Origin of the sequence: Pseudomonas thermotolerans DSM 14292 (assembly GCF_000364625.1) — a bacterium.
Classification (GTDB): domain Bacteria; phylum Pseudomonadota; class Gammaproteobacteria; order Pseudomonadales; family Pseudomonadaceae; genus Aquipseudomonas; species Aquipseudomonas thermotolerans.
This window is the reverse complement of sequence record NZ_KB822603.1, coordinates 55,097-110,684: the sequence shown is the minus strand read 5'-3', so window position 1 is coordinate 110,684 and position 55,588 is coordinate 55,097. Positions and strand designations below refer to the sequence as shown.

Annotated in this window: 52 protein-coding genes and 1 pseudogene (2 of these 53 cut by a window edge); 22 read left to right on the top strand and 31 right to left on the bottom strand. The window is 67.6% G+C overall.

What is annotated here, in order from left to right; translation table 11 throughout:
• Both tcdA and ung (H165_RS0105655) read left to right on the top strand, forming a co-directional pair.
• Window positions 1-610 carry the 3' portion of a tRNA cyclic N6-threonylcarbamoyladenosine(37) synthase TcdA gene (gene tcdA, locus H165_RS0105660; RefSeq protein WP_017937938.1) on the top strand. It extends 203 nt beyond the left edge of the window, so only the last 610 of its 813 coding nucleotides appear in the window; the start codon falls outside the window, past its left edge; it ends in the stop codon at window positions 608-610.
• Window positions 611-661: 51 nt separating this feature from the next.
• On the top strand, window positions 662-1,399 hold the full coding sequence (ung, locus tag H165_RS0105655) for a uracil-DNA glycosylase (RefSeq protein WP_017937937.1): 738 nt from the start codon (window positions 662-664) through the stop codon (window positions 1,397-1,399).
• A gap of 84 nt (window positions 1,400-1,483) precedes the next feature.
• On the opposite strand, the gene H165_RS0105650 is transcribed toward ung (H165_RS0105655), so the two are convergent.
• Window positions 1,484-1,852, bottom strand: coding sequence for a VOC family protein (locus H165_RS0105650; RefSeq protein WP_017937936.1), 369 nt, complete (start codon window positions 1,850-1,852; stop codon window positions 1,484-1,486).
• A gap of 100 nt (window positions 1,853-1,952) precedes the next feature.
• A pseudogene (locus H165_RS0105645) lies at window positions 1,953-2,288 on the bottom strand (AbrB family transcriptional regulator); the annotation flags it as partial.
• 5 nt (window positions 2,289-2,293) lie between these two features.
• Here H165_RS0105645 and H165_RS19575 point away from each other — a divergent pair.
• Window positions 2,294-2,461 carry a hypothetical protein gene (locus tag H165_RS19575; RefSeq protein WP_017937934.1) on the top strand — a complete coding sequence of 56 codons (168 nt, stop codon included), beginning with the start codon at window positions 2,294-2,296 and terminating at the stop codon, window positions 2,459-2,461.
• Here H165_RS19575 and H165_RS0105635 read toward each other — a convergent pair.
• A complete protein-coding gene (locus tag H165_RS0105635) occupies window positions 2,449-3,387 on the bottom strand; it encodes a LysR family transcriptional regulator (protein ID WP_017937933.1) in 939 nt (312 codons plus the stop codon). The genes H165_RS19575 and H165_RS0105635 overlap by 13 nt on opposite strands.
• 94 nt (window positions 3,388-3,481) lie before the next feature.
• Here H165_RS0105635 and H165_RS0105630 point away from each other — a divergent pair, with 94 nt between their 5' ends.
• Genes H165_RS0105630 through H165_RS0105620 form a run of 3 tightly spaced genes read left to right on the top strand, consistent with a single transcriptional unit; the run spans window position 3,482 to window position 7,452 of the window.
• Window positions 3,482-5,446 (top strand): alkyl/aryl-sulfatase, encoded by a 1,965-nt coding sequence (locus H165_RS0105630; protein ID WP_017937932.1) that lies wholly within the window; start codon window positions 3,482-3,484, stop codon window positions 5,444-5,446.
• Between the two features lie 2 nt (window positions 5,447-5,448).
• Window positions 5,449-7,173: a sulfatase-like hydrolase/transferase gene (locus H165_RS0105625; RefSeq protein ID WP_017937931.1), complete on the top strand. Its 1,725-nt coding sequence runs from the start codon at window positions 5,449-5,451 to the stop codon at window positions 7,171-7,173.
• A 36-nt stretch (window positions 7,174-7,209) separates the two neighbouring features.
• A complete protein-coding gene (locus tag H165_RS0105620; RefSeq protein ID WP_169333511.1) occupies window positions 7,210-7,452 on the top strand; it encodes a DUF1145 domain-containing protein in 243 nt (80 codons plus the stop codon).
• 3 nt (window positions 7,453-7,455) lie between these two features.
• Here H165_RS0105620 and H165_RS0105615 read toward each other — a convergent pair whose 3' ends face one another.
• Window positions 7,456-8,556 (bottom strand): enoyl-CoA hydratase/isomerase family protein, encoded by a 1,101-nt coding sequence (locus H165_RS0105615; protein WP_017937929.1) that lies wholly within the window; start codon window positions 8,554-8,556, stop codon window positions 7,456-7,458.
• A gap of 185 nt (window positions 8,557-8,741) precedes the next feature.
• On the opposite strand from H165_RS0105615, the gene H165_RS0105610 reads away from it, so the two are divergent.
• Both H165_RS0105610 and ung (H165_RS0105605) read left to right on the top strand, forming a co-directional pair.
• Window positions 8,742-9,974, top strand: a complete 1,233-nt coding sequence (locus tag H165_RS0105610; protein WP_017937928.1) for a serine hydrolase domain-containing protein — start codon at window positions 8,742-8,744, stop codon at window positions 9,972-9,974.
• A gap of 49 nt (window positions 9,975-10,023) precedes the next feature.
• Window positions 10,024-10,719, top strand: a complete 696-nt coding sequence (ung, locus tag H165_RS0105605; RefSeq protein WP_017937927.1) for a uracil-DNA glycosylase — start codon at window positions 10,024-10,026, stop codon at window positions 10,717-10,719.
• Between the two features lie 9 nt (window positions 10,720-10,728).
• Here the strand turns inward: ung (H165_RS0105605) and H165_RS0105600 are convergent, their stop codons facing one another.
• The 5 genes from H165_RS0105600 to purM form a co-directional block, all read right to left on the bottom strand.
• A complete protein-coding gene (locus H165_RS0105600; RefSeq protein WP_017937926.1) occupies window positions 10,729-11,568 on the bottom strand; it encodes an HDOD domain-containing protein in 840 nt (279 codons plus the stop codon).
• Window positions 11,569-11,590: 22 nt separating this feature from the next.
• Window positions 11,591-12,532 (bottom strand): CAF17-like 4Fe-4S cluster assembly/insertion protein YgfZ, encoded by a 942-nt coding sequence (gene ygfZ, locus H165_RS0105595; RefSeq protein ID WP_026146389.1) that lies wholly within the window; start codon window positions 12,530-12,532, stop codon window positions 11,591-11,593.
• 157 nt (window positions 12,533-12,689) lie between these two features.
• The gene (locus H165_RS0105590) at window positions 12,690-13,403 is read right to left on the bottom strand and encodes a DUF3108 domain-containing protein (RefSeq protein ID WP_017937924.1); all 714 of its coding nucleotides are present in this window, start codon (window positions 13,401-13,403) and stop codon (window positions 12,690-12,692) included.
• A gap of 8 nt (window positions 13,404-13,411) precedes the next feature.
• Window positions 13,412-14,062, bottom strand: a complete 651-nt coding sequence (purN, locus tag H165_RS0105585; RefSeq protein WP_017937923.1) for a phosphoribosylglycinamide formyltransferase — start codon at window positions 14,060-14,062, stop codon at window positions 13,412-13,414.
• Window positions 14,062-15,120, bottom strand: coding sequence for a phosphoribosylformylglycinamidine cyclo-ligase (gene purM / locus H165_RS0105580; RefSeq protein WP_017937922.1), 1,059 nt, complete (start codon window positions 15,118-15,120; stop codon window positions 14,062-14,064). The genes purN and purM overlap by 1 nt, the downstream gene beginning before the upstream one ends.
• A 196-nt stretch (window positions 15,121-15,316) precedes the next feature.
• On the opposite strand from purM, the gene H165_RS0105575 reads away from it, so the two are divergent.
• Window positions 15,317-16,339, top strand: coding sequence for a DUF2066 domain-containing protein (locus H165_RS0105575; protein ID WP_017937921.1), 1,023 nt, complete (start codon window positions 15,317-15,319; stop codon window positions 16,337-16,339).
• Window positions 16,340-16,454: 115 nt separating this feature from the next.
• Window positions 16,455-17,159, top strand: coding sequence for a DnaA regulatory inactivator Hda (hda, locus tag H165_RS0105570; protein ID WP_026146388.1), 705 nt, complete (start codon window positions 16,455-16,457; stop codon window positions 17,157-17,159).
• Window positions 17,160-17,222: 63 nt separating this feature from the next.
• Here the strand turns inward: hda and H165_RS0105565 are convergent, their stop codons facing one another.
• From H165_RS0105565 to arsC, 3 genes are read right to left on the bottom strand one after another with little or no spacing between them, the layout of a single operon-like run.
• Window positions 17,223-17,633: a DUF2069 domain-containing protein gene (locus tag H165_RS0105565; protein WP_017937919.1), complete on the bottom strand. Its 411-nt coding sequence runs from the start codon at window positions 17,631-17,633 to the stop codon at window positions 17,223-17,225.
• Window positions 17,626-18,231: an NAD(P)H:quinone oxidoreductase gene (gene wrbA / locus H165_RS0105560; protein ID WP_017937918.1), complete on the bottom strand. Its 606-nt coding sequence runs from the start codon at window positions 18,229-18,231 to the stop codon at window positions 17,626-17,628. Before wrbA ends, H165_RS0105565 begins: the two co-directional genes overlap by 8 nt.
• A complete protein-coding gene (gene arsC / locus H165_RS0105555; RefSeq protein ID WP_017937917.1) occupies window positions 18,228-18,581 on the bottom strand; it encodes an arsenate reductase (glutaredoxin) in 354 nt (117 codons plus the stop codon). The genes wrbA and arsC overlap by 4 nt, the downstream gene beginning before the upstream one ends.
• Before the next feature lie 92 nt (window positions 18,582-18,673).
• Here arsC and H165_RS0105550 point away from each other — a divergent pair, with 92 nt between their 5' ends.
• Window positions 18,674-19,924 (top strand): YihY family inner membrane protein, encoded by a 1,251-nt coding sequence (locus tag H165_RS0105550; protein WP_017937916.1) that lies wholly within the window; start codon window positions 18,674-18,676, stop codon window positions 19,922-19,924.
• A gap of 171 nt (window positions 19,925-20,095) precedes the next feature.
• Complete coding sequence (locus H165_RS0105545; RefSeq protein WP_017937915.1) at window positions 20,096-20,299, top strand: hypothetical protein; 204 nt, start codon at window positions 20,096-20,098, stop codon at window positions 20,297-20,299.
• 66 nt (window positions 20,300-20,365) lie between these two features.
• Here H165_RS0105545 and H165_RS0105540 read toward each other — a convergent pair whose 3' ends face one another.
• Both H165_RS0105540 and H165_RS0105535 read right to left on the bottom strand, forming a co-directional pair.
• A complete protein-coding gene (locus H165_RS0105540) occupies window positions 20,366-20,758 on the bottom strand; it encodes a hypothetical protein (RefSeq protein ID WP_017937914.1) in 393 nt (130 codons plus the stop codon).
• A gap of 120 nt (window positions 20,759-20,878) precedes the next feature.
• Complete coding sequence (locus H165_RS0105535) at window positions 20,879-22,282, bottom strand: PilZ domain-containing protein (RefSeq protein ID WP_017937913.1); 1,404 nt, start codon at window positions 22,280-22,282, stop codon at window positions 20,879-20,881.
• Between the two features lie 33 nt (window positions 22,283-22,315).
• Here H165_RS0105535 and H165_RS0105530 point away from each other — a divergent pair, with 33 nt between their 5' ends.
• The 5 genes from H165_RS0105530 (at window position 22,316) to H165_RS0105510 (ending at window position 29,141) form a co-directional block, all read left to right on the top strand.
• On the top strand, window positions 22,316-22,795 hold the full coding sequence (locus tag H165_RS0105530) for a TlpA family protein disulfide reductase (RefSeq protein ID WP_036987364.1): 480 nt from the start codon (window positions 22,316-22,318) through the stop codon (window positions 22,793-22,795).
• 45 nt (window positions 22,796-22,840) lie between these two features.
• Entirely contained in the window at window positions 22,841-23,116 is a 276-nt protein-coding gene (locus tag H165_RS0105525) for an acylphosphatase (RefSeq protein ID WP_017937911.1), read from the top strand.
• Window positions 23,117-23,288: 172 nt separating this feature from the next.
• Window positions 23,289-24,104 carry a substrate-binding periplasmic protein gene (locus H165_RS0105520; protein WP_017937910.1) on the top strand — a complete coding sequence of 272 codons (816 nt, stop codon included), beginning with the start codon at window positions 23,289-23,291 and terminating at the stop codon, window positions 24,102-24,104.
• 139 nt (window positions 24,105-24,243) lie between these two features.
• Window positions 24,244-24,681 (top strand): nucleoside deaminase, encoded by a 438-nt coding sequence (locus tag H165_RS0105515; protein ID WP_017937909.1) that lies wholly within the window; start codon window positions 24,244-24,246, stop codon window positions 24,679-24,681.
• A 98-nt stretch (window positions 24,682-24,779) separates the two neighbouring features.
• Window positions 24,780-29,141 (top strand): DEAD/DEAH box helicase, encoded by a 4,362-nt coding sequence (locus H165_RS0105510; RefSeq protein ID WP_081609331.1) that lies wholly within the window; start codon window positions 24,780-24,782, stop codon window positions 29,139-29,141.
• Between the two features lie 54 nt (window positions 29,142-29,195).
• Here the strand turns inward: H165_RS0105510 and H165_RS0105505 are convergent, their stop codons facing one another.
• From H165_RS0105505 to puuE, 6 genes are all read right to left on the bottom strand, one after another.
• Complete coding sequence (locus H165_RS0105505) at window positions 29,196-30,050, bottom strand: outer membrane protein OmpK (RefSeq protein WP_017937907.1); 855 nt, start codon at window positions 30,048-30,050, stop codon at window positions 29,196-29,198.
• Between the two features lie 551 nt (window positions 30,051-30,601).
• Window positions 30,602-31,924, bottom strand: coding sequence for a urate hydroxylase PuuD (locus H165_RS0105500; RefSeq protein ID WP_017937906.1), 1,323 nt, complete (start codon window positions 31,922-31,924; stop codon window positions 30,602-30,604).
• A 50-nt stretch (window positions 31,925-31,974) separates the two neighbouring features.
• Window positions 31,975-32,478, bottom strand: a complete 504-nt coding sequence (locus H165_RS0105495) for an ureidoglycolate lyase (protein WP_017937905.1) — start codon at window positions 32,476-32,478, stop codon at window positions 31,975-31,977.
• 130 nt (window positions 32,479-32,608) lie between these two features.
• Complete coding sequence (alc, locus tag H165_RS0105490) at window positions 32,609-33,604, bottom strand: allantoicase (protein WP_017937904.1); 996 nt, start codon at window positions 33,602-33,604, stop codon at window positions 32,609-32,611.
• A 38-nt stretch (window positions 33,605-33,642) separates the two neighbouring features.
• Window positions 33,643-34,158: a 2-oxo-4-hydroxy-4-carboxy-5-ureidoimidazoline decarboxylase gene (uraD, locus tag H165_RS0105485; protein ID WP_017937903.1), complete on the bottom strand. Its 516-nt coding sequence runs from the start codon at window positions 34,156-34,158 to the stop codon at window positions 33,643-33,645.
• Window positions 34,155-35,087, bottom strand: a complete 933-nt coding sequence (gene puuE, locus H165_RS0105480) for an allantoinase PuuE (protein ID WP_017937902.1) — start codon at window positions 35,085-35,087, stop codon at window positions 34,155-34,157. The genes uraD and puuE overlap by 4 nt, the downstream gene beginning before the upstream one ends.
• A gap of 412 nt (window positions 35,088-35,499) precedes the next feature.
• On the opposite strand from puuE, the gene uraH reads away from it, so the two are divergent.
• On the top strand, window positions 35,500-35,853 hold the full coding sequence (gene uraH / locus H165_RS0105470; protein WP_026146385.1) for a hydroxyisourate hydrolase: 354 nt from the start codon (window positions 35,500-35,502) through the stop codon (window positions 35,851-35,853).
• A 160-nt stretch (window positions 35,854-36,013) separates the two neighbouring features.
• Here uraH and dctM read toward each other — a convergent pair whose 3' ends face one another.
• From dctM to H165_RS0105445, 5 genes are all read right to left on the bottom strand, one after another.
• Window positions 36,014-37,297, bottom strand: a complete 1,284-nt coding sequence (dctM, locus tag H165_RS0105465; RefSeq protein WP_017937900.1) for a C4-dicarboxylate TRAP transporter large permease protein DctM — start codon at window positions 37,295-37,297, stop codon at window positions 36,014-36,016.
• Window positions 37,294-37,926, bottom strand: a complete 633-nt coding sequence (locus H165_RS0105460; RefSeq protein WP_017937899.1) for a TRAP transporter small permease — start codon at window positions 37,924-37,926, stop codon at window positions 37,294-37,296. Before H165_RS0105460 ends, dctM begins: the two co-directional genes overlap by 4 nt.
• A gap of 64 nt (window positions 37,927-37,990) precedes the next feature.
• On the bottom strand, window positions 37,991-38,986 hold the full coding sequence (gene dctP / locus H165_RS0105455) for a C4-dicarboxylate TRAP substrate-binding protein DctP (protein WP_017937898.1): 996 nt from the start codon (window positions 38,984-38,986) through the stop codon (window positions 37,991-37,993).
• 232 nt (window positions 38,987-39,218) lie between these two features.
• Window positions 39,219-39,845: a LysE family translocator gene (locus H165_RS0105450; RefSeq protein WP_017937897.1), complete on the bottom strand. Its 627-nt coding sequence runs from the start codon at window positions 39,843-39,845 to the stop codon at window positions 39,219-39,221.
• Between the two features lie 104 nt (window positions 39,846-39,949).
• Window positions 39,950-41,299 (bottom strand): NCS2 family permease, encoded by a 1,350-nt coding sequence (locus tag H165_RS0105445; RefSeq protein ID WP_017937896.1) that lies wholly within the window; start codon window positions 41,297-41,299, stop codon window positions 39,950-39,952.
• A gap of 653 nt (window positions 41,300-41,952) precedes the next feature.
• On the opposite strand from H165_RS0105445, the gene H165_RS0105440 reads away from it, so the two are divergent.
• The gene (locus H165_RS0105440) at window positions 41,953-42,723 is read left to right on the top strand and encodes a GntR family transcriptional regulator (protein WP_017937895.1); all 771 of its coding nucleotides are present in this window, start codon (window positions 41,953-41,955) and stop codon (window positions 42,721-42,723) included.
• A 66-nt stretch (window positions 42,724-42,789) separates the two neighbouring features.
• On the opposite strand, the gene H165_RS0105435 is transcribed toward H165_RS0105440, so the two are convergent.
• From H165_RS0105435 to H165_RS0105410, 6 genes are all read right to left on the bottom strand, one after another.
• The gene (locus H165_RS0105435; protein WP_017937894.1) at window positions 42,790-43,176 is read right to left on the bottom strand and encodes a hypothetical protein; all 387 of its coding nucleotides are present in this window, start codon (window positions 43,174-43,176) and stop codon (window positions 42,790-42,792) included.
• Window positions 43,177-43,268: 92 nt separating this feature from the next.
• Complete coding sequence (guaD, locus tag H165_RS0105430) at window positions 43,269-44,573, bottom strand: guanine deaminase (RefSeq protein WP_017937893.1); 1,305 nt, start codon at window positions 44,571-44,573, stop codon at window positions 43,269-43,271.
• 124 nt (window positions 44,574-44,697) lie between these two features.
• Window positions 44,698-45,540 carry a xanthine dehydrogenase accessory protein XdhC gene (xdhC, locus tag H165_RS0105425; protein WP_017937892.1) on the bottom strand — a complete coding sequence of 281 codons (843 nt, stop codon included), beginning with the start codon at window positions 45,538-45,540 and terminating at the stop codon, window positions 44,698-44,700.
• A 40-nt stretch (window positions 45,541-45,580) separates the two neighbouring features.
• A complete protein-coding gene (gene xdhB, locus H165_RS0105420) occupies window positions 45,581-47,974 on the bottom strand; it encodes a xanthine dehydrogenase molybdopterin binding subunit (RefSeq protein ID WP_017937891.1) in 2,394 nt (797 codons plus the stop codon).
• A complete protein-coding gene (gene xdhA, locus H165_RS0105415; protein WP_017937890.1) occupies window positions 47,967-49,418 on the bottom strand; it encodes a xanthine dehydrogenase small subunit in 1,452 nt (483 codons plus the stop codon). Before xdhA ends, xdhB begins: the two co-directional genes overlap by 8 nt.
• Window positions 49,419-49,855: 437 nt before the next feature.
• Window positions 49,856-50,989: an alkane 1-monooxygenase gene (locus tag H165_RS0105410; RefSeq protein WP_017937889.1), complete on the bottom strand. Its 1,134-nt coding sequence runs from the start codon at window positions 50,987-50,989 to the stop codon at window positions 49,856-49,858.
• 176 nt (window positions 50,990-51,165) lie between these two features.
• Between H165_RS0105410 and H165_RS0105405 the strand changes: the two genes are divergently transcribed.
• From H165_RS0105405 to zipA, 3 genes are all read left to right on the top strand, one after another.
• Complete coding sequence (locus H165_RS0105405; RefSeq protein WP_017937888.1) at window positions 51,166-51,825, top strand: GntR family transcriptional regulator; 660 nt, start codon at window positions 51,166-51,168, stop codon at window positions 51,823-51,825.
• Window positions 51,826-51,835: 10 nt separating this feature from the next.
• Window positions 51,836-55,324 carry a chromosome segregation protein SMC gene (gene smc / locus H165_RS0105400; protein WP_017937887.1) on the top strand — a complete coding sequence of 1,163 codons (3,489 nt, stop codon included), beginning with the start codon at window positions 51,836-51,838 and terminating at the stop codon, window positions 55,322-55,324.
• A 181-nt stretch (window positions 55,325-55,505) separates the two neighbouring features.
• A protein-coding gene (gene zipA, locus H165_RS0105395; RefSeq protein ID WP_017937886.1) for a cell division protein ZipA crosses the window boundary here: on the top strand, window positions 55,506-55,588 show its start. The gene runs 772 nt beyond the window's last position; 83 of the gene's 855 nt are visible here — the first part of the coding sequence; it begins with the start codon at window positions 55,506-55,508; its stop codon lies beyond the right edge, outside the window.

The following is a 55,588-nucleotide window of genomic DNA, read 5'->3' as shown; positions in this document are numbered from 1 at the left end:
GATCCACGCCCTGGACGGCGCCGTCGGGCGCCCCAAGGTGGAGGTGATGGCCGAGCGCATCCGTGCCATCAACCCGGCCTGCCGGGTGCATGCGGTGGCCGACTTCGTGACCCGCGACACCATGGCCAAGTACATCACCGAGCAGCTCGACGCGGTGATCGACTGCATCGACAGTGTCACCGCCAAGACCGCGCTGATCGCCTGGTGCAAGCGGCGCAAGATCCAGATCGTCACCACTGGCGGCGCCGGCGGGCAGATCGACCCCACGCAGATCCGCATCGCCGACCTCAACAAGACCTTCAACGACCCCCTGGTCGCCAAAGTGCGCTCGCTGCTGCGCCGCGACTACGGCTTCTCGCGCACCCCGGGGCGTACCTACGGGGTGCCCTGCGTGTTCTCCACCGAGCAGCTGCGCTATCCCAAGCCGGACGGCAGTGTCTGCCAGGCCAAGGGCTTCGTCGGCGAGGGAGTGAAGCTCGACTGCGCCGGCGGCTTCGGCGCGGTGATGATGGTCACCGCCAGCTTCGGCATGACCGCTGCCGCCAAGGTGGTCGACAAGCTGGTGGCCGGCGCGCGGCGCCCGGCGGAACGCCGGGCTCCGGCGAATTGACATTCCCGGCCAGCCTTTCTAGGGTGCCGGCGACATCCCCGTGGAGCTGCCATGAGCACTAGCGAAGACCGCATCAAGCTCGAGCCGGGCTGGAAGGAAGCCCTGCGCGACGAGTTCGCCAAGCCCTACATGCAGGAGCTGCGCGCCTTTCTGCTGCGTGAGAAGGCCGCCGGCAAGGTCATCTACCCGCCGGGGCCGCTGATTTTCAACGCGCTGAATTCCACGCCGCTGGAGCGGGTCAAGGTGGTGATCATCGGCCAGGACCCCTATCACGGCCCCGGCCAGGCCCATGGCCTGTGCTTCTCGGTGCAGCCCGGGGTGCCGCTACCGCCGTCGCTGCAGAACATCTACAAGGAGCTCAAGCGCGACCTGAACATCGACCCGCCGCCCCACGGCTGTCTGCAGCACTGGGCGGAGCAGGGCGTGCTGCTGCTCAATACCTCGCTGACCGTGGAGCGCGGACGTGCCGGCTCGCATTCCGGGATCGGCTGGCAGCAGTTCACAGACCGAGTGATCGAGGTGGTCAGCGAGCGTCGCCCGCACCTGGTGTTCCTGCTCTGGGGCTCCCACGCGCAGAGCAAGCAGCGCCTGATCGATCCCGCCAAGCATCTGATCCTGCGTTCGCCGCACCCCTCGCCGCTGTCCGCGCATCGCGGCTACATCGGCAACGGTCATTTCGGCCGGACCAACAAATACCTTGTCCAGCACGGCATGGAGCCGATCGACTGGCGTTTGCCGGAGGACCCCGGCGCGCTGGTGCAGAGAGAACCGACCGGCCAGCCGGCCTGAGGGCTGGCATCGGCGTTTCGAGGCGCATGGCGTTTCGCCACGCCGGGGCTGCCTGCCGCGCCGCTTCGCGGCAGGCGGGCGGCCTCAGGTCATTTTGAAGAAGGCCAGCTTGTTGCCGTCCAGGTCGCGCACATAGGCGCCGTAGAATGTGGGCAGGCGATAGCCGGGGGTGCCCTCGTCGCTGCCGCCCAGCTCCAGGGCCTTGGCGTACAGGGCGTCGACCTGCTCGGTGGAGGCGGCAGCCAGGGCCACCATGGTGCCGTTGCCCGCCGTGGCCGGCTGGCCGTCGTAGGGCAGGCAGACGCCTAGCATCGGCTTGCCGGCGCCGTTGCCGTAGAGAGCCAGACGGCCCATGTCCATCACCAGGCGGGCGTCGAGTAGGGCGAGCAGTTCGCCGTAGAACGCCTTGGCCTTGTCCATGTCGCGGGTGCCGATCGTCACATAACCAATCATTGTGTCGTGCTCTAGTCCTGTTGAGTGGTTGCCGGGCGCCTTGCGCCCGTATCCCGAGCTTGAGTGAATCCGACGGCACTGTCGAGTAAGGCGTGGTCCGCTATTCCCGGACGGGGGAAAGGTACTGCCAGAGACGGAACAGCGGTTCGGCGAGGAACATCACCAGGAACAGGCGCAGGACCTGCACGGCGGTGACCAGGGCCACCGGGAGTCGCAGGGCTTCGGCGGTCAGGCACAGCTCGGTGATGCCGCCGGGCATCATGCCGAGCATCAGGGCGCTGCGGTCCGCGCCGGCCAGCCAGCCGAGCGCGATGGCCAGGACGGCAGCGACGAGCATGGTCAGCAGGCTGAACAACAGCACGTGGCCGAGAAAGACCGGAGCGCGGCGGAAGAAGGGGCGGTCGAAGTGGCAGCCCAGCGCGCAGCCGCGATGCCAACCGGGTGATCAACCTGGCGCTCCCGAACTGGGCTTCGTCGCAGGGGCGCATCAGTGTCAACTTCCGCGACGACTCGCTGCCCTTCGGCGACTACGACAGCTATCTGGCCTATCAGGCGCGCTGCAAGATCAAGCAGCGTCTCGGCCTGGCGCTGGACGCCTACTGTCGCTGATCGACCAGCCAGGCCGGCCAGTGGACGGCCTGGTTGAACTGCTGGTCTTCCTCGCGCAGCGCCTGCACCAGGGCCTGCGCGGCGGGTGACAGGCTGTGCCCGGCACGGCTGACCAGCCCGTAGGCGGCATATTGCGGCGGTGCGTCCGCCACCTGGACCACCGCCAGCCGGCCCGCGCCCACTTCCTCGGCGATCACGTCCCAGGGCGCCAGGCTGATCACGTCGCTCTCGGCCACCAGCGCCTTGAGCACCATGAAGTTGTCGCAGCGGATGCTCAGCGGACGCTCCCGGCCACTGAGCTGGCTGATCGAATGTTCCACCACTTCCGGTAATTGGGTGCCGGCGAAGGCTAGGCTGGCCAGGTCGCGGCCGAGCAGCGGCTGTCGCGCGAGGATCGGGTGCCCCGGGCGGCAGAACAGCACGCCGGGGTAGGGGTAGAGCGGTTCGACGGCGAGCAGCGGATCGCCCTTCAGCTCGCGGACGTCGGCCACGAACAGCTCCAGATGCTCGTCCAGCAGGCGCTGGCGCAGGCTGCGCCAGTCGCTGATGTCCAGTTCGATGCGAATCCGCGGGTGTTCGCTGGCCAGCCGGCCGATGCCGCGCGGCACCAGGCGCGCGGCCGGGTAGGGGCCGGCGCCCATACGCAGCTCGCCCATTTCCAGATTGCCCAGCTGGGCCACCGCGTTGCGCAGCGCGCGGTTGCTGGCGAGCAGGCGCCGTGCATGTTCCTGCACCAGCCGGCCGTGGGCGGTCAGGCTGATGCCGCGGCTGTGCCGATCCACCAGCTTGCAGCCGAGGCTGGCCTCCAGCGCCTGCAGGCTGCGGCTCAGCGCCGGCTGGGTGAGGTTCACGGCTTCGGCGGCACGGGCGAAGTGGCCGTGTTCGGCGATGGCGAGGAAGTGGCGGAGCTGGCGCAGGTCGCTCATGCGTTATATGCATCAAATGTGGGAAAAAGTTGCATTAGATTAATTGTCGAGTTGCGGCTAGAGTCAAGGCAGTCGTTTCGCTGGAGTGTTTGGGATGTCCCGTTCTGCCCTACTCACCCTTGCCCTGCTGATCTCCGCCGCTGCTCAGGCCGCGCCGGCGCCGCGCGATGCCGAGCCGGCCACCCGCGCCGCCCAGCAGCAGGTGCTGCAGAGCCTGCCGTTTGCCGATCAACAGGCGTTCGAGGATGCGCGGCGCGGCTTTATCGCCGCGCTACCGGACGGCGAGGTGCGCAACGAAAAGGGTGAGCTGGCCTGGAGTCTGGCGCCCTACGCCTTCCTGGAAAACGAACAGGCACCCGACACCGTCAACCCAAGCCTGTGGCGACAGGCCCGGCTGAACGCCATCCACGGGCTGTTCCGTGTCACCGACGGCATCTACCAGATCCGCGGCATGGACCTGTCGAACATGACCATCGTCGAGGGCGAGCAGGGGCTGATCGTCATCGACCCGCTGTTCTCCACCGCCACCGCGCGTGCCGGGCTGGAGCTGTACCGCGCGCACCGCCCGGACAAGCCGGTGGTGGCGGTCATCTATACCCACAGCCATATCGATCACTTCGGCGGCGTGAAGGGTGTGGTCAGCGCCGAGCAGGTCGCCAGCGGCGCGGTGCGAATCTACGCGCCGGAAGGCTTCATGCAGCACGCCATCAGCGAGAACGTCATCGCCGGCAACGCCATGGGCCGGCGCGCCACCTATATGTACGGCACCCGCCTGGCGCCGGGTGAGCGTGGCCATGTCGACACCGGCCTGGGCAAGGCGCTGTCGGCCGGCGAGCAGACCCTGATCCCACCGACCGATCTGATCGGCGAGAACGGCGTGCGGCAGATCGGCGGCGTCGACATCGAATTCCACATGGCCAGCGGCAGCGAGGCGCCGGCCGAGTTCATGCTGTACTTCCCGGCGCAGAGGGTGCTGAACACCGCCGAGGTCACCTCCCAGCACCTGCACAACGTCTACACCATCCGCGGCGCCGAGGTGCGCGACGCCAGCCGCTGGTCGCGCTATATCGACGAGGTCCGCGAGCACTTCGGCGAGCGCACCGAGCTGCTGATCGCCCAGCACCACTGGCCGGTCTGGGGTGGCGAGCAGGTGCGCAACTACCTGGCCGTGCAGCGCGACCTCTACAAGTACCTGCACGACCAGACCGTGCGGCTGATGAACCACGGCTACAAACCGGGCGAGATCGCCGAGGCGCTGCAGCTGCCGGCGAGCCTGGCCAATCAGTGGTCGACCCGCGGCTACTACGGCACCCTCAGGCACAACGCCCGCGGCATCTATCAGCGCTATCTGGGTTGGTACGACGGCAACCCGGCCAACCTCGATCCGTTGCCGCCGGCGGAGCAGGCGCGCAAGACCATCGAATACATGGGCGGCATGGAGGCGGTGATCGAGCGCGCCCGTGCCGACTTCGCCCGAGGCGAGTACCGCTGGGTGGCCTCGGTGATGAGCCAGGCGGTGTTCGCCGAGCCGGACAACCGCGCCGCCCGCGAGCTGGCCGCCGATGCCTTCGAGCAACTCGGCTATCAGGCCGAGGCCGGCCCCTGGCGTGGCGCCTACCTGAGCGGCGCCATGGAACTGCGCGAGGGCTCGCCGAAGGGCGCCGAGGCACGCGGTCTGAGCGGCGATCTGCTGCAGGCGCTGGATACCGGCATGTTCTTCGACCTGCTCGGCGTGCGCCTCAACGGCCCGGATGCATCGGGCAAGCACATCGTCCTCAACTGGCGTTTCACGGACACCGGCGAGGACTTCCGGGTGACCCTGCAGAACGGCGCGCTGACCTGGCTGCCGGGCCGGCTCGCCGAGGATGCCGACGCCACCCTCACGCTGAGTCGCGCCACCCTCGACCGCATCCTGCTCAAGCAGACCAGTTTCCCGAAGGAAATGCTGATCGGTGACATCAGCGTCGACGGCAGCCGCCTGAAGGTAGTCGAGCTGCTGCGCCTGATGGACGACTTCAGCCCCGATTTCCCGTTGATCGAACCCCGTCAGGAGGATTAAGGATGAATCGCCGCGAACTGCTCAAGCTGGCCGGCCTGACCACGGCCGGTGCCGCCCTCAGCGGACCGCTGCTCGCCGAGCAGCAGACCGAGGCGCCGGCCGTCCGGCCACGGCGTCGCGGCAAGCCGAACATCCTGCTGATCGTCACCGACCAGGAGCGCAGCTTCCAGGACCTGCCGGACGAACTGCCGCTGCCCGGCCATGAGCAGCTGGTCGCGCAGGGTGTGACCCTGGCCAATTACCACGCCAACACCACGCCCTGTTCGCCGTCGCGCTCGGTGATGTACACCGGGCAGCACACCCAGAAGACGCTGATCGTCGCCAACCACGGCCTGCCGCCGTTCAACGACCTCTCCACGGACCTGCCGACCCTCGGTCACATGCTTCGCGAGCAGGGCTACACCACCGCCTACAAGGGCAAGTGGCACCTCAGCCACGTGCCGGGCGACAGCAACCTCACCTACGGCGTGGTCGAGACCAACGAGAAGGTGCTGGAGCCCTACGGCTTCGGTGATTACAACCTCGGCGGCGACCCGCACGGCAGTCATCTCACGGGCTATCTGTACGACCGCCTGACCGCCAGCGACGCCGCGCGCTGGCTGCACGAGCATCGCGACGACGAGGCGCCCTGGATGCTGGCGGTGAACTTCGTCAACCCGCACGACGTGATGTTCTACAGCGCCAACGCCGAGCAGGAGCGCAGCCGGCTGCGCAGCAACTTCCTCGGCCCGATGTCGCCGGGGCCGATGGGCGGCGTCTACGACCGCTTCTGGGATCTGCCGCTGCCGCGCAGCTTCCATGCCGATGACCTGAGCGACAAACCCTGGGTGCAGCACGCCGACGTGCAGCTCTGCAACGCCTTCTACGGGCGCCTGGCGCCGGAGGACGAGGCGGCCTGGAAGGGGCTGCAGAGCTACTACTTCAACTGCATCCGCGACGTCGACCAGTCCATCCTCCAGGTGCTCGACGCGCTGCGCTCCACCGGCCTGGACGAGGACATCATCGTGGTGCTGACCGCCGATCACGGCGAGATGGCCGGTGCCCACCGGCTGCGCCAGAAGGGCCCGCACATGTACCGGGAGAACACCCGGGTCAACTTCATCGTCCGCCACCCGGACCTGCGCGGCGGCGTGAGCCGCGACGCGCTCGGCTCCTCGGTCGACCTGGTGCCGACCCTGCTGGAGTTCGCCGGCGTGACCCCGGCCCAGCAGCGCGAGCGCTATCCGCAGCGGGCCGGCGTCAGCCTCTGCGAAAGCCTCGGTGGCGCCTCGGGACGCTCCGAGCGCGACCAGCTCGGCCACCTCTTCAACTACGGCGTGGCCATGTACATCGATCCGGAATTCACCGTGCAGGTGATCCGCAATCAGGACCAGGTCACTCCCTGGAGCGTGCTCAGCGAGGCGCTGAAGAACTTCCAGCTCGGCCCGTCGCGGGCCAACCGCGCGCTGTTTCGCGGCGTGCACGACGGCCGCTACAAGTTCGCCCGCTACTTTGCGCCGCACGACCACCACATCCCCGAGGATTTCGAGAACCTGGTCGGTCGCAACGATCTGGAGCTCTACGACACCCACGAGGACCCGGACGAGCTGAACAACTTGGCCAGGGACCCGCAGGCGCACCGCGAGCTGCTGCTGCGGCTGAACGCCCAGACCAACGCCCTGATCCGCAGGGAGATCGGCACCGACGACGGCAGCGAGCACATCGGGCCGACCTTCCTTTACAGCTGACCGAAAGCGGCCAGAGAGCCGCAGGAGATGAAAACCATGCTAGGGACAATCGCCAGAGTTCTGCTGTTGGCGTTCTGGGGGCTGGCACTGGCCAACCTGGTCAGTCCGCTACCGACCCCCTGGGAGGTGACGCTCAACGCGGTGGCCGGCACCACGCTGGTGCTGCACCTGATCGAGCTGGTGGTGTTCAACCGTCTGCTCGCCGCGCAGCCGTCGCCCTGGCAGCATCGCCTGCAGGTGCTGCTGTTCGGGCTGGTGCACCTGCAGAAGCTGCACTGAACCTCAGTTGAGATCGGCCAGCGGGTGCGCACCGTCCCAGGCCGGGATGAAGTGCGCCGCGACCAGCTCGGCCGGTACGCTGTTCACATCGCGGTAGCGCCAGTGGGCGGGGCGCTTCTCGATCAGTCGTGCGCGCACGCCTTCGCTGAATTCGCCGTGCCGGCAGCAGGCCAGACTCATCGCGTATTCCATGCGCAGGTTGTCGGCCAGCGACTGGTGACGGGCGCGGCGCAGCTGTTCCCAGACCAGCCAGGCGGTGAGCACGCTGCCCTTGCGCAGGTTGTCGGCAGCCGCTGCCAGCAGCGGATCGGTGTGGCCTTCCAGGTCGGCCACGGCCTGCCAGGCAGCAGGCAGATCGGGCACATCGAGCAATTCACGCAGCAGCGGCAGATGCGCCGGCCAGGCGGCGGGCGGAGTGGCGTCGGCCGCTTCGGCGGCCAGTCTCTGCAGCTGCGCGTGCAGCTGGTGTAGACCGTCCCGGCGCCAGTCGAGGGCCTGCAGGGCCTCGATCAGCGCCGGTTGCTGATCGCTGCGCAGCAGCCGGTCGGCCAGCCCGAAGGCCAGCGCATCGGCGGCATTCAGCACGCTGGCGGTCAGGCCGAGGAACAGCCCGAGCGGCGCCGGCAGGCGGCTGAGAAAGTGGCTGCCGCCGGCATCCGGGTAGAGACCGATCAGCACCTCCGGCATCGACAGCCGGCTGTCCGGGGTGACGATGCGGACCGAGGCGCCCTGCATCAGGCCCATGCCCCCGCCCATCACATGGCCACGGGCCCAGCAGATCAGCGGCTTGGCGTAGCGGTGGATGAGATGATCCAAACGGTATTCGGCGGCGAAGAAGTCGCGGGCCACCTGCGGGATCTCGCCGGGCTCGCGCTGCGCCTCGACGATCCGGCGCACATCGCCGCCGGCGCAGAAGGCCTTCTCGCCGGCGCCGCGCAGCAGCACGCAGGCGATCTGCGGATCGGCCTGCCAGGCGCGCAGGCGGGCGTCCAGCGCCTCGACCATTTCCAGCGAGAGGGCGTTGAGGTTGCGGGGCGAGTCCAGGGTGGCGAGGCCGAGGCGGCTGCCGTCGGCGCAGGGCAGTTCTTCGAAGATCACGTTCATTCGGTGTATCCGCAGGCTGGCCGGGCAGTGCCCCGGTCGACGATGGCTGCCGGCAGGGTAGCAGGGCTCCGGTGGCCAGGGCACTGGCCGCGCGCGCCAGTGCTGCGCAAGGGGCCGGGGAATGTGTTATCAAGCCTGTTTCGCGCGTCTGCTGCGCCGTTTCCGTGCTGACTCAGGAGAGCCTCATGTCCCGTTCCAACGTCATCGCCGGCCTCGATCAGGGCCGCCTGGCCGCCATCGACCGGCTCCTCGAGCGCGACTACCTGGAGCCGGGTCGTCTGCCCGGCGCCCTGACTCTGGTGGCCCGACGCGGCGAGGTCGCCTGGTGCAGCGCCCTAGGGCTGATGGACGTCGAGCGCAACAAGCCGGTGCAGCGCGACACCCTGTTCCGCATCTATTCGATGACCAAGCCGGTCACCTCGGTGGCCATGCTGCAGCTCTACGAGCAGGGCCGCTTCCTGCTCGACGACCCGGTGCACCGCTATATCCCTGCCTGGAAGAACCAGCGCGTCTACAAGGCCGGCGTCTACCCGAACTTTCTGACCGAGCCGGCGGCGCGGCCGATGACCGTCCGCGACCTGTTCACCCACATGTCCGGCCTGACCTACGGCTTCATGCAGCGCACCAATGTCGACGCCGCCTACCGCACACTCGGCCTGGACGGCAGCGCCGAGCTGACCCTGGACAAGCTGGTCGACGAGTTGGGCCGTCTGCCGCTGGAGTTCTCGCCGGGCACCGCCTGGAACTACTCGGTGGCCACCGACGTGCTCGGCTATCTGGTCCAGGTGCTCTCCGACAAGCCGCTGGACGACTACTTCCGCGAGCACATCTTTGAGCGGCTGGGCATGCGCGACACCGGCTTCCAGGTGCCGGCGGACAAGCTGGAGCGCTTTGCCGCGTGCTACCAGGCGACCGCCGAGGGCGGCTTCAGTCTGCAGGACGATCCGCACGGCTCGCACTTCACCCGCGAGCCGCGCTTCCTCTCCGGCGGTGGCGGACTGGTTTCGACGCTGGACGACTACTTCCGCTTCGCCCAGGCGCTGTGCAACGGCGGCGAGCTGAACGGCCGGCGCATTCTCGGCCGCAAGACCCTGGACTTCATGCGCATGAACCATCTGCCCGGCGGGGCCGAGCTGCCGGCGCTGGCGCAGGGCGGTTCGTTCAGCGAGACGCCATACGAAGGCCAGGGCTTCGGCCTCGGCGTGTCGGTGAAGGTCGACGTGGCGCGCTCGCAGGTCAACGGCTCGGTGGGTGAATACGGCTGGGGCGGCATGGCCGGTACCTTCTTCTTCGTCGACCCGAGCGAACAGCTGGTGATGCTCTTCATGACCCAGCTGATGCCTTCCTCGCTGTATCCGATCCGTCAGCAGCTGCGCGCCATCGCCTACGGTGCGCTGGTCGATCTGCCCGGCGCTTGACGGTTGGACGGTGCGCCTCTAGCGTGCCGGCTTTCACTGGGAGGCGAGGATGAGCGACGACGACCGGATCAGGCTGGAGGCGAGCTGGAAGGCCGCCCTGCGCGACGAGTTCGAGAAGCCCTACATGCGCGAGCTGAGCAGCTTCCTGCGCGCCGAGAAGGCCGCCGGCAAGCTGATCTATCCGCCGGGGCCGCTGATCTTCAATGCGCTGAATTCCACGCCGCTGGATCGCGTGCGCGTGGTGATCATCGGTCAGGACCCCTATCACGGGCCGGGGCAGGCGCACGGGCTGTGCTTCTCGGTGCAGCCGGGCGTGCCGGTGCCGCCGTCGCTGCAGAACATCTACAAGGAACTCAAGCGCGACCTGAACGTCGATCCGCCCAGCCACGGCTACCTGCAGTCCTGGGCGGATCAGGGCGTGCTGCTGCTCAACACCTCGCTGACCGTCGAGGCCGGGCGTGCCGGTTCGCACGCCAAGGCCGGCTGGCAGCCGTTCACGGACCGGATCATTCAGGTGGTGAGCGAGGAACGGCCGAATCTGGTGTTCCTGCTCTGGGGTTCACATGCGCAGAGCAAGTTGCCGCTGATCGATCGCACCCGCCATCTGACGCTGTGTTCGGCGCATCCCTCGCCGCTGTCGGCGCATCGCGGCTTCATCGGCAACGGCCACTTCAGCCACTGCAACCGCTTCCTGACGCAGCACGGGCTGGAGCCGATCGACTGGCGCCTGCCCGAGCTGGCCTGAGCCGGCGAATCAGCCCTGCAGCATGCTCATCGCCGCTTCCATGGCGTCGGAGAGGTCCTCGTCCTCGTCGGTCGGCTGGCTCGGGTCGAGGCCGAGGCGGGCGAAGGCCGAAACCTGGCTCCAGTCGATCTGCGCGTAGGGGTGCTGGGTGCCCAGGTAGCTCTGCAGGGTGGCCACCTGAACGATGTCCACGTAGTCCGCCTTGGCCGAGTCGCGGGCGAAGTCCAGGTGCTGGCTAGGCACCTGCCTGATCTGCTCGGGGAATTCCCAGGCGCTGAGGATGCGGTCGCCGAGGATCGGGTGGATGCGCTCGATCACGTGGTTGAGGCTGATGGAGTCGGCGAGCAGGGCGTCGTTCTCCTCGGCGTAGGTGAGGATCGGCAGCACGCCTATCTGGTGCACCAGGCCGGCGAGGGTCGCCTGGTCGGGCATCAAGCGGGTGTAGTGCTTGCACAGCACGTGGCAGATGCCGGCAATCTCCGTGCTCTTGTTCCACACCTCGCGCATCTTGCGGTCGACCACGTCGCTGGTAGCCTGGAACATCTGTTCCATGGCCAGGCCCACGGCCAGGTTGCAGGTGTAGTTGATGCCCAGCCGGCCGATGGCCGTCTGCAGGTCGGTGATCTCCCGGCTGGTGCGCAGCAGCGGGCTGTTCACCACCTTGATGATGCGCGCGGAGAGCGCGGCGTCGTTGCCGATCACCTTGCTCAGCGCCTGGATGCTGATGTCCGGATCCTCCGCCGCTTCCCGCACGCGCAGGGCGACTTCCGGGAGGGTGGGCAGGACCAGCTCATCGTTCTCGATGGCCTGGATCAGTTCCGCTTGGACTTTCTCGGCAAGCTTGCTCATAGGATTCTCTGTCGGAAATGGATCAGCGCTGGACTTCGCGGTCACGGTCGAGGGTGTAGGGCAGCTCCAGCAGGCTCAGGGCCGGACCTTCGAGGCTGCCGAGGTGGATGCGCCCGTCTGCGGCGGCATCCTCCTGGAGCACGGCGAGCAGTTCGCAGCCCCGTTCGCCGCGGGCGGCCAGCACCACCTCGCCGACGCTGGTGGCGTGCACCGGCGAGAAGAGCTCGCTGGCGGCGGCCGGCAGGGTGTCCCCGGCCAGGGCCAGACGGTACAGGCGACGCTTGAGGCGACCCAGATATTGCATGCGGGCGACGATCTCCTGACCGGTGTAGCAGCCCTTCTTGAAGCTGACGCCACCGACCGCCTGCAGATTGATCATCTGCGGGATGAACAGCTCGCGGGTGGCGCCGAACACCTGACCGACGCCGGCGCGCACCTGAGCCAGCAGCCAGTCGTTCAGCTCGGCTTCGCGCAGCTGCGCGGCCAGACGCTCGCGCAGGCTCGCCGCCTCGGCGGCGGGGGCCCAGAGCTCGGCGCGGCCGTCGCCGAGGCGTACGGCGATCAGCCCGTTGGCGCGGGCCACGGCATCGCCGTTCGCCGGCAGCTGCAGGCCCAGCTCGGCGAGCGGCTGATCAGCGCCGGCCAGGCCGAAGCGCGCCCAGGCGGCGCTTTCGTCGGCGAGGCTGCACTTGGAGAACACCGCGTACTTCCTGAGGTCGGCCAGCTGCGGCTCGACCAGCTCGGCGGCCATCGCCATCAGGTAGCCATCGCCCTCGGGGAGGATGCGGAAGCTCGATACCATGCGGCCCTTGGCGGTGCAGCGCGCGCCCAGGCTGCTCTGGCTGTCGCTCAGGTAGTTGAGGTTGCAGGTGAGCTGGCCCTGCAGGAATTTCCCGGCCTCCGGGCCGCGGACGGCAAGCATGCCCTCGTGGACAAGCGGGCAGAAGAATGCGGAATCGACCATGGGTATTCGCTGGAAGAAAGTTAGGGGCACATCATAAAAGCAGCCGTCAGCTTCGGGCTACCGACTCCCGCCAATAAAGGGCGGCAGAAGCGTTTCGAAGCTTGAGCGACCGGGCAATAAAAAGCCGGGCAGTGCCCGGCTTTCGCTGCGTTTCCGCTCACGAGCGGCCCTTGACCTGGCGGTCGCCCACCGTGCCTTCGAGCAGCATGATCTGGTACTCCTTGCCGTCCTTCTCGACCTGCTGCAGGCGGACCAGCAGGTAGTCCCAGTCCTTGGCGAACCACAGCACAGTCTTGCGGTTGCTCTGGGTCGGGTCGCGCACGCGCTCGACCTTGATGGCGTCGATCAGACCGGCCTTGGTTTCCACCACTTCCTCGCCAAGCACGCGGAAGTCGTAGGTTTCCACCTCGTCGCCGTCGATCACCTGGTAGCTCATGCTCTTCTTGCCGGCGGCGACGTCGTGCTGCAGGGCGATCTGGTAGGTGGACTTGTCGAGCAGGCCTCGGTTCAGCGGCACGCGTACCTGGTTGCCGCGGTCGCTGCCGATCACCTGCTTGGCGCTCCAGTCGAAGTCCAGCTCCACCTGCTTGCTCTTGCCCAGGCCGCTGCGCTTGAAGCGGTAGGTCTGCGGCAGGAAGCTGCCGCTCTCGACCCGGAAGGTGCTCTGCTCGGTCAGCCCGGCGACCAGCATGGAGGCCTCGAAGTCCAGGCTCCAGCGCCCGTCGCTTTCCGCCTTGAGGCTGCGGGTGGCGCTGCCGCCCACCGGAAGCTGCTTCCAGTCGGCGGTGTAGCTGGCGGAGAACGGCTTGAGATTCTGGGCCTGCACCGGCAGGGCGAGTGCGGCAAGGGCGAACAAAAGAACGCGCAGCATAGGGTCTCCTAGATCCGAATCTGATGGCCGCTGGCAGGCAGCGGCTGGCCGTCCAGCATTGCGCCTTGCTCACCGAGTTGCAAGCGTCCGCTGGCGAACCAGCGTACCGCTAGCGGATAGATGCGATGCTCCTGCTCGTGCACGCGCTGCGCCAGACTGTCCGGCGTGTCGCCCGGCTGCACGGGGATCACCGCCTGTACGACCAGAGGACCGCCATCAAGTTCCTCGGTGACGAAGTGCACGCTGCAGCCGTGTTCGGCATCGCCGGCCTCGAGCACCCGCTGATGGGTGTGCAGGCCCTTGTATTTGGGCAGCAGCGAAGGATGGATGTTGAGCAGCCGGCCGCGGTAGTGGCGGACGAAGCCGGGGGTGAGGATGCGCATGAAACCGGCCAACACCACCAGGTCGGGGCGGTAGGCATCGATGCGCTCGATCAGCGCGGCGTCGAAGGCTTCGCGACCGTCGAACGCCTTGTGGTCGAGCACCGTGGCGGGGATGCCGGCGGCCCTAGCGCGCTCCAGACCGTAGGCGTCGGCGCGGTTGGAAATCACTGCGCGGATGCGCGCCGGCGTGTCGCCGGCGCGCATGTCGTCGATCAGGGCTTGCAGATTGCTGCCGGAGCCGGAGATCAACACCACCACATTGCAGGGGGTGGACATCAGTGGGCCTTGAGGTTGTTGAGGACCACTCGTTCGCTGCCTTCCGCCGCAGCGGCTATCTGGCCGATCACCCAGGGCTGCTCGCCGGCCTCGCGCAGCACCGCCAGGGCCTGCTCGGTCTGCTCGCTGGCCACGCAGATGACCATGCCGACGCCGCAGTTCAGCACGCGGTGCATCTCGCGCTCGTCGACGTTGCCCTTCTGCTGCAGCCAGTCGAATACCGCCGGGCGGGTCCAGCTGGCCACGTCGATGACCGCCTGGGTGCCTTCCGGCAGCACGCGTGGGATGTTGTCCAGCAGGCCCCCGCCGGTGATGTGGGCCATGGCCTTCACCGCGCCGGTCGCCTTGATCAGCTTGAGCAGCGGCTTGACGTAGATGCGGGTCGGCGCCATCAGCAGGTCGGCAAGGGGCTTGCCGTCGACCTGCTCCTGCTGGATGTCGGTGCCGGAGACCTCGAGGATCTTGCGGATCAGCGAGTAGCCGTTGGAGTGCGGGCCGGAGGAGGGCAGGGCGATCAGGCTGTCGCCGGCGACCACCTTGGAGCCGTCGATGATCTCGCTCTTCTCCACCACGCCGACGCAGAAGCCGGCCAGGTCGTAGTCCTCGCCCTCGTACATGCCAGGCATCTCGGCGGTCTCCCCGCCGACCAGGGAGCAGCCGGCCAGCTCGCAGCCGGCGCCGATGCCGGCCACCACGGTGGCAGCCACGTCGACGTTCAGCTTGCCGGTGGCGTAGTAGTCGAGGAAGAACAGCGGCTCGGCGCCGCACACCACCAGGTCGTTGACGCACATGGCGACCAGGTCCTGGCCGATGCTGTCGTGCTTGTTGAGATTCAGCGCCAGACGCAGCTTGGTGCCCACGCCGTCGGTGCCGGACACCAGCACCGGCTGTTTGTAACCGGCGGGAATCTCGCAGAGCGCGCCGAAGCCGCCCAGGCCTCCCATGACTTCCGGACGTGCGGTGCGCTTGGCCACGCCCTTGATGCGTTCGACCAGGGCTTCGCCTGCGTCGATATCGACACCGGCGTCCTTGTAGCTGATGGAAGGTTGCTTGCTCATGAATTCAGGGCCTTTGCGGGGTTCTTGAGGGGGACCGCTTGCCGGTCCAGGAAGGCGCGCGATTTTAACAGGCTTGCCGGTCAGCGGCCATCGACCCGGCCATCGGGTCGTCGCGACGGGCCAGATCGGCGGTTGCCGGCCCGGGAGCGCCTGTTTAAGGTATAGGACCTCAGCCGCCCAGCCCTGCGAGAGCTCCATGCGCATCCTTGTCCGCCTGTTCGTCCTCTGTCTGGCCCTGTCCGCCGCACCGTCCTTCGCCGCCGTGGTGGCCAATCTCTATCAGGTGCGCGAACCGGTCGCCAGTCAGACTCCCGAGGAGCGCGATGCCGCCTTGGTGCGGGCCTTCGACACCCTGGTGCAGCGCCTGACCGGCGATGCCGGTGCGGCGCAGAGCCAGGCCCTGGCAGGGCTGCGCGCCGAGCCCCAGCAGGTGATCAGCCAGTATGGTTACGAAGGACAGGAGATCGTCGTCGATTTCGACCCGGCGACCACCGAGCGCAGCCTGCGTCAGGCCGGCCTGGCCCTGTGGGGCGCCAACCGCCCGGCGATCCTCGCTTGGTGGCTGAACAACTCCCTGGAAGGCAGCAGCCTGGTCGGCGACGGCCAGCCCAGCGCCGATCCGCTGCAGCGTGCCGCCCAGCGCCGCGGTCTGCCGCTGCGCCTGCCGCTGGCCGATCTCGGCGAGCAATTGCTGGGCACCTCGGACAACCTCACCGCCAGTCAGCCGGACGCTAGCCTGCTGGAGTCCGTCGAGCGCTACGGCGCCGACGCTCTGCTGGCGGTGGACGCCCAAGAGCAGGACGGCCAGTGGCAGGCCAGCTGGCAGCTGTGGCTGGGTGACAGCCGCGAGCAGGGAACGGTCAAGGCCGGCGACGAGCAGGGCCTGGCCGATGCGGTGATGCTGGCGGTCGGTGAGCGCCTGGCGCCGCGCTTCGCCGCCTCGCCGAGCGCCGCTAGCCACCTGACCCTGCAGGTGCAGGGCGCCGACCTGGCCCGCTACGCCGAACTGTCTCGCCTGCTGGAGCCCTTCGATGCGCACCTGCAACTGGTGGAGGGCGACACCCTGGTGTTCCGGGTCAACGCCAGCCCCGAGCAGCTGCGTGCCCAGCTGTCCCTGGCACGTCTCGAGGAAATGCCCGCGCCCCAGGACGAGCCAGGCGTGGCGCAGCCGGCGCCGGCTCTGGTGCCGCGCGGCGACCGTCTGTACTTCCACTGGTGAGCCGCTCCAGAACAGATCGCGCGGTCTTTCGGGGCTGCGCCAGGTCGCTGATTTCTATACACTTTCTGCCTTTCGTGAACTCTCGTGGCGCCGCCTCGGCGCCGTCCGGTCCGGCATGAAACCTATCCAGCTGCCTCTCGGCGTGCGTCTGCGCGACGACGCCACCTTTGCCAACTACTACCCCGGCGCCAACGCCGCCGCGCTTGGCTACGTCGAACGGCTCTGCGAGGCCGACGCGGGCTGGACGGAAAGCCTGATCTATCTGTGGGGCAGCGAGGGCGTCGGACGCAGCCACCTGCTGCAGGCCGCTTGCCTGCGCTTCGATCAGCTCGGCGAGCAGGCGGTCTACCTGCCGCTCGGTGAAGTGGTCGAGCACGGCCCGGAGCTGCTGGACAACCTCGAGGACTTCGAGCTGGTCTGTCTGGACGATCTGGACGCGGTGGTCGGCCGCGACGACTGGGAGGAGGCGCTGTTTCACCTGTTCAACCGCCTGCGCGACAGCGGCCGGCGTTTGCTGCTGGCGGCCACCGCCTCGCCGCGCGAGCTGGGGGTGGGGCTGCCGGATCTGCAGTCGCGCCTGTCCCTGGCCCTGGTGTTCCAGCTCCAGCCGCTGTCCGACGAGGACAAGCTACGCGCCCTGCAGCTGCGCGCCTCGCGCCGCGGTCTGCACCTCACCGACGAGGTAGGGCGCTTCATCCTCACCCGCGGGGCGCGGAGCATGAGCGCGCTGTTCGAGCTGCTCGACCGCCTTGATCAGGCCTCGCTGCAGGCCCAGCGCAAGCTGACCATACCCTTCCTCAAGGAAGTGCTGGGTTGGTAGACGGCTCCAGAGATTGTGGAGGGAGGCTCCCGCTGTGCCGGCCGGCGCAGCGGGAACCGGGGATCAGGCCTCGCCTGCCAGCCTGCGGTCGTGCTGGAAGCGCCAGCGCACGTAGAGCAGGGCGCAACAGAACAGGGCGAAGCTGAGCAGCGCCTCGCTCCAGCCGAGCAGGGCGCGCTGCGGATCCAGCGCGGCCAGCACCCCCTTGATGAAGTAGAGGTTGACCACGAAGCACAGCCAGGCGTGGGCCCGCGCGCTGCCCGGCAGCAGCCCCGGGGCGAGGATCAGCAGCGGCACCAGCTCGATCAGCAGCACCACCCAGGTGCGCGCGCCGTGCAGGTCGGCGAAGGCCAGGTTCCACACCAGCAGAAGCAGTAGCAGGGCCAGGTAGAGGGCCAGGCTCAGCCCGCGGGTCAGGCGCAGGCGGGGCTTCAGCCAGTCCAGGGACGGCAGCGGTTTGTTCTTCCTAGCCACGGCCACGCTCCAGTTGCAGGGCGGTCTGCGCCAGACGCTGGCCGAGGGCGCGGCATAGGGCGATCTCGTGTTCGTCCAGCGGCCGCTTGCCGTCGGCTCCCGCGTAGTGGCTGGGGCCGTAGGGGGTGCCGCCGCCCTGGGTTTCCAGCAGAGCGGCCTCGCTGTAGGGCAGGCCGGTGACCAGCATGCCGTGGTGCAGCAGGGGCAGCAGCATGGTCAGCAGGGTGGTCTCCTGGCCGCCGTGTAGGCTGGAGGTGGTGGTGAAGGCGCCGGCCGGCTTGCCGACCAGCTCGCCGGTCAGCCACAGGCTGCTGGTGCTGTCGATGAAGTACTTGAGCGGCGCGGCCATGTTGCCAAAGCGGGTCGGGCAGCCCAGGGCCAGCCCCGAGCAGTGCCTGAGATCGTCGAGAGTGGCGTAGATCGCGCCTTCCGCGGGGATCGCCGGGGCCACTGCCTCGCATTCGGTGGACACCGGCGGCACGGTACGCAGGCGTGCTTCCAGGCCGGCCATCTCCACGCCGCGGGCGACCTGGCGGGCCATCTCCGCGGTCTTGCCGTGGCGGCTGTAGTAGAGCACCAGGATGTAGGGGCTGCTCATGCCAGAAGCTCCAGCACCTTCTCCGGCGGCCGGCCGATCACCGCCCTGTCGCCGGCGACCAGGATCGGCCGCTCGATCAGTCTGGGATGGGCAGCCATGGCCTCGATCAGCTGCTCCTCGCCGAGGCCGGGATCGGCCAGGCCCAGGCTTTGGTATTCCTCCTCGCCGGTACGCAGCAGCTGGCGGGCCGGGATGCCCAGCTTGCGCAATAGCTCGCGCAATTCGGCGGCGGAGGGTGGGGTCTCCAGATAACGCACGATGGTCGGCTGCAGGCCTCGGGCCTCGAGCAGCTCCAGGGCGCCGCGGGATTTCGAGCAACGTGGGTTGTGATAAAGGGTCAAATCGGTCATTGCGAGTCGCATCCGCTGAGGGGTGGCGGCTATTCTAACCGCGTCGCCGCGGCTGTCGGCTATTGGGTGGCGACTTCGACTAGGGAGAGCGCATGCGTCAGCGTTTCGAAAACACGGTGGAGTTCTGGCGGTTCCTCTGGCAGCGCTTTCTTGATGATCGGGCGCCGGACAGCGCGGCGGCGCTGACCTACACCACCCTGTTCGCGGTGGTACCGATGATGACCGTGACCTTCGCCATGCTCTCGGCCATCCCCGCCTTCCAGGGCGTTGGCGAGCAAATCCAGAGCTTCATCCTGCGCAACTTCCTGCCCGCCACCGGGGAGACGGTGCGCGAGTATCTGGTCAGCTTCACCCTGCAGGCGCGCCAGCTCACCTGGATCGGCGTGCTCTTCCTGGCGATCACCGCCTTCACCATGCTGGTCACCGTGGAGAAGGCTTTCAACACCATCTGGCGGGTGCGCCAGCCGCGCCGCGGGGCGTCCAGCTTCCTGCTCTATTGGGCGATCCTCAGCCTCGGTCCGCTGCTGCTCGGCGCCGGCTTCCTGGTCAGCACCTACATTACCTCGCTGTCGCTGATCTCCGGCCCGGACGCGGTGATCGGCGCCAAGACGCTGCTGCGCTTCATGCCGCTGCTGTCCAGCGTGGCGGCCTTCACCCTGATCTACGCCACCGTGCCCAACACCCGGGTGCCGATCAGGCACGCGCTGGTTGGCGGCACCTTGGCGGCGGTGCTGTTCGAGCTGGCGAAGATGCTGTTCGGCCTCTACGTGCGGCTGTTTCCCAGCTACCAACTGATCTACGGGGCCTTCGCCACGGTACCGCTGTTCCTGCTGTGGATCTACCTGTCCTGGCTGATCGTGCTGTTCGGCGCCGAGCTGGTCTGCAACCTGTCCAACCCACCGGTCTGGCGGCGCCGCAGCCTGCCGCGCCTGCTGGCCCTGCTCGGCGTGCTGCGGGTGTTCCACGACAGCCAGAGGCAGGGCGAGACGGTGACCCTGCGCGACATGCGCCGCCAGGGCTGGCTGCTGCCGGAGGACGAATGGGACGAGCTGACCGGCTTCCTCGAGCAGGAGCAACTGATCTGCCGGGTCAGTGGCGGCTGGGTGCTGTGCCGCGACCTGGCTCACTACAGCATGCATCGTCTGCTCAGTCACGCCCCCTGGCCGCTGCCGCGCCCCGAGCAGTTGCCGGAGTCCCTCGACGAGCCCTGGTATCCGGTGCTGCGCCAGACACTGGAGCAATTCCAGCTGCAGCAGCAGGCGCTGTTCGGCGCCAGCCTGGCCGACTGGCTGCAGAGTCGGGACGTACGACCGGCGCTGGAAGGATCCTCTGGCGGCAGGTGACGAAAAACGTCAGTTTGCGGCCAATGTCGCACTTTTAGCAGGGGCTTTTTGCTTGTCCGCATCCGCCCGGCCGCGCACGGGCCTGTCTGCCACGCCCTTGCCTGCCCCTCCATCCCGCACTGGCACGTTTCTGGCTTGGGCAAGGCGCATCCATCCACTGGGACAGGCGAGATGAGCGGTTCGCGCGACAGGGTGATCTTTTTGCGGGACAGGGATCCCGAGGGAGCACTGGAGAACCTGAATCGCGTGACCGGCCTGCGTTTTGCGCGGTGGCCCGAATCCCTGGTGGAGGCGGGCGCCGTGTCCGGGATGGATGATATGGGGAGGGAAACGCGCGACGACTCGCTCGACACGCGCGAAGCGGTAAGAAGGTGAGGGCCGCCGGCGTCCCGTCATGGCGGGATGGGATGCCGGTGCCCCCTTCACTTCATCTCCTGACGCTCAGGCGAGCGCACGTCGCTCCTCGTCGGCGGGTTGTTCCACGGCCTGCACGAAGAGTTCCTCGACGATCAGGTTGCGCACTGCCACCGCGGCGCGCAGCACCACCTGCATGTCCCTGAGCTTCTGACGCACCGGCAGGCGGGCGACGCCGGACAGCAGGATCTTGTGATGGGCGTTGACCCTGCCGTGGTCGAGGACCACCTCACGGTGCGTCTCGCCGTCCAGATAGCGGACCAGCAGCGATACCGGCAGGTCGGCCAGCCCTGGCAGGTGCAGCCAGGTAGCGACGTTGTATTCGGCGACTCGGCCCTCGTAGGGCGTGAGGATCGGGCTGGCGCTGTCGCTGATGCGCGCCGGCACGTTGCCGATCAGCTTGTCGTGGGCTTGGGTCATTGCGGCTCCCGGGCAGATTGCGTCGGCTCCATGAACTGGCCGGGGATTATAGGCACGGGCCTGGCGCGCGAACTGTGGACTCGGCCGCCGCTACGCGTGACCGGTCTCGCAGTTTGCGGTTCAGGCCAGCTTCAGCGGGTAGCGGGTTACCAGCGGGGTGGACAGGTTGGCGCTGCTCAGCGGCACTATGGCCTGATTGTGGGCGTTGAGCATCTGCAGCCAGAGATTCTCGCCATCCACGAACTTGCCCTGTGGCAGCCACAGGCCGTGGTGCCAGTCACCGCCAGGGGCCGGGGTGCTCTGCAGGATGCCGGCGTGGGTCGGCGCATTGGGCGCGCGGCGCAGCCAGACCGGGCGGGCCAGGCCCTTCATGTAGCGAATGCCCAGGTGCAGGCCGGCCTCGTTGATGTGCCGCCAGCGGATCACCGCCAGCACCGGCGTGGCGTTGCCGAGCAGGAGTAGCAGTTGGCCCACCGGCAGTCGCTCGGCCTGGCCGACGCTGCACAGCAGGCGCGCGCCGCCGGGGCTGACGTCGAGCACCTGGGCGTGGCTGTGGCCGGGGTGCTGGTCGAGCAGCTGGGCGTGGATGTCGGCCAGGCCGATCACCAGCAGGTACTCGCCGTACTGGTCGGTGCGCTCGTGGCGGCGCTGCTGGCGGTGCAGCCAGTGCTGGCGCACCCGTTCGAGCAGCTGGAATTCCTGCGGGGTCTGCAGCGGCGCCGGGTCGTGCAGGGCGATCAGCAGCGGGCCCAGCTCGAAGCGCCGCAGCACCTCGTCCGCGCCATCCGGCTGGCGGTCCAGAGGCACGAAGGGCTGAGCCTTGGCAAGGTCCACCGTGGGGCCTTCGTCGATGCCTTCCTCGTCCCAGGAGCACAGGCGGGCCAGTCCGGCCAGTGGCGCCAGGGCACGGAACAGCAGGAGGGCCTCGCCCTCGGCCAGGTGGAAGGGGTTGCTCAGGGCGAGCAGCAGTATCTGCTGGTAGAGACCGCGCAGGGTGGCGGCGGCCTGCGGCTGGAAGGGCGCGGCGATCGGTTCGTCCAGACACTCCTGGCGCTCGCCGATCCAGTACAGCAGGTGGCTGTCGCGCCACAGGCCGGCCGGCGGCTCCTGATAGAGCTGGTAGTGGCGCAGCAGGGTCTGCGCCAGAAAGTGTTGGGCCATGTACAGGCACCAGGCCAGGTGCGGGCGGGACGGGTGCTTGCTCTGCAGGATCTGCAGCAGCAGGCGCTTGAAGCCCGCGGCCAGCTCCGCGCAGAGGCGCACCTCGAGCGACGACGGCGCGGCCTGGCTGGCGTGCCTGGCGTAGTGCAGGTATTCCTCGGTGAAGCTTTGCAGCGCCCGTTGCCTTTCGAGTAAGGTCATGGCACTGCGGTTCAGGCTGAACAGCAGGCTCAGGGCCTGTTGCAGGCCGTGTTCATGGGGTTGCCTGCGGGCATCGGCGAGGCGCTGGTGCAGATCGGCAAGCGATTCCACTCCCTCTTCGCGGATGTCCGGCACTTCCAGGCGCAAGGCATCCAGTGTCATATCAACCCTGCATTAAGGATGAGGATCGACTGCATGGGCGCTGGACTCCAGAGACTTCTGTGGCGGTTGGTCGTTGTGCTGTGGGCCGGTCTGCTGCTGGCCGGCTGCGCCGAGGATGCGGGCGTCGACCAGCATGGGCGAAAGGTAGCGGCAGATCGCCTCCATGGCCAGTGGCTTGTCATCAATTATTGGGCCGAATGGTGCGCCCCCTGCAGAACCGAGATCCCACAACTGAATCTGCTCGCCGAACAGTTGAAGGGCGAGGCCGAGGTGTTCGGCGTGAACTTCGACGGTCTGCAGGGCGAGGAGCTGGCCAAGGGCGCCGAGGCCCTGGGCATCCGTTTCACCGTCCTGGCCACCGACCCCGCGCCGCGCTTCGACCTGCCGCGCACCGAGGCGCTGCCGGTCACCTATATCGTCGACCCCTCTGGCAAGGTTCGCGACCGGCTGTTGGGCGAGCAGAATGCCGAGGGGCTGCGCAAGCGTCTGGAGGCCTTGCAGGCGGCGCAGTGATTCCCTTCGGGGCAGCTGGCAAGACAGTACATCAGAGGAAGCGTAATGGCGCGTCAATGCAAGCATGGCTACGTCAGTGGCAAGGTTCAGGGCGTCTATTTTCGGCAGAGCACTGCCGAGGAGGCGGAGCGGCTAGGGCTGGATGGCTGGGTCCGCAATCTGGACGATGGTCGGGTGGAAGTGCTGTTCGAGGGCGAGGAGGAAGCCGTGCGCGAGCTGGCCGAATGGCTCTGGCGCGGGCCGAGTGCGGCCAGGGTCACGGGCGTCGAGCTGGAGGACCAGCCGCTGCAGGGGCTTAGCGGCTTCGTGATCCGCCGTTAAGGGCAGGGCCGTCGGGCGTGATGTTCGCCTGATGGCTGCCAGGGGATCCTTGATGTGGACGGTGCTGCAGAAAGTTGTCCTTGCGGTCAGGTTTTGGCGCGAAACTTGATTGTCAGAGGCGCCAGGCCGCGGACTGTTACCGCGGCGACATTCACCGACCCTGGAGAGTCCCGTGAAAGCCCTGTTACGCTCCTGCCTGCTTGCCAGCCTGCTGCCTGTCGTCGCCCATGCCGAGAGCTACGTGGTCGGCGTCGAGCGGGCGGATTTCGAACCGTACTTTTCCCTCAATGAACAAGGCCAGTACCAGGGGTTCGCCCGCGAACTGCTGGATACCTTCGCCCGCGAGGCGGGGATAGAACTGCGTTACCGGGCGGTCGCGCCGGCCGGTCTACTTGGCGAGCTGCTGGAAGGCCGGGTCGACCTGAAGTACCCGGACAGCCCGACCTGGGCGGTCCAGGCCAAGGCCGGCCAGCGTCTGAGCTACAGCGCCGCAACCGCTGACTTCATCGACGGCGTGTTGGTCGCTCCCCTGCAGCAAGGCAAGGGCCTCCGCCAGCTGCGCCGCCTGGCCGTGGTGGAGGGCTGGACGCCCGAGCAGTACCGCGACGCCATCGCAGCCGGGACGCTGCAGCAGGTGAGTGCCGCCAGCCTGCGCGAGATGATCCACAGCACTCTGAAACGCCGCGCCGACGGTGGCTACTACAACGTCGAGGTGGCCATCTACGCCCTCAATCACCGCAGCAGCTCGCCCAACGCCCTGGTGTTCGACCCGACACTGCCCTACCAGCGCGGCACCTACCATCTCTCGACGATCCGTCACCCGCAGCTGATCGAGCGGTTCGATCGTTTCCTTGCGGAACACGCTCCCGTGGTGGCGGCGCTGAAGGCGCGTTACCGGGTGGAGGAGAACATCAACTCCGAATTCCTCGGCATGGAGCAGTGGAAGATCGACCATATCCAGCGGCAGCGGGCGCGGCAGGGGCTGTGATCCTTTCCCCGGCGACACTCTCCAGTGGACGAGAGGGGAAGCGGCCATCTGGCGGCGGCCCCTCGCTCAGAGAGAGGAAGCGTTTGCCAAGCGGGTCGGCGGCCGCTATTGGAGAAGGATGCTGACGGAGGAGCGAACCATGGATCCATTCATGCAGGCGGCAATCGACGAAGCGAGACAGGGACTGGAGGAGGGCGGCATCCCCATCGGTTCGGTACTGGTCCATCGGGGCCGGATCATCGGCCGCGGGCACAACCGCCGGGTGCAGAAGGGCAGCGCCACCTTGCACGGCGAGATGGACGCGCTGGAGAACGCCGGGCGGTTGCCGGCCAGCGTGTACCGTGACGCGGTGCTCTACACCACGCTGTCGCCCTGCCCGATGTGCAGCGGGGCGATCCTGCTGTACGGGATTCCCAGAGTGGTGGTGGGGGAGAACCGCACCTTCATGGGCGAAGAAGAGCTGCTGCGCGCGCGGGGCGTGCAGGTGGAGGTGCTGCAGGACGAGCGTTGCATCGAGCTGATGCGGACCTTCATCGAGCGCTATCCAGCGGTGTGGAACGAGGATATTGGCGAGTGACTCAGGCCGCTCGGCCCTCGCCCCCGGCCCTCTCCCGTGAATGGCGCGCCGGATCAACGGTCTTGAGCCCGGCCCCTGACGCCACCATAGTGGTGGCCATGACTCGCACATCCGCACCTGCCGATCCTGCTGCCGCGCTGGGAGGGTTCCATCCGGCGGTGGCGGCCTGGTTCCAGGCCAGTTTCCCCGCGCCCACCGCGGCCCAGGCTGCTGCCTGGCCGGCGATCCGTGCCGGGCGTTCGACGCTGGTGGCGGCGCCTACCGGTTCGGGGAAGACGCTGACCGCCTTCCTCGCCGCCATCGATGAGCTGGTCCGCGAGGGCCTGGCCAATGGCGGGGTGCTGGCGGAGCGCTGCGCGGTGGTCTATGTGTCGCCGCTCAAGGCGCTGTCCAACGATATCCATGTCAACCTCGAGGAGCCTCTGGAGGGCATCCGCGCCGAGCTGCGCCGCCAGGTGCTGCCGGACGTGGCGATTCGCACCGCGGTGCGTACCGGTGACACCAGTCAGAGCGAGCGCGGGGCGATGCGCAAGTGTCCGCCGCACATCCTGGTGACCACCCCGGAATCCCTCTACGTGCTGCTCGGCTCGGCGTCCGGACGGGAGCTGCTGGGCGGCTGCCGCAGTCTGATCATCGACGAGATCCACGCCATCGCCGGCAGCAAGCGCGGCAGCCACCTGATGCTCAGCATCGAGCGGCTGGAGGCGCTGTGCCGGCGGCCCTTGCTGCGCATCGGCCTGTCCGCCACCCAGAAACCGATCGACAGGGTGGCCGCCTTCCTGATGGGCCGCCAGGGGCCGCTGCCCGGTGCCCAGGGGGAGTTGCTGGCGCAGGGCGACGCTGGCTGCGCGATAGTCGACGTCGGCCATGTCCGCGCCCGCGACCTGGCCATCGAGGTGCCGCCGGTGCCCCTCGAGGCGGTGATGAGCAACGAGGTCTGGGAGTTGGTCTATGACCGGCTCGCCGAACTGGCGGAGACGCACCGTACCTGTCTGGTGTTCGTCAACACCCGTCGCCTGGCCGAGCGCGCCGCCCGCCATCTGTCCGAGCGCCTGGGCAACGCGGCGGTGGCCGCGCACCACGGCAGCCTGGCCAAGGAGGCGCGCCTGGATGCCGAGCAGCGCCTCAAGCGCGGCGAGCTCCGGGTGCTGGTGGCCACCGCCTCCCTGGAGCTGGGCATCGATATTGGCGACGTGGACCTGGTCTGCCAGCTCGGCTCGCCGTGCAGCATCGCCGCCTTTCTGCAGCGCGTCGGGCGTTCCGGACACAGCGTCGGCGGCATGCCCAAGGGGCGGTTGTTCCCCCAGTCCCGGGATGACCTGATCGAGTGCGCGGCCCTGCTCGACTGCGTGCGTCGCGACGAGCTGGACGCGCTGGTCATTCCTCGTGCGCCCCTCGACGTGCTGGCCCAGCAGATAGTCGCCGAGGTGGCTTGCCAGGAGTGGGACGAGGATGCCCTGTTCCGCCTCCTGACCCGCGCCGAGCCCTACCGGGAGCTGCCCCGCGCCACCTATGACGCGGTGCTCAGGATGCTCGCCGAAGGTTTCAGTAGCCGCCGCGGCGTGCGCGCCGCCTACCTGCACCATGACGCGGTCAACCGCCGCCTGCGCGGTCGCCGAGGCGCCAGTCTGGTGGCCATCACCTCCGGTGGCACAATTCCCGATACCGGCGACTACTCAGTGCTGCTGGAGCCCCAGGGACAACTGATCGGCACGGTCAACGAGGACTTCGCGGTGGAGAGCCTGGCCGGCGACGTGTTCCAGCTGGGCAACCAGTCCTACCGCATCCTGCGCATCGAGCCGGGCCGGGTGCGGGTGGAGGATGCCCAGGGCCAGCCGCCGAACATTCCCTTCTGGCTGGGCGAGGCGCCAGGGCGCAGCGACGAGCTGTCGGCCGGGGTGGCGCGGCTGCGCGAGGAGGTGGAGCGGCGCCTGGCGAACGCGGGGCTGGAAGCGGCTGTGGCTTGGCTGAGCGGCGAGTTGGGCCTGAGCGAGGCGGCGGCGCGGCAGATCGCCGAATACCTGGACCGCGCCCGGGCCGCCTTGGGTTGCCTGCCGACCCAGCGCTGCCTGGTGATGGAGCGCTTCTTCGACGAATCCGGGGGCATGCAGCTGGTCATCCATTCGCCGTTCGGCAGCCGGATCAACCGCGCCTGGGGCCTGGCGCTGCGCAAGCGCTTCTGCCGCAGCTTCAACTTCGAGCTGCAGGCCGCCGCCAGCGAGGACGCGCTGATCCTCTCGCTGTCCACCAGCCACAGCTTTCCCCTCGACGAGGTGTGGCGCTACCTGCACTCCCGGACGGCCGAGCAGGTGCTGATCCAGGCGCTGCTCGACGCCCCGCTGTTCGCCGTGCGCTGGCGCTGGAACGCCACCACCGCGCTGGCCCTGCCGCGCTTCGCCGGTGGTCGCAAGGTGGCCCCGCAGCTGCAGCGCATGCGCAGCGAGGACCTGCTGGCCACGGTGTTCCCCGACCAGGTGGCTTGCCTGGAGAACATCGTCGGCGACCGGGAGATTCCCGATCATCCCCTGGTCGCCCAGACCCTCGACGATTGCCTGCACGAGGCCATGGACAGCGAAGGCTGGCTGGCCCTGCTGCGGCGCATGGAGGCCGGCGAGGTGCAGCTGGTGGCCCGCGACCTGCCTGCGCCCTCGGCGCTGGCGGCGGAGATTCTCAGCGCTCGGCCCTATGCCTTCCTCGACGATGCGCCGCTGGAGGAGCGCCGCACCCAGGCGGTGCTGAGCCGGCGCTGGAGCGATCCGGAATCGGCCGACGACCTCGGCGTGCTGGATGCCGAGGCCATCGCCGCGGTGGGCGAGGAGGCCTGGCCGCTGGTGCGCGGCGAGGACGAGATGCACGAGGCGCTGATGACCCTGGCCGCGGTGAGCGCCGAGGAAGTGGCGGCTCGGCCCGGCTGGGCCGGCTGGCTGGCACAGCTGGCCAGGGGCCGACGCGCCACCTGCCTGCAGCTGGACGGCGCGCCGGCCCTGTGGCTGCCGGCCGAGCGCCTGACCCAGTGGCAGGCCCTGCATCCCGGGGCGCGCCTGCATCCGGCGATCGGCGCGCCGGACGGCTACGCCGAGCCCTGGGAGGCCGAGTCCGCCGCGGTGGAGGTGGTGCGCGCGCGGCTGTCCGGCTTTGGTCCGCTGCCGGCGGCGCGCCTGGCCGCCGATCTGCGCCTGCCGGTGGCCGTGGTGAACCGGGCGCTGCTCGCCTTGGAGCGCGAGGGTTATGTGTTGCGCGGGCGCTTCAACCCCGGCGCCCGGGATGAGGAGTGGTGCGAGCGGCATCTGCTGGCGCGCATCCATCGCTACACGGTCAAGCGCCTGCGTCGCGAGATCGAGCCGGTGGAGCGGGCCGACTTCATGCGCTTCCTGTTCGACTGGCAGCGGGTCGCGCCGGGCAGCCAGGTGCGCGGCGCCGAGGCGCTGGCCGGGGTGCTGGCGCAGCTGGAGGGCTTCCAGGCTGCGGCCGGGGCCTGGGAGAGCGAGATCCTGCCGAGCCGGGTGAGCGACTACGGGATCAACTGGCTGGACGACCTGTGCCGCGCCGGGCGGCTGATCTGGTGCCGGCTGGCGGGACGCACGCGCAGCGGCGGCGGACCGCTGCGCAGCACGCCCATCGTGCTGCTGCCGCGCAAGGCCCTGGCGACCTGGCGCAACTGCCTGGAGGCCGTCCCAGCGGCCGAGCCCTCGCCGCGTGCCGAGCGGGTGCGCCGGGCGTTGGCCGAGCATGGCGCCTTGTTCTTCGACGAGCTGATGGACGAGGCGCGCCTGCTGCGCAGCGAGCTGGAGGATGCCTTGGGCGAGCTGGTTGCCCTGGGGCTGGTGCACGCCGACAGCTTCGCTGGGCTGCGCTCGCTGCTCCTCCCGGCGGCCCGTCGCGGACGCAGCGCCCCGAGGGCCCGCGCCGCCCTGGCCAGCCTGCAGGATGCCGGGCGCTGGGTACTGCTGCGCGGTCGCGGCGAGACGGGAGAGGGGCGTGGCGAGGCGCTGGAATACGTCGCCCGGGTGCTGCTGCGCCGCTACGGGGTGGTCTGCTGGCGGCTGCTGGAGCGCGAGGCGGGCTGGCTGCCCAGCTGGCGCGAGCTGCTGCGGGTCTATCACCGTCTGGAAGCCCGCGGGGAGATCCGCGGCGGCCGCTTCGTGGCCGGGCTGTCCGGCGAGCAGTTCGCTCTGCCGGAGGCGGTGGGCCTGCTGCGCGAAGTGCGCAAGCGCCCGGCGGAAGGAACCCTGATATCCCTCTCCGCCTGCGACCCGCTGAACCTGCTGGGCACCGTGCTGCCCGGCAGCAAGGTCCCGGCGCTGGCCGGCAACCGCCTGCTGTTCCGCGACGGGGTACCGGTAGCGACTCTGGTGGCCGGGAAGATACAGGTGCTGCAGGAGACGGATGCCTTCACCGCCGGGGAATGGCAGGCGGCGCTGATCCGCCAGCCCGGGGCGACGCGGCGAGTAGTGTCGTAGACGGAGGAGCCCCCAGCCCCTCTCCCTTTCGGGGAGAGGGGCTGTCGGCAGCCTTCAGAAGTGGTACTTGACCAGCGCCTGCACCGCAGTCTGGTGGAAGCCGTCGGTGGAACCATCCACCGGCTTCACGCCGTACTTGTTGTGCCACATGTTGAGTTCGGTGCCGACGTAGAGCCTGCGGGCCTCGCCGAACAGCTGCTTGCCGGCGTCCCACTTGATCTGGATCGACGAGCCCACCGAGGTCTGGGTGCCGGCCTCGTCGGACGGCGAGCGCCAGTCGATGAAGCCGTCGACCACGAAGTCCTGGTCGCCGATGGCGAAGGGGTAGGCGCCGGCGATGGTCAGCTGGGTGGCGTAGCCGTTGCTGTCCTGGTCGGCGAAGAACACCTGGTTGTTGATCTTCACCCGGTACAGGTTGGTCTGCAGGAAGGCGAAGCCGGGTACGTCCCAGTCCAGGCCGATGCCGTACAGGTAGTTCTCGGTGCCGGGACCGCCGTCGCCCTTCTCCAGGGTGAAGGCCGCCTTGACGTCCTTGAGCGGCCCGGCGGAGAGGTCCAGGCCGGTCAGCCAGGACAGGCTCACCCGCGGCGAGAACTCCATGTAGTAGAAGCTGTTCTTCTCGTGCTGGCGGAAGCTGCCGTTGGCGAAGCTGCCGCGCGACTGCAGGTTGTCGGCGCGCACATAGTCGAGGAAGTAGAAGACGTCCCCCCACACCCAGCCGCTGGCGTGCTCGAAGGTCAGGGTGGTCTGGGTGCGCTGTTCTTCTTCGTTGAAGTTCAGGCGCTGGAAGTTCTCACCGTACAGGTAGGTGAGGCTGTTGTCCTGCCAGTGCAGCAGCTCGCCGGCCAGCGCCGGGGTCGCAAGGGTCAGTCCGCCGGCCAGCATCAGGGAGGGGAGGGATCGCTTCATCGGTGGTGGGTCTCCGGGTCGGTTTTCTTGTTGGAAGCCACGCTGCCCCGAGCGCTCGGGCGCCGCCGTGCGCACGGCCTGCCCGGCGGCGTACGGGCGCTCAGGGGTAACGGATCGGAAGTGGGGCGGCACCGCGGAGGGTGGTGCGGAGAATTCCGCGTTCTGGGGATCTGCTCATCGGTCAGCCTGCCGTGTTGTTGTTATGCGGTCGTGGCCTTGGTGCTCGCGGAAAGCTGTCTCACGAGTCAGGTTTTGTTGACTATAACAGGCTTCGGAAAATTGTGAACAGTTTGTTTTTGTTTTGTGCACATTGGCGGGCCAAAGGTCCTGACGGAAACGTCCGTACCAGGCCGAGCCGGGCGCGCGGGGGGAGGCGGAGCCGGCCCGCAGGCCGGGACTGTCGCGCTGCCGGGATGGCCACCGGGCGTCTCGCTTGGCGAAGGGGCCAATCTCGCTGGTGCCAGGGGCAGGGGAGCACGAAAAAAAAGCCCGCCGGGTAGGCGGGCTACTAGCTTCCTGGCCGCGACGGTAACGACGGCCAGGGCGTGGGTCTAGTTGGTCGGCGCGCCGCTGGCGATCCACTGGCCGAGCAGCTCGCGCTCTTCCTGGGTCATCTGGGTGATGTTGCCCAGCGGCATGATCTGCGAGGCCACGGCCTGGGCCTGGATTTTCGGCGCCAGCTGGCGGATCTGCTCGGGGGTGTCGAGGATCACCCCGCCCGGCGCGCTGCTGAACAGCGGGCTGGTCGGATTCGCCGAGTGGCACACGGTGCAACGCTCATGGATCACGCTGTGCACCTTCTCGAAGGACGGGCCGCTGGCCTGGGTCGCGGTGTCCGCAGCCGGGGTATCGCGGTGCGCGGCCTTGGCGGCTTCCTCCTCGGCCCGACGCTGGGCGGCGGTCTTGCCGCCGACCGCGGTGCCCGGCAGCGGCTGGTACTGACCCTCGGCCTTGGCCGCCTCGTTGCCGGTCGCCGGCTTCAGGTTGGGGCCGGTGACGAAGGCCAGGCAGAGCATGCCCACCGCGGCGGCCGGCAGAGTCCAGGCGAATTGCTGGCTGGCATGCCGGGTGTTGAAGTAGTGGCGCACCAGTACGGCGAGTACCGCGATGCCGGCGAGGATCAGCCAGTTGTACTGGCTGCCGTAGGTGCTCGGGAAGTGGTTGCTGATCATGATGAACAGCACCGGCAGGGTGAAGTAGTTGTTGTGGCGCGAACGCAGCAGGCCCTTGGCCGGTAGCACCGGATCCGGCTCGCGGTTCTCCTCGATGGCCTTAACCAGCGCGCGCTGGGCCGGCATGATGATGCGGAACACGTTGCCGACCATGATGGTGCCAATCAGCGCGCCGGTGTGGATGTAGGCGGCGCGGCCGCTGAACACCTGGCTGTAGGCGAAGGCGGCGAGCACCACCAGGACGAACAGCACCAGGCCGAGCAGGGCCGGCTGCCTGCCGAGCGGAGAGTCGCACAGCTGGTCGTAGACCAGCCAGCCGACCAGCAGGGAGCCGAAGCCGATGGCCACGGCGGCGCCGGCGGATAGCTCGACGCCCGGCTTGATCAGGTAAACGCTGGGGTTGAGGTAGTAGACCACCAGCAGCAGGGCGACGCCCGACAGCCAGGTGAAGTAGGCCTCCCATTTGAACCAGTGCAGCTTCTCCGGCATCTGCGGCGGAGCCAGCTTGTACTTCTCCAGGTGGTAGATGCCGCCGCCGTGGATCGCCCACAGGTCGCCGGACAGACCTTCCCGCGGGTTGCGGCGGTCGAGGTTGTTCTCCAGCCAGACGAAATAGAACGAGGCACCGATCCAGGCGATACCGGTGATCATGTGAATCCAGCGAATGCCCAGGTTCAGCCATTCAGTCAGATGTGCTTCCACAGCCGTATCCTCACTCCCCGCCGCCGGCACGCCGGATGCGGGGTCTTCTCTTATTGGTGGGGGTCGAGGAGGAGTTGCTCGTCCTCGGTGAAGTAATGCTCGTCGCAGTTGTTGCCGGAACCACTGCGATCAACCACCAGGAAGTCATCCCGCTTTTCGATCGTCAGCACCGGGTGGTGCCAGACGCCGCGATGGTAGTTAACGCCCTGCCTGCCGTTGGTGCGGAAGGCACGGACCAGCCCTGGTACAGGTACATCGCCAGGTGGCGCGACCACGACCAGAAAGGGATTGCCGAGCAGCGGAACGAAGGCTTGGCTGCCCAGCGGATGGCGTTCCAGCATGCGTATGCGCAACGGCATCTCCAGGGCCTCGGCGCGGAAGATGCTGATGATCGCCCGATCCTCGGGCAGCGCGGTCTCGACCGTGGCGAGCCGGTGATAGCGGCGGGTGGAGCCGTTGTTGATCAGGAAATAGTCGCTGCCTTCGGTTTCGATCACGTCACCGAACGGGGCGAAGGCTTCCTTGGTCAGGGGCTCGATCTTCAGGCTACGCATGGCTGTTCTACTTGTTGGTTGGCGTTTCCCCCGCTCCGCCTGGAACCGGGGGCCTGGGAAGGGCGGCCGCAGCCAGCCGCCGTCCCGGAAATCTCTCCCGAGAGGGAGAGGGCCGTCCCTGGCCGCTCTCTTACCTGGTGACCCGGCCGAACAGGCGCAGCCGGCTGATGCCGCCGTCCGGGAAGATGTTCAGGCGCACGTGGGTGATCGGTCCGAGCCTGTTGATCTGCTCGACGAACTCGTGCTCGGTGTGCATCTCCAGCTTCTGGCTGGGCAGCAGCTCGCGCCAGAACAGACTCTGGGTCTCGATCTGCGCGTCGGTGCCGCCCTTCACGTAGGCGCCCTGGATGGAGCAGCTGTCCGGGTAGTTGCCCTTGAAGTGCAGGGTGTCGACCACGATGCGCTCGATCTCGCCCGGATGGCCGAGGGCGACGATCACCCAGTCGTTGCCCGGGGTGCGGCGGCGCGCGGTTTCCCAGCCGTCGCCCATGTTCAGGCCGCGGCCCGGGTTGAGGATGTTGCTCATGCGTCCGAAGTGCTCGTCGGAGCAGGCCAGGGCGCGCCCGCCGTTGAGGGCGGCGGCCAGGTCGACCAGCTCGTTGTCGGCCACGCTGCTCCAGTCGCGGTAGGGGATGCCGTACACGCGCAGACGGGCCACGCCGCCATCCGGATAGATGTTGAAGCGCAGATGGGTGAAGGGCTGGTCGTTATTGACCTCGTGGTAGTGATGGCTGTCGCCCTGCAGGGTCACCGACGGCAGCACCTCCACCCACGGGGTGTCCTCGGTGGGGTCGCCCTCGGCGACGAAGCAGCCTTCCAGGGAGGCGGACGGCGGGTAATTGCCGGTGAAGTGGGTGGTGTCGATGTCCACGCCCTTGATCGAGCCCGGCACGCCGAGGCGGATCACCGCGTAGTCGTAGCCCTCGAAGCGTTTGCGGCGGGATTCCCAGCCGTCCATCCACTTGCCGTTGTCGTCGAACACGCCCTCCTTCCACACCGGCGGATTCGGCTGGAACAGGCGATTGACGTCGGCGAACCAGTCGTCGGTGACGAAGATGGCCTTGGTACCCAGGCGGGCGTCGGCCAGATTGACGTATTTCTCGAAGGGCACGGCGTAGTTTTTCATTGGGCTTCTTCTCTACGTGGTGGGCGGGCCGCTGCGGCTCACAGCTGCTGCAGACGGAACAGCGCGATCTTGTTGATTTCGGCCAGGGCCGTGGCGAACTCCTGCTCCGGGGAGTTGTGGATGCGTTCCTCGAAGGCCGCCAGGATCTGGTGCCGGTTGCTGCCTTTCACCGCCTTGATGAAGGGGAAGCCGAACCTGGCCTTGTAGGCGGCATTGAGTTCGGTGAAGCGGGCGAATTCCTCGGGGCTGCATTCGTGGATGCCGGCTCCGGCCTGCTCCGAGGTGGAGGAGGCGGTCAGCTCGCCGCGGATCGCCGCCTTGCCAGCCAGGTCCGGGTGGGCGTTGATCAGGGCCAACTGTTCCTCGCGACTGGCGCTGAGCAGGATGTCGGCCATGCGCTGGTGCAGGCTCTCGATCTCGTCGACGCTTTCGTCCAGGCCGAGGTCGTAGGCGCGTTCGGCGACCCAGGGCGAGTGCTCGTAGATCTCCGCGAAGGCGGCGACGAATTCCGCGCGGCTCAGGCGCGACGGGGTCAGGGTCTGGAAGCGGCTCATCGGGCGGTCTCCGCTGGGAAGGGGTGGGTGGCGTACCAGTGCCGGGCGATGTCGATGCGGCGGGCGAACCAGACCTTGTCGTGGCTCTTCGCGTAGTCGATGAAGCGGGCCAGGGCGGCGAGGCGCGCCGGGCGGCCGAGCAGACGGCAGTGCATGCCGATGGAGAGCATCTTCGGCGCGCCTTCCAGGCCTTCGGCATAGAGCACGTCGAAGGCGTCCTTGAGGTAGTGGAAAAAGTCGTCGCCCTTGTTGAAGCCCTGCACCTGGGTGAAGCGCATGTCGTTGGTGTCCAGGGTGTAGGGGATCACCAGGTGCGGCTTCTCCGGAGTGCTTTCCGGGTCCCAGTAGGGTAGGTCGTCGTCGTAGGTGTCCGAGTCGTAGAGGAAGCCGCCTTCCTCGCGGACCAGCCGGCGGGTATTCGGGCTGGTGCGCCCGGTGTACCAGCCGAGCGGGCGTTCGCCGGTGATCTCGGTGAGGATGCGGATGGCCTCGAGCAGGTGCTCGCGCTCCTGCTGTTCGTCCATGTACTGGTAGTCGATCCAGCGGTAGCCGTGGCTGCAGATCTCGTGGCCGTCGGCGACCATCGCGCGGATCACCTCGGGGTGGCGCTGGGCGGCCATGGCCACGGCGAACACGGTCAGCGGGATGCCGTGCCGGCGGAACAGTCGCAGCAGGCGCCAGACGCCGGCGCGGCTGCCGTACTCGTAGAGCGACTCCATGCTCATGTGGCGAACGCCCGCCAGCGGCTGGGCGGCAACCATCTCGGAGAGGAACGCCTCGGATTCCTTGTCGCCGTGCAGCACGCAGCGCTCTCCGCCTTCCTCGTAGTTGAGGACGAAGGACAGGGCGATGCGGGCCTCGCCCGGCCAGTGCGGGTGGGGCGGGTTGTCGGCGTAGCCGATCAGGTCGCGCGGGTAGTCAGCTCTCACGGGAGTCATCCTTTTCCAGTAGACGTGGCGATCGCCGGCGGTAGTGCCGATACGATCGGGATGGGGTGATTGTATACAAAGTGATTCGCTGTTTGTAAATCAAATTTTCATCAGGACCTCGCCGCTCATCTCCTCAGGAATCTTGCCCATATGGTCAGCTATGAACGTCATGGACCACGTGATCATTGGGTTATATGCGGAATAGACTGATGATTGGCAGGCGGTCGATGGGCGATCAGAATCAGAATTATTGTGTACAATTTCTTGTTCAAGTGTCTTATAGTGGTGCCCGAGCAGCTGTCATGCTCAGCACCACGCCGGGCCACGCGCCCGCTGTTGTCCTGAACCCAACCGAACAAGAGGAGGCGTGGCATCGCGGCGTTCGCCCGGCGAGCGCGGATGCCCAGAACCCATGGGACGTTTAACCACGCATGTACTGGATGCCGCCCACGGCTGCCCCGGCAGCAAGATCCGGGTGGAGCTGTACCGAGTCGACGGCGAGCGCCTGGAACTGGTCGCCAGCGCGCTGACCAACCATGACGGCCGTCTGGACGCGCCGATCCTGCAGGGCGACGACTACCGCTCTGGGGTCTACCAGCTACATTTCCATGCCGGCGACTACTACCGGGCGCGCGGCCTGAATCTGGCCAGTCCCGCCTTTCTCGACGTGGTGGTGCTGCGTTTCGGCATCGACGCCGCCCAGGAGCATTACCACGTGCCGCTCCTGATCTCGCCGTACAGCTACTCCACCTACCGTGGCAGCTAGCCGCGGTCCTTCTTCGTTACCCTCCGACTCCTCGCTTGCGAGTTCTGGCCCGCCCTTTGGCGGGCTTTTCTTTGTCTGGGCTGGCTGCCCCGTTCCGGTGTGCGGCCCGGTGCCGATGGAAAAAAAGCCGGGGCCTGCGGTCGGGCCCCGGCACGGCGGCTCAGCTCATGCCCAGCCACTCGGGTAGGGCCAGGGAGATCCAGGGCACGTAGGTGACCAGGAGCAGGAAGGCCAGCAGCAGCATCAGCCAGGGCATGGCGGCGCGGATGGTGCCGGTCACCGGCAGGCCGGTGACCGCCGAGGTGACGAACAGGTTGAGGCCCACCGGCGGGGTCACCAGTCCGATCTCCAGGTTGACCACCATGATGATTCCCAGGTGGATGGGGTCGATGCCCAGTCTGACGGCAATGGGGAAGAGTATGGGAGCGAGGATCAGGATGATCGCCGAGGGCTCCATGAAGGCGCCGGCGATCAGCAGTACCAGGTTCACTACCAGCAGGAAGGCGATGGGCGTCAGGCCGGCTTCCAGCACCCAGGCGGTGATCTGCTGCGGCAGCTGCTCGGTGGTCAGCACATGGGCGAAGAGCATGGCGTTGGCGATGATGAACATCAGCATGATGGACAGCTTGGCCGACTCCAGCAGCACCTTCGGCACTTCGCTGACGCGCATGTCCTTGTACACGAACAGGGCGATGAAGGCCGAGTAGACCGCCGCCACGGCCGCCGCCTCGGTGGGCGTGAACATGCCGGAGTAGATGCCGCCGAGGATGATCACCATCAGCAGCAGGCCCCAGATCGCCTTGCGCGCGGCGCCGAGCCATTCGCGCAGGGTGGCGCGCGGCAGGGCCGGCAGGTTCTTCTTAACCGCCACCACGTAGATGGCGATCATCAGCACCACGCCGAGCATGATGCCCGGCACCACGCCGGCCATGAACAGCTTGCCCACCGAGGTCTCGGTGGCGGCGGCGTAGACCACCATGACGATCGACGGCGGAATCAGGATGCCCAGGGTGCCGGCGTTGCACACGATGCCGGCGCCGAACTCCTGCGGATAGCCGGAGCGGACCATGCCGGCGATGGCGATGGAGCCCACCGCCGCCACCGTGGCCGGCGACGAGCCGGACAGCGCGGCGAACAGCATGCAGGCCAGCACCGCGGCGATCGCCAGGCCGCCCCGGATATGGCCGACGCAGGCGTTGGCGAAGTCGATCAGCCGGCGCGCCACGCCGCCGGTGGTCATGAAGGCACCGGCCAGCAGGAAGAACGGGATGGCCAGCAGGGTGTAGTGTTCGCTGGTCTCGAACAGCTTGATCGCCAGCGAGCGTACGGAATCCGGGCTGAACAGGATGATGGTCAGCGAGCCGGCGAGGCCGAGGGAAACGGCGATCGGCACGCCGATGAACATCAGCAGGAACAGCAGCAGGAAGAGGAACAGCACCGTCATTGCTTCGGCTCCTCATGCTCGGTGAGTTTGATTGCCTCGGCGGCCTCGTCGGCCAGGCCCAGGCCGGTCTGCTGGTTGCGCAGGATGCGTACCAGCACCTCGAGGAAGCGCACGAACACCAGGGCGAAGCCCAGCGGAACGATCAGGCCGATGTGCCACTGCATGATGCCGTAGTGGCCCAGGTCCTCGGCGCCGATGGCGGCGGTGAACAGGGTCTGCACCCACTCGAAGCTGGCCACGCTGAGCAGCCCGGCATAGCCCAGGCAGCACAGGCAGGCGAGCACCCCGATGACCCGCTGCACGTGGCGCGGGGCCAGCTTGACCAGGGCGTCGACGCCGATGTGCCCGGCGGTGCGCACGCCGTAGGCCAGGCCGAAGAAGATCAGCCAGGCGAACAGCGCCTTGGTCAGCGCGTTGCTCCAGGTCATCGCCTGGGCCATCTCCAGGATGGCGTCGCCGATGCCGAAGAAGAACTCGCTGGCACCCTCGAAGCGATCGGCCAGGTCGTAGAACAGGGTGTAGAGGTTGTTGAGGATCACGTAGACGAAGGTCACCAGCGTCATGGCCCCCAGGAGAAAGGCGATGAAGGCTTCCTCGAAGTGGTCCCAGACGTGCCGCAGGGCGTTCATGGCAGGCATCTCCTGATGGCGGATCGGGCAGTGGGCCGCCGCCGCGCGGGCGGCGGCTCCGGCGTCACATGGCCTGGTTGGCGGCCTCGGCGGCTTTGATCAGGTCGGCGCCGATCTCGCCCTCGAACTTCTTCCATACCGGACGCATGGCCTCGCGCCAGGCCGCACGCTGTTCCGGAGTGAGGGTGATGATCTCGGTGGTGCCGGCGGCGAGGATGCGCTGCTTGTCGCCCTGGTTGAGGTCGTCGGCCTGCTTGTTCACCTCGGCGGTGACCTCCTCGACGATCTTGCTCAGCTCGCTGCGCACGTCATCCGGCAGACCGTTCCAGAACTTGGTGTTGGTGATCAGCATGTAGTCCAGCAGGCCGTGGTTGGACTCGGTGATGTACTTCTGCACTTCGTGCATCTTCTGGCTGTAGATGTTCGAGTAGGGATTCTCAGCGCCGTTGACCACGCCGGTCTGCAGGCCCTGGTAGACCTCGGCGAAGCTCATCTTGCGCGGGTTGGCGCGCACCGCCTTGAACTGTTCCTCGAGCACCGCCGAGGCCTGCACGCGGAACTTCAGGCCGCGGGCATCCTTGGGCTCGCGCAGCGGCTTGTTGGCGGACAGCTGCTTGAGGCCGTTGTGCCAGTAGGCCACTCCGGTGATGCCCTTGTCCTCCATGGACTTGAGCAGCGCCTGGCCTTCCGGGCTGCGCTGGAAGCGGTCCACGGCGGCCATGTCGTCGAACAGGAAGGGTAGGTCGAAGATCTGCACCTGCTTGGTGTACTGCTCGAACTTGGCCAGCGAGGGGGCGATCAGTTGCACGTCGCCGAGCAGCAAGGCCTCCATCTCCTTGCCGTCGCCGAACAGTGAGGAGTTCGGGTAGACCTCCACCTTCACCCGCCCGGGCAGGCGCTCCTCGGCAAGCTTCTTGAACAGCAGCGCACCCTGGCCCTTGGGCGTTTGCTCGGCCACGACGTGGGAGAACTTGATGACGATGGGGTCGGCTGCCTGGACGAGGGTGGCCGCGCTCAGGCTGAGCGCGCAGGCAAGCGCCTTGAAAGCGGGTTTCAACATCGATACTTCCTCTTGTTATCCATTGTTCTGCGAAGTCCTACGCGGGATGCGCACGTTCGTTCGTCAACAACAAGTCTAGGCAGTCGCCGGCATTCCGTTGTGCGGATGGCAGGGTTCGTGGCGAGTCCGGACGGGGCAGGGGGGCAAGGCCAGCAGCGGCGCGGGCTGCAGGGGGGCTTCGAGGGCGGTCCGGCGGGGTAGACCGCCGGATTCGAGGGGGGGAAGCGGCGGATCAGCGACTGAGCAGGGCGGCTGCTCCGGCGCCGCCGAACAGCCCGGCGCTGATGCGGTTGAACCACACCTGGCCGCGTCCGGCCCGCAGGAAGCTCGCGGCGCCCCGGGCACTGAGGCCGTAGAACAGCTTGCAGGCCAGATCCAGCACCACCCAGGTGGCGATGAGGATCAGCAGCTGGCCGGCCAGCGAGCGCTCGGCGCTGAGGAACTGTGGCAGGAAGGCGGCGAAGAACAGGATGTCCTTGGGATTGCTGGCGCCGAGGCCGAAGGCCTTCCAGAACAGGACACGGAAGCCCGGGTTGACCGGCTGCTCCTCGGCGGCCACGGGGCGGGCCGCGCGGCGCGATTCGCGCCAGCTCTGCCAGGCCAGGTAGAACAGGTAGAGGGCACCAAGGATCTTCAGCACGCTGAACAGCCGCTCCGAGGCCAGCAGCAGGGCGCCGAGGCCGAGCGCCGAGGCGCTGAGCAGGCAGATGGAAGCGGACACCCCACCAAGGAAGCCCGGCAGCGAGCGGCGCAGGCCGTAGTTCAGGGTGTTGCCGATCATCAGCAGGGACAGCGGGCCAGGGATCAGGATGACGATCAGCGCGGCGCCGCAGTAGAGCAACCAGGTTTCCAGAGCCATGCGCACCTCGACGAAGGGTTAGGAACGAGTCTGGCTCGTTCGTGGCAGCCATGAGAAAGGCCCGGTCGCTGGTGCGGCCGGGCCCGTCAGCATCTGCCCGGAGCTTACAGGAAGACGAACTTGGCTACAAAAATTGCTGCAAGTGAATACAGGCTCAGGGAGATATCCCTGTGCTTGCCGGTGAACAGCTTCATGACCACGTAGGTGATGAAGCCCAGGGCGATGCCGTCGGCCACCGAAAAGGTCAGCGGCATCATGATTGCGGTGACGATCGCCGGGATGCTCTCGGTGTGTTCCTTCCACTCGATGTGCGCCATGCCGCCCATCATCAGCATCGCCACGTAGATCAGCGCGCCGGCGGTGGCGTAGGCGGGGATCATCCCGGCCAGCGGGGCGAAGAACATCGCGGCGACGAACAGCAGGCCGACCACCACCGCGGTCAGGCCGGTACGCCCGCCGGCGGCGACGCCCGCGGCGCTCTCCACGTAGCTGGTTACCGGCGGCACGCCGAGCGCGGCGCCGACCACGCTGGAGGCGCTATCGGCCTTCATGGCCTTGGAGAGGTTCTCGATGCGGCCGTCCTCCTTGACCAGTTGGGCACGCTGCGCCACGCCCATCAGGGTGCCGGCGGTGTCGAACATGTGCACGAACAGGAAGGCGAAGATCACGCTGATCATGGTCACGTCGAGGGCGCCGCGCACGTCCATGGCCATCAGGGTGGGCGTCAGGCTCGGCGGCACGGAGAACACCCCGCCGAACTCCACCAGGCCCAGGGCCAGGCCAGCCAGGGTGACGCCGAGGATGCTGATCAGGATGGCACCGAACACCCGGCGGTATTCCAGCACGGCGATCATCAGAAAGCAGATGGCGGCGAGCAGCGGGCCGGGGCTGGTGAGATCGCCGAGATGCAGCAGGGTGGCCGGATGGGCGACCACGATGCCGGCGGTCTTCAGGCCGATCAGCCCGAGGAATAGCCCGACTCCGGCACCCATGGCGAAGCGCAGGCTGCTGGGGATGCTGTTCAGCAGCCATTCGCGGATCCGCGAGAAGGTCAGGATCATGAACAGCACGCCGGAGAGGAACACCGCGCCGAGGGCCACCTGCCAGCTGTGGCCCATGGTCTGCACCACGGTGTAGGTGAAGAAGGCGTTGAGGCCCATGCCCGGCGCCAGGCCTACCGGCCAGTTGGCGTACAGGCCCATCAGCAGGCAGCCGAGGGCCGCCGCCAGACAGGTAGCGACGAAGGCTGCGCCGTGGTCGACGCCGGCATCGGCCATGATGTTGGGGTTGACGAAGACGATGTAGGCCATGGTGATGAAGGTGGTCAAGCCGGCGGCCAGCTCGGTCTTCACCGTGGTTCCATGCAGGCTCAGCTTGAACAGGCGTTCCAACAGACCCTTGCCGGTGGGGCGGGCGAGCGGGATGCCCCGTTGTTCTTGTTTGGTGCTTTCCACAGCGAGCTCTCCTCAAGTGCTTGTTATTATGAGCGCCCATATCCGCAGGCCGTGGCCTGGAACGCGAGGCAGGTAAAGGCTGAGGTGCGGCTTCCATTAGTTGACTTCAGGGTCAGGAAGCGTACGGGCGGATTATGCTTTTGTGTACAAAAAAAGCAAATATTGTTTTGATTGTTGCATCCATCGAACCCTGCCGGCATCCGCCATCTCACTCGAGCGACTCGGTGCGACAATGCCGTTCCTGGTCGATCCGGAAAATTCCTTTATGGACAACCACTTAGGAAAACTTCCCGGAGCCGAGCGACGATTCGTGGCCGATGACGTCGGGGACGGAAAACTGTCCCAAAAGTCAGAAATGCTCTATCAGGAGCCGGGCTAGTAATGAAAAAAACTGAGCAGGCCCGGATCCGGACGAACCGCAGGGCCCGGGGCGACATCCGCCAGGGGGTGCAGGGCGATGGGCGGCCGCGGCGAAGCGGCGAAAAAACGCCACGAGGTGTCCGGGACGGCGAGGACGCCTGTGCGGGTTGATCGAATTGTGTACAATGGGCCCACTTCCGATTCGTTACTGTCCGCCGCACATGCTTGCCAAACGCTGGGAGGAGGGCAGTACAGTCTCGCTTGTCCGCTCTCCCATATCGATGCGAGCCACGATGAACAACGAAGAATTGCAGCCTCTCAAGAAGCAGCCGCGCGCAGGCAAGGCCAGCCGCAGCGGGACGCAGGATGACGTCGTCTACGCCCATATCTTCGATGTGATCCTCGAGCAGCGGCTGGCCCCCGGTACCAAGCTCAGCGAAGAAGCGCTGGGCGAGATCTTCGGCGTCAGTCGCACCATCATCCGCCGCGCCCTGTCGCGCCTGGCCCACGAGGGCGTGGTGGTGCTACGCCCGAACCGCGGCGCGGCGGTCGCCAGCCCGAGCGTCGAGGAAGCCCGGCAGATCTTCTACGCGCGCCGCCTGGTGGAGCGCGCCATCACCGAGCTGGCGGTGCAGCACGCCACGGCCGAGCAGCTCGCCGAGCTGCGCCAGATGGTCCGCGACGAGCAGGACAGCTTCTCGCGCGGCGACCGCGGCACCGGCATCCGCCTCTCCGGCGAGTTCCACCTGAAGCTCGCCGAGGCGGCACGCAACGCCCCGCTGGTCAGCTTCCAGCGCAGCCTGGTGTCGCAGACCTCGCTGATCATCGCCCAGTACGAGAGCGGTAGCCGTTCGCACTGCTCCTATGACGAGCACAACCAGCTGCTGGATGCCATCGAGGCGCGGGATACAGAGAAGGCGGTGCAGCTGATGATGCACCACATGGACCACATCGACAGCAAGCTGAACCTTGACGAAGAAAGCGCCTCGGACGATCTGCACGCGGTGTTCTCGCACCTGTTGCAGAGCCGCAAGAAGAACGCCCGGGCCAACGCCAGCCGCTGATCGGCAAGGCCAGATGCAGGAAAGCCCCGCCGGCATGCGCCTGCGGGGCTTTTTCGTGGGCGCGCCTTACTCCTCGTCGTCGCGGATCAGCACGTATTCGCGGCCGCTGTCGTCATCGGTGTAGTCGTAGACGAAGTACATCTGCACCTTGCCGCGGCCGGTGAGCACCGCCACGAAGTCGCCGGGCTCCACCTCGAAATGGCCCTGGCTGCCGGGTGCCAGGTCGCACTCGATGCGCGCGGTGACGAACAGCGCCGGGTCGGTGTCGTCGAAGTATTCCTCGCGCTCCTGGGCGTCCCAGTCGGCGGGCGGTTCGAAGGGGCCGCCGAACACCAGCTTGCCGTCGCCGAGGTCCAGCTCCTCGGCGTCCGGATCCTCCTCGTCGGGACGGTAGACGGTGCAGTTCAGGGCCTTGGGGTGTTCGAGGATGGCGAGCCGGGGATCGGCGGACATGGCGGTGCGCTCCGTGGTCGGGGGAAGCGGCATTATCCATCGCCGGGCGCGCCAGGGGCAGTGGCCGCTGCACCCGGCGCGCGACGGATGGCTCAGGCGCGGCGGTGGACGCTCTGCCCGGCGGCGAAGGTTTCCAGCACCGCGCGGTCGTCGCCGAGGATGGTCAGGGCGAACAGCCGCTCGGCCAGGCTACGCGCCTGCTGCATGCGGTAGGCGAGCAGCGGAGTGGCCTGGTAGTCGAGGACCACGAAGTCGGCGTCCTTGCCGGCGGCGAAGTTGCCGATGCGCTCGTCCAGGTACAGCGCCCGGGCGCCGCCCAGGGTGGCCAGGTACAGGGACTTGAAGGGATCCAGCTTCTTGCCCTGCAGCTGCAGCACCTTGTAGGCCTCGTTGAGCGACTGCAGCTGGCTGAAGCTGGTGCCGGCGCCCACGTCGGTGCCGAGTCCCACGCGCACGCCGTGGCCTTCCAGCTTCTCCAGGTCGAACAGGCCGCTGCCGAGGAACAGGTTGGAGGTGGGGCAGAAGGCCACCGCCGAGCCGGTCTCCGCCAGGCGCCGGCACTCCGCGTCGCACAGATGCACGCCGTGGGCGAACACCGCGCGCGGGCCGATCAGCCGGTAGTGGTCGTAGACGTCCAGGTAGCCCTGGCGTTCGGGGAACAGCTCTTTCACCCAGTCGATCTCCTTGCGGTTCTCGGATAGGTGGGTGTGCATGTACAGGCCCGGGTACTCAGCGAACAGCCGACCGGCGAGTTCCAGCTGCTCGGGGCTGCTGGTCGGCGCGAAGCGCGGAGTCACCGCGTAGTGCAGGCGGCCCTTGCCGTGCCAGCGCTCGATCAGCTCCTTGCTGTCCGCATAGCCGGACTCCGGGGTGTCGGTCAGGTAGTCCGGGGCGTTGCGGTCCATCAGCACCTTGCCGGCGATCATCCGCAGGTCGAGCTTCTCGGCGGCGGCGAAGAAGGCGTCCACCGACTCCTTGTGCACGGTGCCGAACACCAGGGCGGTGGTGGTGCCGTTGCGCAGCAGCTCCTTGAGGAAGATCTCCGCCACCTCGGCGGCCTTGGCCGGGTCGGCGAACTGCCGCTCGGTGGGGAAGGTGTAGGTGTTCAGCCAGTCCAGCAACTGCTCGCCGTAGGAGGCGATCATGCCGGTCTGCGGGTAGTGGATGTGGGTGTCGACGAAGCCGGGGGTGATCAGTGCGTTGCGGTATTCGTGCACCGCCACGCCGTTCAGCTTCGGCAGCAGGCGTTCCGCCGGGCCGGCCTCGACGATGCGGCCGTCCTCGACCAGCAGCACGCCGTCCTCGAAGTACTCGTAGGAACGCTCGATGCCGACTTCGGCCGGGTCGGCGAGGCTGTGCAGGATGGCGGCGCGGTAGGCTTTCAGGGAACTGGTCATGTCTGTCTCGTTCTCGTAGGCGTTCGTCCCGGCCATGGGAGGCTGAGGGGCGAGTGGGCGGTCGAACCCCGCCCCCCAACCGCCTCTCCCATGGCTGGGAGCTGTTTGGGGGCAGCGCGCCGGGCTAGGAGCGGGCCCGGCGCGAATCCGGCAGCAGCCGGGCGACGCTGGATTCTCCCTGCTTGGCCTCCTTCTGGCCGAAGGTGGCGTTATAGGTGGCGATCACCTCGCCGGCAATGGAGATGGCGATTTCCATGGGCAGCTTGCCCTTCACTTCGGGCAGACCCATGGGGCAGCGCATGCGCTGCACCACGTCCGCGGCGAAGCCGCGCTCGCGCAGGCGGTGCTCGAACTTGACGCGCTTGGTGCGCGAGCCGATCAGTCCGTAGTAGGCGAAGTCGTTGCGTTTGAGGATGGCCGCGGTGAGCTCCAGATCCAGCTGGTGGTTGTGGGTCATGACGATGAAGTAGCTGCCGGCGGGCATCTCGGCCACCTCGTCGACCACTTCCTCGCTGACCACCTTCTCTACGCCGGGCGGCAGCACCTCGGGGAATTCCGTCTCCCGCGAATCGATCCAGCGCACCCGGCAGGGCAGGCTGGCGAGCAGCGGCACCAGGGCGCGGCCGACGTGGCCGGCGCCGAACACGGCGATCTGCGCCTGCGGCTGGCCCATCGGCTCGAACAGCAGCACGGTGGCGCCGCCGCAGCACTGGCCGAGGCTGGCGCCCAAGCTGAAGCGCTCTAGGCGGGTGCCCTGGCTGCGGCTGGCGAGCATCTCGCGGGCGATGGCGATGGCCTTGTACTCCAGATGGCCGCCGCCGATGGTCTCGTAGCAGCGCTCGGCGCTGACCACCATCTTGGAGCCGGCGTTGCGCGGCGTGGAGCCGCGCTCCTCGATGATGGTCACCAGCACGCAGGGTTCGCCGCGGCGCTGCAGCTCGGCGAGGGCGCTGATCCAGTCGTTCATGGTCGACGGGCCTCGATCAGGGGAAGGAAGTGCCGCTGCGTCATGCGTTCACCTCGTCCAGCGCCGGGACTGCTACCTGGCGGGTGGCGGCGCGGATCTGCTGGATGGCCATCAGCACGCGTTCCGGGGTGGCCGGGGCGTCGAGGCGCGGGTGCAACCGGTAGTCGCCGAGGCTGGCCACGGCGTCCTTGAGGGCGCACCAGGCGGCGATGCCGAGCATGAATGGCGGCTCGCCCACGGCCTTGGAGTGGAACACCGTCTGCTCGGGGTTCTTGCGGTTCTCCACCAGGCGCACGCGCAGGTCGATGGGCATGTCGGCGATGGCCGGAATCTTGTAGCTGGCCGGGCCGTTGGTGAGCAGCTTGCCCTTGTCGTTCCAGACCAGCTCCTCGGTGGTCAGCCAGCCCATGCCCTGCACGAAGGCGCCTTCCACCTGGCCGATGTCGATCGCCGGGTTCAGCGAGGCCCCCACGTCGTGGAGGATGTCGGCACGCAGCATGCGGTACTCGCCGGTCAGGGTGTCGACGATGGTCTCCACGCAGGCCACGCCGTAGGCGTAGTAGTAGAACGGCCGGCCGCGGGCCTTGTCGCGGTCATAGTAGATCTTCGGCGTGCGGTAGAAGCCGGTGGCGGACAGCGAGATCTGGTTGAAGTAGGCCAGCTGGATGACCTCCTCGAAGGACAGGTACTGCTCGCGCACCCGCACCTGGCCGTTGCGGAACTCCACGTCCTCCTCGGTGACCCGGAAGTGGCCGACCAGGAAGTCCACCAGGCGCTTCTTGATGGTCTCCGCGGCGTTCTTCGCCGCCATGCCGTTGAGGTCGGCGCCGGAGGAGGCGGCGGTCGGAGAGGTGTTGGGCACCTTGTCGGTGTTGGTGGCGGTGATCTGGATGCGCGAGATGTCCACGCTGAACACTTGGGCCACCACCTGGGCGACCTTCGTGTTGAGGCCCTGGCCCATCTCGGTGCCGCCGTGGTTCAGGTGGATGGAGCCGTCGGTGTAGACGTGGATCAGCGCCCCGGCCTGGTTGAGGAAGGTAGCGGTGAAGCTGATGCCGAACTTCACCGGGGTCAGTGCCAGGCCCTTCCTGAGCACCGGACTGGTGGCGTTGAAGGCGCGGATCTCCTCGCGGCGGCGGGCGTACTCGGCGCTTGCCTCCAGCTCGGCGGTCATCTCGGCGAGCATGTTGTGCTCGACGGTCTGGTAGTAGTGGGTGACGTTGCGCTCGTCCTTGCCGTAGTAGTTCAGCTTGCGCACCTCCAGCGGATCCTTGCCGAGGTGGCGGGCGATCACTTCCATGATCTCCTCGATGGCGACCATCCCCTGCGGGCCGCCGAAGCCGCGGTAGGCGGTGTTCGAGGCGGTGTTGGTCTTGCAGCGCAGGCCGGTGATGGTGGCATTTTCGAGGAAGTAGGCGTTGTCCGCATGGAACATGGCGCGGTCGACGATGGACCCGGAGAGATCCGGCGAGTAGCCGCAGTTGCCAGCCAGCTGCAGCTCGATGCCGTGCAGCAGGCCGTCGTCGTCGAAGCCGATGTCGTACTCCACGTAGAAGGGATGGCGCTTGCCGGTCATGGTCATGTCTTCCATGCGCGGCAGGCGCATCTTGGTCGGCCGCCCGGTGAGGCGGGCGATCACCGCGCACAGGCAGGCCGGGCCGGCGGCCTGGGTTTCCTTGCCGCCGAAGCCGCCGCCCATGCGGCGCATGTCGATGACGATCTTGTTCATCGGCACGCCGAGTACCTCGGCGATCAGCTTCTGCACCTCGGTGGGGTTCTGGGTGGAGGTGTAGACGTACATGCCGCCGTCCTCGGTGGGCAGCACCGAGGAGATCTGGGTCTCCAGGTAGAAGTGCTCCTGGCCGCCGATGTGCAGGCTGCCTTGCAGGCGGTGCTTGGCCCTGGCCAGCGCCGCCGCGGAGTCGCCACGCTTGTGCTGGTGCGGTTCCAGCACGTAGTGCTGCCGGCGGTAGGCCTCCACCACGTCGAGCACCGGCTCCAGGTCCTCGTATTCGATGATCGCCGCCTGGGCGGCCTTGCGCGCGGTCTCCAGGCTGTCGGCGGCGACCGCCAGGACCACCTGGCCGACGTACTCCACCTTGCCGTCGGCGAGCAGCGGGTCGCCGGCCGCTACGGCGCCGATGTCCAGCTTGCCGGGCACGTCCTTGGCGGTGATGGCGATGGCCACCCCCGGGAACTGGTAGCAGGGCGTGGTATCGATACTCAGGATGCGCGCGTGGGCCCGGTCGGAGAGTCGGGCGTAGACGTGCAACTGGTTGGGGAACTCCAGGCGGTCGTCGACGTACACGGCTTCGCCGCTAACGTGCTTGGCGGCGCTCTCGTGCCTGACGCTCTTGCCGACGCCGGTGGCGATGTCCTGGCGGAACAGGGCGGCCAGCTCTTCCTGGCTCTTGATGGGCAGATGGTTAGACATAGGCGGTCACCCGGGTTTCGACTTCGGGAGCGGTCAGCTCGAGGAAGAATTTGCGCAACAGGTTCTGGGCGGTCAGCTGGCGGTACTCCTTGCTGGCGCGGAAATCGCTGAGCGGGGTGAAGTCCGCGGCCAGCGCCTCGCAGGCCTGTTCGATGCTGGCCTGGGTCCAGGCAGCGCCCTGCAGGGCGGCTTCGCAGGCGGCGGCGCGCTTGGGGATTGCCGCCATGCCGCCGAAGGCGATGCGTGCGCTGCGTACCCGGCCGTCCGCGATGTCCAGGTTGAAGGCCGCGCAGACCGCGGAGATGTCGTCGTCCAGGCGCTTGGATACCTTGTAGGCGCGGAACGCCTGGCTGGAGTGGGCGCGCGGGACGATGATCCGCTCGATGAACTCGCCTTCCTCGCGGGCGGTGATCCGGTAGTCGAGGAAGAAGTCTTCCAGCGGCAGGGTGCGCGTGCGGCTGCCCTTGCGCAGTACCAGGCTGGCGCCCAGGGCGATCAGCAGGGGCGGCGAGTCGCCGATCGGCGAGGCGTTGCCGATGTTGCCGCCCAGGGTGCCCTGGTTGCGGATCTGCAGGGAGGCGAAGCGGTGCAGCAGGGCGCCGAAGTCCGGGTATTCGCCGGCCAGCACCTCGTAGCAGTCGGTCAGCGGAGTGGCGGCGCCGATCTCGATGACGTCGTCGCGGATCTCAATGCGCTTCATCTCCTCGACGTGGCCGACGTAGATCATCACCGGCAGCTCGCGATGGAACTGGGTGACCTCCAGGGCCAGGTCGGTACCGCCGGCCAGCAGGCGAGCCTGCGGGTTGGCCTGGTAGAGATCGGCCAGGTCGGCGACGGTGAGCGGCAGCAGGCAGCGCTTGTCGCCGCTGTTCAGCTCGGCGGTCTCGCGCGGGGCGATGGCCTTGAGCTGGGCGACGGTCTCCGCCTCGGCGGCGTCAAACTGGTCGGGCTGCTTTCGGCTGCACGCCTGCCGGGCGGCATCCAGGATCGGCCGGTAGCCGGTGCAACGGCACAGATTGCCAGCCATGGCCTCCAGGGCCTCGGCCTTGTCGAAGTCGTTGCAGTTCTTCTGCAGGGCGAACATGGACATCACGAAGCCCGGGGTACAGAAGCCGCACTGCGAGCCGTGGCAATCCACCATGGCTTGCTGCACGCCGTGCAGTTCGCCGCGGTGCTTGAGGTCGTCGACCACGATCAACTGCTTGCCGTGCAGGGCGGAAACGAAGGTCAGGCAGGAGTTGAGGGTGCGGTAGCGGATGCGCTCAGCGCCCTCGGCGCCGACCAGTTCGCCCACCACCACGGTGCAGGCGCCGCAGTCACCGGAGGCGCAGCCCTCCTTGGTGCCGGTCTTGCCCAGGTGCTGGCGCAGGTAGTTGAGCACGGTGAGATTCGGGTCGAGGCGGTCTTCGACACGCAGCTCGCGGTTGAGCAGGAACCTGATCAAGGCATGCCTCCAGGCTTTCTTGTTGTTGGGCGGGGCGCGATGGAGGTGAATCTAGGAAAAGCTGACTTTTAAGTCAACAAAAATTCTGATCTTTCGGTCAGCTATTTCCGGCAGAGCGCTTTTTCGTAGGAGCGGGGCATTGTGTTTACCGGCAGGTGTAGGAGCGGGCCCTGCCCGCGATTCGCGCGCAGGGCGCGCTCCTACATGGGTATGCCATGGCTGATGCAGCGCAGTAACGTAGGGCGAATAACCGTTCGCGGTTATCCGCCGATACACCGAGGCCAGAGCCAACGCCCAGGTCAGCCCCGGAGCCGCCGGGAACCAAGGCCAGGCGGCGGATAACGCCGTAGGCGTTATGCGCCCTACGCTCCCGGAGGCGCAAAAAAAACGGCAGCCGGGGGTACGTGGCTGCCGCAAAGGCGTGGAACGCGATGGGCTCAGGCGCGCTGGGTATCGCTCAGCTGGTATTCCTCGCCGGCGTAGTAGGCGCGCACGCGGGGGTTCATCACCGCGCGCCACAGCGGCGGGAACAGCGCCAGGACGATCATTCCGGCGTAGCCGTTGGGCAGCTGCGGGCTGTCGTCGTAGTGGCGCAGCACCTGGTAGCGGCGCTTGGCGTAGGCGTGGTGGTCGGAGTGGCGCTGCAGGTGGAAGAGGAACAGGTTGGTCAGCAGGAAGTTGCTGTTCCACGAATGCTTGTGGGTGATGCGCTCGTAGCGGCCGTCGTCCAGGCGCCGGCGGTGCAGGCCGTAGTGCTCGACGTAGTTGACGATCTCCAGCAGGGTGAAGGCCATGGCCGCCTGGCCGAGGAAATACACCGCGCCGAGCCAGCCGAAGGCCAGGCTGAAACCGAGCAGGAAGAGGGCGCTGACGGCGTACCACCAGATCAGCTCGTTGCGCCAGTGCAGCGCCGGCAGGCCCTTGCGCTTCAGGCGCTGGGCCTCCAGGCGCCAGGCGTTGAGGAAGTTGTGCTTGTAGGCGTGGGGCAGGAAGGCGTACAGGCTCTGGTCGTAGCGCGCGGAGGAGGCGTCCTCCGGGGTGGAAACGTGCACGTGGTGGCCGCGCACGTGCTCCACCTTGAATCCGGCATAGCACACCGCCGCCAGCAGCAGGCCGCCGGCGCGCTGCTCCAGCTGCGAGTCCTTGTGGATCAGCTCGTGGGACACGGTGATGCCGATGGCGCCCATCACCGTGCCCACCGAGAGGATCCAGCCCAGCTTGCCCACCCAGTTCCACGCCTCGTAGTGGGTGATCACCCAGCCGCCGTAGACCAGCATGCCCAGCAGCAGCGGCACGGTCATCAGGCTGAGGAAGCGGTAGTAGCCCTCGCGCTCCAGTACTGGCACTTCACTGGCCTCGTCGGGGTTGGCCGGGTCGCGGCCGACGATGGCGTCGAGCACGGGGATGACCAGGAACACCACGGCGATGACGAACCAGGCCCAGGCGTTGGGGTGGTCGCTGCCGTAGGACCACCAGTAGCTCAGCGGAATGCCGAACACCGGCACCAGCCAGATCCAGTAGCCGACCTTCTTCAGGCGCAGCATCCAGGCAGGGGAAAGGAAGGCGAACATGGCGCGATTCTCCTCGTTGTAGGATTGTCAGACAATCCTGCGCCCAATCCTTTCTTCGTACGCACCAACCTTCGTTCAGTCGAGCCCCTTGACCGGGGCGTTGCCGGGTAACACCCTGTGTTACACTTCGCGGCCGCAAGCCCCATTCCATCAGCCCTCCAGCGATAAGGACACCCATGACGTTCAAGGCCCCGGACAGCCTGGCTGAGCAGATTGCCCACCACCTCGCCGAACGCATCATCCGGGGCGAGCTCAAGGAACGCGAACGCATCCAGGAGCAGAAGGTCACCCAAGCCCTGAACGTCAGCCGTGGCTCGGTGCGCGAGGCGCTGCTGATCCTCGAACGCCGCCACCTGGTGGTGATACTGCCGCGCCGCGGCGCGCAGGTCTCGGAGCTGTCCGCCAGCCACGTGGAAAGCCTCTACGGCCTGGTCATGGAGCTGTACATCATGCTCGCCAGCGCGGTGGCGCGGACCTGGCGCGAGGAGGGCGACCTGCAGCCGTTCCGCGCCATTCAGCAGCGCCTGCTGGAAAGCCTGCAGCGCGGCGACATCGACGCCTTCGTCGAGTCCAGCTTCGACATCATGCGCGCGGCCTTCCCCTTCGCCGCCAACCCCTACCTGCAGGAGACGGTGGAGAACCTGCTGCCGGCCATCAGCCGCACCTATCACCTGGCCCTGGAACGGCGCAAAAGCGAGATGAGCCAGTTCCTCGACAGCTTCGCCCGCCTGCTGCAGGCGGTGATCGACCGCGACGAGGCGGTCATCCGCGAGGTGCTTCTGGACTACGGCCGCCACAACAGCCAGCTGGTGCTGGCTGCCCTGGCCGAACGCTGAGGAGAGCGGCATGCGCCTCAAATGCATCAAGCTGGCGGGCTTCAAGTCCTTCGTCGACCCCACCACCGTCAGCTTCCCGAGCAACATGGCCGCCGTGGTCGGCCCCAACGGCTGCGGCAAGTCCAACATCATCGACGCCGTGCGCTGGGTGATGGGCGAAAGTTCCGCGAAGAACCTTCGCGGCGAGTCGATGACCGACGTCATCTTCAACGGCTCCAACACCCGCAAGCCGGTAACCCAGGCGAGCATCGAACTGATTTTCGACAACAGCGACGGCAGCCTCGGCGGCGAGTACGCCAGGTTCGCGGAAATCTCCATCCGCCGCCGGGTGACCCGCGACGGGCAGAACGCCTACTTCCTCAACGGCGTGAAGTGCCGCCGCCGCGACATCACCGACATCTTCCTCGGCACCGGCCTGGGCCCGCGCAGCTACTCGATCATCGAGCAGGGCATGATCACCAAGCTGATCGAGGCCAAGCCAGAGGACCTGCGCAACTACATCGAGGAAGCCGCCGGCATTTCCAAGTACAAGGAGCGCCGCCGCGAGACCGAGAACCGCATCCGCCGCACCCAGGAGAACCTGGCGCGCCTGACCGACCTGCGCGAGGAGCTGGAACGCCAGCTGGAGCGCCTGCACCGCCAGGCGCAGGCGGCGGAGAGGTATCAGGAATACAAGGCCGAGGAGCGTCAGCTCAAGGCCCAGCTCACCGCCCTGCGCTGGCGGGCGCTGAACGAGCTGGTCGGCCAGCGCGAGAAAGTCATCGGCGACCAGGAGGTGGCCCTGGAGGCGCTGATCGCCGAGCAGCGCAACGCCGACGCCAGCATCGAGCGCCTGCGCGACGGCCACCACGACCTGGCCGAGCGCTTCAATCAGGTGCAGGGACGTTTCTACTCGGTGGGCGGCGACATCGCCCGAGTCGAGCAGAGCATCCAGCACGGCCAGCAGCGCCTGCGCCAGCTGCAGGACGACCTGCGCGAGGCAGAGCGGGCGCGCCAGGAGACCGAATCCCACGTCGGCCACGACCGCACCCTGCTGGCCACCCTCGCCGAGGAGCTGGCCATGCTCGAGCCGGAGCGGGCCAGCGCCGAGGAGGCCGCCGAGGAGTCCGCCGCCCAGCTGGAGGAGGCGGAGGCCGCCATGCACGCCTGGCAGGAGCAGTGGGACGCCTTCAACCAGAGCTCCGCCGAGCCCCGTCGTCAGGCAGAGGTGCAGCAGAGCCGCATCCAGCAGCTGGAGCACAGCCTGGAGCGCCTGGCCGAACGCCAGCGCCGGCTCACTGACGAACTGGCCCAGCTCAGCGCCGACCCGGAAGATGCGGCGATCCTCGAACTGGCCGAACGGATCGCCGCCAGCGAGCTGCACCTCGAGGAACTGCACGCCGCCGAGCAGGAGCAGGCCGAGCGCCTCGAGCAGCTGCGCGGCGAACTGCAGCGCTCCAGCCAGGCCCAGCAGCAGGCCCAGGGCGAACTGCAGCGCCTGAACGGGCGCATCGCCTCCCTGGAGGCCCTGCAGCAGGCGGCCCTGAACCCCGGCAAGGGTGCCGCCGAATGGCTGCGCGAACAGGGCCTCCACGCCCGGCCGCGGCTCGCCGAAGGGCTGCGCGTCGAACCGGGCTGGGAGCTGGCGGTGGAGACGGTGCTCGGCGCCGACCTGCAGGCGGTGCTGCTCGACGACTTCGCCGGCCTCGACCTGTCCGGCTTCGCCCAGGGCGAGCTGCGCCTGGTGCAGGCCGGTGCTGGCGACACCCGCAGCTCCGGCAGCCTGCTTGACAAGGTCGAATCGCGCCACGACCTGGCCCCCTGGCTGGCCCGGGTGCGTCCGGTGGACAGCCTCGACGAGGCCCTGGCCCGGCGTGCCCAACTGGCAGACGGCGACAGCCTGATCAGCCGCGACGGCTACTGGGTGGGGCGCAACTTCCTGCGCGTGCGGCGGGCCGGCGAGGCGGAAAGCGGCGTGCTGGCCCGTGGCCAGGAGCTGGAGCGGCTGGCCGCCGAGCGCGCCGAACGCGAGGCGGTGCTGGCCGACCTGGAAGAACGGCTGCTGCAGCTGCGCGACGAGCAGCGCCGCCAGGAGGAAGCCCGCGAGCAACAGCGCCGCCTGGCCCAGGACGAGGCGCGTCGGCTCGGCGAGCTGAAGGCCCAGCTGTCCGCCGGGCAGGCCAAGGTGGAGCAACTGGCCCTGCGCCGCCGCCGTCTCGACGAGGAGCTGCGCGAGCTGGAGGAGCAGCGGGCCCTGGAACTGGAGCAGCTCGGCGAGGCGCGCCTGACCCTGGAAGCCGCCCTCGACAGCATGGCCAGCGACACCGAGCAGCGCGAGCGCCTGCTGGCCCGGCGCGACAGCCTGCGCGAGCGCCTCGAGCGGATCCGCGGCGAGGCCCGCCAGCACAAGGAACAGGCCCATCAACTGGCGGTGCGCATCGGCTCGCTGCGCGCCCAGCACGACTCCACCCGCCAGGCCTTGGAGCGCCTGCAACTGCAGGCCGAGCGCCTCAACGAGCGCCGCGAGCAGCTCAGCCTCAATCTGGAGGAGGGCGCCGCGCCGCTGGAAGAGCTGCGCATGAAGCTCGAGGAGTTGCTGGAGAAGCGCATGGGCGTCGAGGAGGAGCTGCGCCAGGCGCGCCTGGCCCTCGAGGACGCCGACCGCGAGCTGCGCGAGGCGGAGAGGCGTCGCGGCCAGGCCGAGCAGCAGGCTCAGCTGCTGCGCAGCCAGCTGGAGCAGCAGCGTCTCGAGTGGCAGGCCCTCACGGTGCGCCGCAAGGCCCAGCAGGACCAGCTGCTGGAGGACGGCTACGACCTTCACGGAGTGCTCGCCAGCCTGCCTCCGGAGGCCGCGGAGAACGCCTGGGAGGTCCAGCTGGAGCAGCTCGCTGCGCGCATCCAGCGCCTCGGGCCGATCAACCTGGCGGCCATCGACGAGTACCAGCAGCAGAGCGAGCGCAAGCGCTACCTGGACGCCCAGGACGCCGACCTGGTGGAAGCGCTGGAAACCCTGGAGAATGTGATCCGCAAGATCGACCGGGAAACCCGCAACCGCTTCAAGGAAACCTTCGACCAGATCAACGCCGGCCTGCAGGCACTGTTCCCCAAGGTTTTCGGCGGCGGCAATGCCTATCTGGAACTTACCGGCGAAGATCTACTCGATACCGGTGTGACCATCATGGCCCGGCCGCCGGGCAAGAAGAACAGCACCATCCACCTGCTCTCCGGCGGCGAGAAGGCGCTGACCGCACTGGCTCTGGTGTTCGCCATCTTCCAGCTGAATCCGGCGCCGTTCTGCATGCTCGACGAGGTGGATGCGCCGCTGGACGACGCCAACGTCGGCCGCTACGCCAGGCTGGTCAAGGAGATGTCGGAGAAGGTGCAGTTCATCTACATCACCCACAACAAGATCGCCATGGAGATGGCCGACCAGTTGATGGGGGTGACCATGCACGAGCCCGGATGCTCGCGCCTGGTGGCGGTGGACGTGGAGGAAGCGCTGGCGATGGTGGACGCCTGAGCAGGGCCGTTGGGCCATAACATTGCAGTCGCCCGGTGCAAATTAACCGTTCGTCGTGCTAGCTTAGGCCAGACTTTTTCATGGGCGGCTAAATACCTGTAGAAACGTACAGTTAACCGCATTTTCATCAGGGGCGGGATGCCCTGGGTCATTCATCTTTTTTTCGGGGTTGAGGCATTACATGGATATCGGTCTGCGCGAGTGGCTGATCGTCATTGGCATCATCGTCATCGCCGGCATTCTCTTCGATGGCTGGCGGCGTAT

Bases quoted from the DNA above. Each gene is read 5' to 3' on its own strand.
- H165_RS0105525 (WP_017937911.1), top strand. From the start codon at position 22,841: ATGGCGCGTCAATGCAAGCATGGCTACGTCAGTGGCAAGGTTCAGGGC.
- wrbA (WP_017937918.1), bottom strand. From the start codon at position 18,231: ATGAGCAGCCCCTACATCCTGGTGCTCTACTACAGCCGCCACGGCAAG.
- dctM (WP_017937900.1), bottom strand. From the start codon at position 37,297: ATGACGGTGCTGTTCCTCTTCCTGCTGCTGTTCCTGCTGATGTTCATC.
- H165_RS0105615 (WP_017937929.1), bottom strand. From the start codon at position 8,556: ATGAACGTGATCTTCGAAGAACTGCCCTGCGCCGACGGCAGCCGCCTC.
- ygfZ (WP_026146389.1), bottom strand. From the start codon at position 12,532: ATGGTCGATTCCGCATTCTTCTGCCCGCTTGTCCACGAGGGCATGCTT.
- H165_RS0105535 (WP_017937913.1), bottom strand. From the start codon at position 22,282: ATGACACTGGATGCCTTGCGCCTGGAAGTGCCGGACATCCGCGAAGAG.
- H165_RS0105590 (WP_017937924.1), bottom strand. From the start codon at position 13,403: ATGCTGCGCGTTCTTTTGTTCGCCCTTGCCGCACTCGCCCTGCCGGTG.
- xdhC (WP_017937892.1), bottom strand. From the start codon at position 45,540: ATGAACGACTGGATCAGCGCCCTCGCCGAGCTGCAGCGCCGCGGCGAA.
- purM (WP_017937922.1), bottom strand. From the start codon at position 15,120: ATGAGCAAGCAACCTTCCATCAGCTACAAGGACGCCGGTGTCGATATC.
- H165_RS0105435 (WP_017937894.1), bottom strand. From the start codon at position 43,176: ATGTCCGCCGATCCCCGGCTCGCCATCCTCGAACACCCCAAGGCCCTG.
- xdhB (WP_017937891.1), bottom strand. From the start codon at position 47,974: ATGTCTAACCATCTGCCCATCAAGAGCCAGGAAGAGCTGGCCGCCCTG.
- H165_RS0105540 (WP_017937914.1), bottom strand. From the start codon at position 20,758: ATGACCCAAGCCCACGACAAGCTGATCGGCAACGTGCCGGCGCGCATC.
- hda (WP_026146388.1), top strand. From the start codon at position 16,455: ATGAAACCTATCCAGCTGCCTCTCGGCGTGCGTCTGCGCGACGACGCC.
- H165_RS0105625 (WP_017937931.1), top strand. From the start codon at position 5,449: ATGAATCGCCGCGAACTGCTCAAGCTGGCCGGCCTGACCACGGCCGGT.
- H165_RS0105600 (WP_017937926.1), bottom strand. From the start codon at position 11,568: ATGAGCAAGCTTGCCGAGAAAGTCCAAGCGGAACTGATCCAGGCCATC.
- H165_RS0105510 (WP_081609331.1), top strand. From the start codon at position 24,780: ATGACTCGCACATCCGCACCTGCCGATCCTGCTGCCGCGCTGGGAGGG.
- H165_RS0105550 (WP_017937916.1), top strand. From the start codon at position 18,674: ATGCGTCAGCGTTTCGAAAACACGGTGGAGTTCTGGCGGTTCCTCTGG.
- smc (WP_017937887.1), top strand. From the start codon at position 51,836: ATGCGCCTCAAATGCATCAAGCTGGCGGGCTTCAAGTCCTTCGTCGAC.
- H165_RS0105495 (WP_017937905.1), bottom strand. From the start codon at position 32,478: ATGCGTAGCCTGAAGATCGAGCCCCTGACCAAGGAAGCCTTCGCCCCG.
- H165_RS0105405 (WP_017937888.1), top strand. From the start codon at position 51,166: ATGACGTTCAAGGCCCCGGACAGCCTGGCTGAGCAGATTGCCCACCAC.
- alc (WP_017937904.1), bottom strand. From the start codon at position 33,604: ATGAAAAACTACGCCGTGCCCTTCGAGAAATACGTCAATCTGGCCGAC.
- guaD (WP_017937893.1), bottom strand. From the start codon at position 44,573: ATGACCAGTTCCCTGAAAGCCTACCGCGCCGCCATCCTGCACAGCCTC.
- H165_RS0105610 (WP_017937928.1), top strand. From the start codon at position 8,742: ATGTCCCGTTCCAACGTCATCGCCGGCCTCGATCAGGGCCGCCTGGCC.
- H165_RS0105575 (WP_017937921.1), top strand. From the start codon at position 15,317: ATGCGCATCCTTGTCCGCCTGTTCGTCCTCTGTCTGGCCCTGTCCGCC.
- H165_RS0105530 (WP_036987364.1), top strand. From the start codon at position 22,316: ATGGGCGCTGGACTCCAGAGACTTCTGTGGCGGTTGGTCGTTGTGCTG.
- ung (WP_017937937.1), top strand. From the start codon at position 662: ATGAGCACTAGCGAAGACCGCATCAAGCTCGAGCCGGGCTGGAAGGAA.
- H165_RS0105650 (WP_017937936.1), bottom strand. From the start codon at position 1,852: ATGATTGGTTATGTGACGATCGGCACCCGCGACATGGACAAGGCCAAG.
- H165_RS0105410 (WP_017937889.1), bottom strand. From the start codon at position 50,989: ATGTTCGCCTTCCTTTCCCCTGCCTGGATGCTGCGCCTGAAGAAGGTC.
- uraH (WP_026146385.1), top strand. From the start codon at position 35,500: ATGGGACGTTTAACCACGCATGTACTGGATGCCGCCCACGGCTGCCCC.
- H165_RS0105635 (WP_017937933.1), bottom strand. From the start codon at position 3,387: ATGAGCGACCTGCGCCAGCTCCGCCACTTCCTCGCCATCGCCGAACAC.
- arsC (WP_017937917.1), bottom strand. From the start codon at position 18,581: ATGACCGATTTGACCCTTTATCACAACCCACGTTGCTCGAAATCCCGC.
- ung (WP_017937927.1), top strand. From the start codon at position 10,024: ATGAGCGACGACGACCGGATCAGGCTGGAGGCGAGCTGGAAGGCCGCC.
- H165_RS0105450 (WP_017937897.1), bottom strand. From the start codon at position 39,845: ATGGCTCTGGAAACCTGGTTGCTCTACTGCGGCGCCGCGCTGATCGTC.
- purN (WP_017937923.1), bottom strand. From the start codon at position 14,062: ATGTCCACCCCCTGCAATGTGGTGGTGTTGATCTCCGGCTCCGGCAGC.
- H165_RS0105620 (WP_169333511.1), top strand. From the start codon at position 7,210: ATGCTAGGGACAATCGCCAGAGTTCTGCTGTTGGCGTTCTGGGGGCTG.
- H165_RS0105440 (WP_017937895.1), top strand. From the start codon at position 41,953: ATGAACAACGAAGAATTGCAGCCTCTCAAGAAGCAGCCGCGCGCAGGC.
- H165_RS0105515 (WP_017937909.1), top strand. From the start codon at position 24,244: ATGGATCCATTCATGCAGGCGGCAATCGACGAAGCGAGACAGGGACTG.
- H165_RS0105505 (WP_017937907.1), bottom strand. From the start codon at position 30,050: ATGAAGCGATCCCTCCCCTCCCTGATGCTGGCCGGCGGACTGACCCTT.
- uraD (WP_017937903.1), bottom strand. From the start codon at position 34,158: ATGAGCCGCTTCCAGACCCTGACCCCGTCGCGCCTGAGCCGCGCGGAA.
- H165_RS0105545 (WP_017937915.1), top strand. From the start codon at position 20,096: ATGAGCGGTTCGCGCGACAGGGTGATCTTTTTGCGGGACAGGGATCCC.
- H165_RS0105460 (WP_017937899.1), bottom strand. From the start codon at position 37,926: ATGAACGCCCTGCGGCACGTCTGGGACCACTTCGAGGAAGCCTTCATC.
- H165_RS0105630 (WP_017937932.1), top strand. From the start codon at position 3,482: ATGTCCCGTTCTGCCCTACTCACCCTTGCCCTGCTGATCTCCGCCGCT.
- dctP (WP_017937898.1), bottom strand. From the start codon at position 38,986: ATGTTGAAACCCGCTTTCAAGGCGCTTGCCTGCGCGCTCAGCCTGAGC.